At 67.3% G+C, this 57,671-nt stretch carries 47 protein-coding genes, 1 tRNA gene and 2 rRNA genes (2 of these 50 only partly in view); 27 read left to right on the plus strand and 23 right to left on the minus strand.

Annotated elements, in window-relative coordinates:
* The 7 genes from ASD72_RS06495 to ASD72_RS06525 form a co-directional block, all read left to right on the plus strand.
* Positions 1-1,356 (plus strand): 23S ribosomal RNA (locus ASD72_RS06495); it begins 1,523 nt to the left of the window's first position.
* Positions 1,357-1,482: 126 nt separating this feature from the next.
* Positions 1,483-1,597, plus strand: a 5S ribosomal RNA gene (rrf, locus tag ASD72_RS06500).
* 94 nt (positions 1,598-1,691) lie between these two features.
* Complete coding sequence (locus ASD72_RS06505; protein WP_056879128.1) at positions 1,692-2,921, plus strand: dipeptidase; 1,230 nt, start codon at positions 1,692-1,694, stop codon at positions 2,919-2,921.
* A gap of 104 nt (positions 2,922-3,025) precedes the next feature.
* The gene (locus tag ASD72_RS06510) at positions 3,026-3,868 is read left to right on the plus strand and encodes a metal-dependent hydrolase (RefSeq protein WP_056879129.1); all 843 of its coding nucleotides are present in this window, start codon (positions 3,026-3,028) and stop codon (positions 3,866-3,868) included.
* A gap of 176 nt (positions 3,869-4,044) precedes the next feature.
* Positions 4,045-4,923, plus strand: a complete 879-nt coding sequence (rpoH, locus tag ASD72_RS06515) for an RNA polymerase sigma factor RpoH (protein WP_056879130.1) — start codon at positions 4,045-4,047, stop codon at positions 4,921-4,923.
* 136 nt (positions 4,924-5,059) lie between these two features.
* The gene (locus ASD72_RS06520) at positions 5,060-6,487 is read left to right on the plus strand and encodes a hypothetical protein (protein WP_155944509.1); all 1,428 of its coding nucleotides are present in this window, start codon (positions 5,060-5,062) and stop codon (positions 6,485-6,487) included.
* A 72-nt stretch (positions 6,488-6,559) separates the two neighbouring features.
* Complete coding sequence (locus tag ASD72_RS06525; RefSeq protein ID WP_056879132.1) at positions 6,560-7,033, plus strand: DUF1203 domain-containing protein; 474 nt, start codon at positions 6,560-6,562, stop codon at positions 7,031-7,033.
* Here ASD72_RS06525 and ASD72_RS06530 read toward each other — a convergent pair.
* Genes ASD72_RS06530 through ASD72_RS06540 form a run of 3 tightly spaced genes read right to left on the minus strand, consistent with a single transcriptional unit; the run spans position 7,006 to position 11,829 of the window.
* A complete protein-coding gene (locus ASD72_RS06530) occupies positions 7,006-8,286 on the minus strand; it encodes an NAD(P)/FAD-dependent oxidoreductase (protein ID WP_056879133.1) in 1,281 nt (426 codons plus the stop codon). The genes ASD72_RS06525 and ASD72_RS06530 overlap by 28 nt on opposite strands.
* Positions 8,287-8,326: 40 nt before the next feature.
* A complete protein-coding gene (locus ASD72_RS06535; protein ID WP_056879134.1) occupies positions 8,327-9,646 on the minus strand; it encodes an MFS transporter in 1,320 nt (439 codons plus the stop codon).
* Positions 9,646-11,829 (minus strand): primosomal protein N', encoded by a 2,184-nt coding sequence (locus tag ASD72_RS06540; RefSeq protein WP_056879135.1) that lies wholly within the window; start codon positions 11,827-11,829, stop codon positions 9,646-9,648. Before ASD72_RS06540 ends, ASD72_RS06535 begins: the two co-directional genes overlap by 1 nt.
* Before the next feature lie 445 nt (positions 11,830-12,274).
* On the opposite strand from ASD72_RS06540, the gene ASD72_RS06545 reads away from it, so the two are divergent.
* On the plus strand, positions 12,275-13,717 hold the full coding sequence (locus tag ASD72_RS06545) for a hypothetical protein (protein WP_056879136.1): 1,443 nt from the start codon (positions 12,275-12,277) through the stop codon (positions 13,715-13,717).
* Positions 13,718-13,721: 4 nt separating this feature from the next.
* Here the strand turns inward: ASD72_RS06545 and ASD72_RS06550 are convergent, their stop codons facing one another.
* Positions 13,722-14,882, minus strand: coding sequence for a DUF3667 domain-containing protein (locus ASD72_RS06550; protein ID WP_056879137.1), 1,161 nt, complete (start codon positions 14,880-14,882; stop codon positions 13,722-13,724).
* A gap of 172 nt (positions 14,883-15,054) precedes the next feature.
* On the opposite strand from ASD72_RS06550, the gene ASD72_RS06555 reads away from it, so the two are divergent.
* From ASD72_RS06555 to ASD72_RS06570, 4 genes are all read left to right on the plus strand, one after another.
* Positions 15,055-16,440, plus strand: a complete 1,386-nt coding sequence (locus tag ASD72_RS06555) for an MATE family efflux transporter (protein WP_056879138.1) — start codon at positions 15,055-15,057, stop codon at positions 16,438-16,440.
* 63 nt (positions 16,441-16,503) lie between these two features.
* Positions 16,504-18,408 (plus strand): signal peptide peptidase SppA, encoded by a 1,905-nt coding sequence (gene sppA, locus ASD72_RS06560; RefSeq protein WP_056879139.1) that lies wholly within the window; start codon positions 16,504-16,506, stop codon positions 18,406-18,408.
* Positions 18,409-18,569: 161 nt separating this feature from the next.
* On the plus strand, positions 18,570-19,022 hold the full coding sequence (locus tag ASD72_RS06565) for a hypothetical protein (protein ID WP_155944510.1): 453 nt from the start codon (positions 18,570-18,572) through the stop codon (positions 19,020-19,022).
* On the plus strand, positions 19,019-19,405 hold the full coding sequence (locus ASD72_RS06570; RefSeq protein ID WP_056879141.1) for a hypothetical protein: 387 nt from the start codon (positions 19,019-19,021) through the stop codon (positions 19,403-19,405). The genes ASD72_RS06565 and ASD72_RS06570 overlap by 4 nt, the downstream gene beginning before the upstream one ends.
* Before the next feature lie 3 nt (positions 19,406-19,408).
* On the opposite strand, the gene ASD72_RS06575 is transcribed toward ASD72_RS06570, so the two are convergent.
* The gene (locus ASD72_RS06575; protein ID WP_056879142.1) at positions 19,409-19,666 is read right to left on the minus strand and encodes a hypothetical protein; all 258 of its coding nucleotides are present in this window, start codon (positions 19,664-19,666) and stop codon (positions 19,409-19,411) included.
* 58 nt (positions 19,667-19,724) lie between these two features.
* Here ASD72_RS06575 and ASD72_RS06580 point away from each other — a divergent pair, with 58 nt between their 5' ends.
* Positions 19,725-20,501: an SDR family oxidoreductase gene (locus ASD72_RS06580; RefSeq protein WP_155944511.1), complete on the plus strand. Its 777-nt coding sequence runs from the start codon at positions 19,725-19,727 to the stop codon at positions 20,499-20,501.
* Between the two features lie 62 nt (positions 20,502-20,563).
* Positions 20,564-21,622, plus strand: coding sequence for a type 1 glutamine amidotransferase domain-containing protein (locus ASD72_RS06585; RefSeq protein ID WP_056879144.1), 1,059 nt, complete (start codon positions 20,564-20,566; stop codon positions 21,620-21,622).
* A gap of 6 nt (positions 21,623-21,628) precedes the next feature.
* On the opposite strand, the gene ASD72_RS06590 is transcribed toward ASD72_RS06585, so the two are convergent.
* The 10 genes from ASD72_RS06590 to ASD72_RS06635 all read right to left on the minus strand — a co-directional run bounded on the left by ASD72_RS06590 (position 21,629) and on the right by ASD72_RS06635 (position 32,024).
* Positions 21,629-22,267: a DUF4124 domain-containing protein gene (locus tag ASD72_RS06590; RefSeq protein WP_056879145.1), complete on the minus strand. Its 639-nt coding sequence runs from the start codon at positions 22,265-22,267 to the stop codon at positions 21,629-21,631.
* Positions 22,264-22,992 (minus strand): hypothetical protein, encoded by a 729-nt coding sequence (locus ASD72_RS06595; RefSeq protein ID WP_056879146.1) that lies wholly within the window; start codon positions 22,990-22,992, stop codon positions 22,264-22,266. Before ASD72_RS06595 ends, ASD72_RS06590 begins: the two co-directional genes overlap by 4 nt.
* Before the next feature lie 60 nt (positions 22,993-23,052).
* Positions 23,053-23,616, minus strand: a complete 564-nt coding sequence (locus ASD72_RS06600; protein WP_056879147.1) for an L-threonylcarbamoyladenylate synthase — start codon at positions 23,614-23,616, stop codon at positions 23,053-23,055.
* 18 nt (positions 23,617-23,634) lie between these two features.
* Positions 23,635-26,151, minus strand: coding sequence for a DNA topoisomerase I (locus ASD72_RS06605; RefSeq protein ID WP_056879148.1), 2,517 nt, complete (start codon positions 26,149-26,151; stop codon positions 23,635-23,637).
* A 207-nt stretch (positions 26,152-26,358) separates the two neighbouring features.
* Entirely contained in the window at positions 26,359-27,414 is a 1,056-nt protein-coding gene (locus tag ASD72_RS06610; protein WP_056879149.1) for an RDD family protein, read from the minus strand.
* Positions 27,415-27,478: 64 nt separating this feature from the next.
* Positions 27,479-28,378 (minus strand): RDD family protein, encoded by a 900-nt coding sequence (locus ASD72_RS06615; RefSeq protein ID WP_056879150.1) that lies wholly within the window; start codon positions 28,376-28,378, stop codon positions 27,479-27,481.
* A 50-nt stretch (positions 28,379-28,428) separates the two neighbouring features.
* Entirely contained in the window at positions 28,429-29,148 is a 720-nt protein-coding gene (locus ASD72_RS06620; RefSeq protein WP_056879151.1) for a GYF domain-containing protein, read from the minus strand.
* Positions 29,149-29,175: 27 nt separating this feature from the next.
* A complete protein-coding gene (locus tag ASD72_RS06625; RefSeq protein WP_056879152.1) occupies positions 29,176-29,649 on the minus strand; it encodes a DUF494 family protein in 474 nt (157 codons plus the stop codon).
* Positions 29,646-30,821: a DNA-processing protein DprA gene (gene dprA, locus ASD72_RS06630; RefSeq protein WP_056879153.1), complete on the minus strand. Its 1,176-nt coding sequence runs from the start codon at positions 30,819-30,821 to the stop codon at positions 29,646-29,648. Before dprA ends, ASD72_RS06625 begins: the two co-directional genes overlap by 4 nt.
* Before the next feature lie 78 nt (positions 30,822-30,899).
* Positions 30,900-32,024 carry a LysM domain-containing protein gene (locus tag ASD72_RS06635; RefSeq protein WP_056879154.1) on the minus strand — a complete coding sequence of 375 codons (1,125 nt, stop codon included), beginning with the start codon at positions 32,022-32,024 and terminating at the stop codon, positions 30,900-30,902.
* A 132-nt stretch (positions 32,025-32,156) separates the two neighbouring features.
* Between ASD72_RS06635 and def the strand changes: the two genes are divergently transcribed.
* The 7 genes from def (at position 32,157) to ASD72_RS06670 (ending at position 39,504) form a co-directional block, all read left to right on the plus strand.
* Complete coding sequence (def, locus tag ASD72_RS06640; RefSeq protein WP_056879155.1) at positions 32,157-32,669, plus strand: peptide deformylase; 513 nt, start codon at positions 32,157-32,159, stop codon at positions 32,667-32,669.
* A 69-nt stretch (positions 32,670-32,738) separates the two neighbouring features.
* Positions 32,739-33,659 (plus strand): methionyl-tRNA formyltransferase, encoded by a 921-nt coding sequence (fmt, locus tag ASD72_RS21455; RefSeq protein ID WP_056879156.1) that lies wholly within the window; start codon positions 32,739-32,741, stop codon positions 33,657-33,659.
* Entirely contained in the window at positions 33,656-34,951 is a 1,296-nt protein-coding gene (gene rsmB, locus ASD72_RS06650) for a 16S rRNA (cytosine(967)-C(5))-methyltransferase RsmB (RefSeq protein WP_056879157.1), read from the plus strand. Before fmt ends, rsmB begins: the two co-directional genes overlap by 4 nt.
* Before the next feature lie 218 nt (positions 34,952-35,169).
* On the plus strand, positions 35,170-36,420 hold the full coding sequence (locus ASD72_RS06655; protein ID WP_155944513.1) for an O-antigen ligase family protein: 1,251 nt from the start codon (positions 35,170-35,172) through the stop codon (positions 36,418-36,420).
* A gap of 120 nt (positions 36,421-36,540) precedes the next feature.
* Positions 36,541-37,599 carry a glycosyltransferase gene (locus ASD72_RS06660; RefSeq protein ID WP_056879159.1) on the plus strand — a complete coding sequence of 353 codons (1,059 nt, stop codon included), beginning with the start codon at positions 36,541-36,543 and terminating at the stop codon, positions 37,597-37,599.
* Between the two features lie 61 nt (positions 37,600-37,660).
* The gene (locus ASD72_RS06665) at positions 37,661-38,476 is read left to right on the plus strand and encodes a glycosyltransferase family 2 protein (protein WP_056879160.1); all 816 of its coding nucleotides are present in this window, start codon (positions 37,661-37,663) and stop codon (positions 38,474-38,476) included.
* A complete protein-coding gene (locus ASD72_RS06670) occupies positions 38,476-39,504 on the plus strand; it encodes a CDP-glycerol glycerophosphotransferase family protein (protein WP_056879161.1) in 1,029 nt (342 codons plus the stop codon). Before ASD72_RS06665 ends, ASD72_RS06670 begins: the two co-directional genes overlap by 1 nt.
* 45 nt (positions 39,505-39,549) lie before the next feature.
* Here ASD72_RS06670 and ASD72_RS06675 read toward each other — a convergent pair whose 3' ends face one another.
* The 4 genes from ASD72_RS06675 to ASD72_RS06690 are packed head-to-tail and all read right to left on the minus strand — an operon-like array spanning position 39,550 to position 43,958.
* The gene (locus ASD72_RS06675; protein ID WP_056879162.1) at positions 39,550-41,076 is read right to left on the minus strand and encodes a PH domain-containing protein; all 1,527 of its coding nucleotides are present in this window, start codon (positions 41,074-41,076) and stop codon (positions 39,550-39,552) included.
* A complete protein-coding gene (locus ASD72_RS06680; protein ID WP_056879163.1) occupies positions 41,076-41,576 on the minus strand; it encodes a PH domain-containing protein in 501 nt (166 codons plus the stop codon). Before ASD72_RS06680 ends, ASD72_RS06675 begins: the two co-directional genes overlap by 1 nt.
* The gene (locus ASD72_RS06685) at positions 41,576-43,027 is read right to left on the minus strand and encodes an SEL1-like repeat protein (protein ID WP_162250350.1); all 1,452 of its coding nucleotides are present in this window, start codon (positions 43,025-43,027) and stop codon (positions 41,576-41,578) included. The genes ASD72_RS06680 and ASD72_RS06685 overlap by 1 nt, the downstream gene beginning before the upstream one ends.
* Before the next feature lie 31 nt (positions 43,028-43,058).
* Positions 43,059-43,958 carry a lauroyl acyltransferase gene (locus ASD72_RS06690; RefSeq protein WP_056879165.1) on the minus strand — a complete coding sequence of 300 codons (900 nt, stop codon included), beginning with the start codon at positions 43,956-43,958 and terminating at the stop codon, positions 43,059-43,061.
* Between the two features lie 93 nt (positions 43,959-44,051).
* On the opposite strand from ASD72_RS06690, the gene dtd reads away from it, so the two are divergent.
* The 5 genes from dtd to ASD72_RS06715 all read left to right on the plus strand — a co-directional run bounded on the left by dtd (position 44,052) and on the right by ASD72_RS06715 (position 50,152).
* The gene (dtd, locus tag ASD72_RS06695) at positions 44,052-44,492 is read left to right on the plus strand and encodes a D-aminoacyl-tRNA deacylase (protein WP_056879166.1); all 441 of its coding nucleotides are present in this window, start codon (positions 44,052-44,054) and stop codon (positions 44,490-44,492) included.
* A gap of 100 nt (positions 44,493-44,592) precedes the next feature.
* A complete protein-coding gene (gene rpoD, locus ASD72_RS06700) occupies positions 44,593-46,446 on the plus strand; it encodes an RNA polymerase sigma factor RpoD (RefSeq protein ID WP_056879167.1) in 1,854 nt (617 codons plus the stop codon).
* Positions 46,447-46,596: 150 nt separating this feature from the next.
* The gene (locus ASD72_RS06705; RefSeq protein ID WP_056879168.1) at positions 46,597-48,141 is read left to right on the plus strand and encodes a glucan biosynthesis protein G; all 1,545 of its coding nucleotides are present in this window, start codon (positions 46,597-46,599) and stop codon (positions 48,139-48,141) included.
* A 2-nt stretch (positions 48,142-48,143) separates the two neighbouring features.
* The gene (mdoH, locus tag ASD72_RS06710; protein WP_081420263.1) at positions 48,144-50,114 is read left to right on the plus strand and encodes a glucans biosynthesis glucosyltransferase MdoH; all 1,971 of its coding nucleotides are present in this window, start codon (positions 48,144-48,146) and stop codon (positions 50,112-50,114) included.
* Positions 50,077-50,152 (plus strand) — tRNA-Ile (locus tag ASD72_RS06715). Before mdoH ends, ASD72_RS06715 begins: the two co-directional genes overlap by 38 nt.
* A gap of 248 nt (positions 50,153-50,400) precedes the next feature.
* Here the strand turns inward: ASD72_RS06715 and ASD72_RS06720 are convergent.
* From ASD72_RS06720 to ASD72_RS06735, 4 genes are read right to left on the minus strand one after another with little or no spacing between them, the layout of a single operon-like run.
* A complete protein-coding gene (locus tag ASD72_RS06720; protein ID WP_056879169.1) occupies positions 50,401-50,724 on the minus strand; it encodes a DUF2149 domain-containing protein in 324 nt (107 codons plus the stop codon).
* Positions 50,725-50,727: 3 nt separating this feature from the next.
* A complete protein-coding gene (locus tag ASD72_RS06725) occupies positions 50,728-51,207 on the minus strand; it encodes a MotA/TolQ/ExbB proton channel family protein (RefSeq protein WP_056879170.1) in 480 nt (159 codons plus the stop codon).
* Between the two features lie 25 nt (positions 51,208-51,232).
* Positions 51,233-55,174, minus strand: a complete 3,942-nt coding sequence (gene cobN / locus ASD72_RS06730; RefSeq protein WP_162250351.1) for a cobaltochelatase subunit CobN — start codon at positions 55,172-55,174, stop codon at positions 51,233-51,235.
* Positions 55,175-55,227: 53 nt separating this feature from the next.
* Positions 55,228-57,192, minus strand: a complete 1,965-nt coding sequence (locus ASD72_RS06735; RefSeq protein ID WP_162250352.1) for a TonB-dependent receptor — start codon at positions 57,190-57,192, stop codon at positions 55,228-55,230.
* A 241-nt stretch (positions 57,193-57,433) separates the two neighbouring features.
* Here ASD72_RS06735 and ASD72_RS06740 point away from each other — a divergent pair, with 241 nt between their 5' ends.
* Positions 57,434-57,671, plus strand: the 5' end (the start) of a protein-coding gene (locus ASD72_RS06740) for a ribonucleoside triphosphate reductase (RefSeq protein ID WP_200948842.1). The gene runs 1,490 nt beyond the window's last position; the window shows 238 of its 1,728 coding nt (coding positions 1-238); it begins with the start codon at positions 57,434-57,436; its stop codon lies beyond the right edge, outside the window.

A 57,671-nucleotide genomic window follows, 5' to 3' on the forward strand; every position in this document is an offset into this window, starting at 1 on the left:
AAGTCACTGATACCACGCTTCCAGGAAAAGCTCCTAAGCTTCAGCTCACGCAGACCGTACCGTAAACCGACACAGGTGGGTAGGATGAGAATTCTCAGGCGCTTGAGAGAACTCGGGTGAAGGAACTAGGCAACATGGCACCGTAACTTCGGGAGAAGGTGCACCCCCTTTGGTGGCCCATGCGGGCTATAGCTGAGGGGGGTCGCAGAAACCAGGCCGCTGCGACTGTTTATCAAAAACACAGCACTCTGCAAACACGAAAGTGGACGTATAGGGTGTGACGCCTGCCCGGTGCTGGAAGGTTAATTGATGGGGTCAGCCGCAAGGCGAAGCTCTTGATCGAAGCCCCAGTAAACGGCGGCCGTAACTATAACGGTCCTAAGGTAGCGAAATTCCTTGTCGGGTAAGTTCCGACCTGCACGAATGGCGTAACGACAGCGGCGCTGTCTCCACCCGAGACTCAGTGAAATTGAAATCGCTGTGAAGATGCAGCGTTCCCGTGGCAAGACGGAAAGACCCCGTGAACCTTTACTATAGCTTTACATTGAACGTTGAGTTCGTCTGTGTAGGATAGGTGGGAGGCTATGAAACCGAGGCGCTAGCTTCGGTGGAGCCAACCTTGAAATACCACCCTGATGTGCTTGACGTTCTAACCTAGGTCCGTAATCCGGATCGGGGACCATGTATGGTGGGTAGTTTGACTGGGGCGGTCTCCTCCCAAAGAGTAACGGAGGAGCTCGAAGGTACGCTCAGCGCGGTCGGACATCGCGCACTGTGTGCAAAGGCATAAGCGTGCTTGACTGCGAGATCGACGGATCAAGCAGGTACGAAAGTAGGACTTAGTGATCCGGTGGTTCTGTATGGAAGGGCCATCGCTCAACGGATAAAAGGTACTCCGGGGATAACAGGCTGATACCGCCCAAGAGTTCATATCGACGGCGGTGTTTGGCACCTCGATGTCGGCTCATCACATCCTGGGGCTGTAGTCGGTCCCAAGGGTATGGCTGTTCGCCATTTAAAGTGGTACGCGAGCTGGGTTCAGAACGTCGTGAGACAGTTCGGTCCCTATCTGCCATGGGCGTTGGAAGTTTGAGAGGGGCTGCTCCTAGTACGAGAGGACCGGAGTGGACGAACCTCTGGTGTTCCGGTTGTCACGCCAGTGGCATTGCCGGGTAGCTATGTTCGGAAGCGATAACCGCTGAAAGCATCTAAGCGGGAAGCGCGCCTCAAGATGAGACTTCCCGGGGCACAAGCCCCCTAAAGGAACCATCAAGACTAGGTGGTTGATAGGTCAGGTGTGTAAGTGGGGCAACCCATTGAGCTAACTGATACTAATGATCCGTGCGGCTTGACCATATAACCTCAAGTGGCCTTGGACTCGACGATATCGTCAGAGAAAATCCAATGCCCGCTACGTCACAAGACCCTATGAGAGATTGGCGCCTTAATCCGTTCCTTGGATGGCGACGCTCCAACCCTCTCCCTGGTGAAATTAGCGCTGTGGTCCCACCCGTTCCCATCCCGAACACGGAAGTGAAACGCAGCCGCGCCGATGGTAGTGTGGCTTAAGCCATGCAAGAGTAGGTCATCGCCAGGGGCTTTACCCCAAAACCCCCAGCCACAAGGCTGGGGGTTTTTTCTTGCGTCGCTTTCGCCAACAATCGGCTTTCATCTCACGTCAGGGGCCGTGCATGAAGCAATCCTGGTTTATCGGCGCATTTCTCTTCGCCTTGGGGTCGGGCGCTTTCGGTGCGGAGCAGGTGTCGTCCCACGCACGCAAGGTGCACGAGGAGGCCCTCGTCCTGGATACGCACCTCGATACACCTGCCAATCTCGTGCGGCCCGGCTGGAACATCGCTGACGACCACGCGCACGAAGGCGATCTGTCGCAAGTCGACTTGCCGCGCATGAAGTCCGGCGGCTTGGATGGCGGTTTCTGGGTGATCTACACCGCACAGGGGGCGCGGGATGAAGCGGGCAAGCAGGCGGCGCGCAACCACGGCCTGGAGCGGCTGGTGGCCATCCGCGAGATGCTCGCCTCCCATCCCGATGCCATGGAGCTCGCATTGACGTCCGACGATGCGTTGCGCATCGCGAAGGCCGGCAAACGCGTGTCCTTCATCAGCATGGAGAACGCTGCGCCATTGGCGGCAGATCCCAGCTTGTTGGAGGTCTACCACCATCTCGGCCTGCGCATGCTGGGTATCACGCATGTGTTGAACAACGACTTTGGCGACTCGTCCACCGATGCGAAGGGGCCCGAATGGAACGGGCTCAGTCCCGCCGGCAGATCCCTCGTCGCGGACGCCAATCGCCTGGGCATCGTCCTCGACGCCTCGCACGCGAGCGACGCGGTGTTCGACCAGTTGCTCGAGGTGTCCCGCGCGCCGATCGTGCTGTCGCACACCAGTGCCGATGCGGTGTTCGATCATCCCCGCAACATCGACGACGACCGCATCCGGCGCCTCGCGGAGAAAGGCGGCGTCATCCATGTGAACGCATTCGGCGGTTACCTGGTCAGCATTCCCAAGGTGCCGGAGCGCGAGGCCGCGCTCGATGCGTTGTCGGACAAGTACGGGCCGGAGAGCAAGCTGTCCGTCAAGGCCGCGCCGGCGTACCTGGCCGAGCGTCGTGCGATAGAGGCGCGCTATCCGGTGAAGCGCGCAACGCTGGACGACTACATGGCGCACCTGCTGCACATCATCAAGGTGGCGGGCGTGGATCATGTCGGTGTTGGGGCGGACTGGGATGGCGGCGGTGGCGTGGAGGGATTGGAGGACGTCAGCGCGCTGCCGCTCGTCACGGCGCGTTTGCTCGCCGCAGGCTACGGTGAGGATGACGTCCGGAAGATATGGGGCGGGAACCTGTTGAGGGTGCTCCGCGAAGCCCAAGCGATTGCGGAGCCGCACGCGAAGCCTTGACCGCGTGTCGGCACCCTGAGGACGCGCCGATATCTGGCAGGACGCGCGTGCATTCGCTCGCGTAGAGAGGGTGCGCGCCTGTCGCTGGACCAGGAGGTTCTTCCATGGACGAATCGATCACGCCCCGCCGCTTCGCTGAAACCCTCGCGCACGATATCCCCAAGCATTGGTTGCCGGGCAACGAAGTGGTGTCCTCGCTGCTGAATGCCTACACCGTACTCGTGCCGGCGAACGAGGCGTTCTACATCCGCACCTTGAATGCGTGCCTGCCGCGCATCACGGATCCAGCGCTGCGCAAGCGATGCCACGCCTTCATCCGCCAGGAAGCCCAACATGGCGTGGCGCACAAGCGCTATTGGGGCAATCTGGATGCGCAGGGGTATTCGTACAGGGGTTTCGAGCGGCTCGTGGACCGCGCCATCTTCAAGACGATGGATCGCTGGGCGCCGCTGTGGCTGCGCGCGTCGCTGGTCAGCTGCGTCGAACACATCAATGCCTACCTGGGCTACGAGTTCCTGTCGCAGGCGATCCTCGACGGGGCAGATCCACGTGTTAGAAGCTTGATGGAATGGCATTTCGCAGAGGAGATCGAGCATCGCGCGGTCGCCTTCGATCTGTTGCAGGCGGTTTCTCCGGGCTATCCGGTGCGGCTCGCGGGTGCGGCGACGACGGCGACGCTCTTCTACCTGTTGATGACCGGACTGGCGGTGGCCCTGCTGGTCCAGGATGGCGTGCTCTGGCGCAAGGACACGTTCCGCCAGGCTGCTGCTCACTTGGGCTCGACCCATCACATGGCCCGTCGCACGATCGGCCACCTCTGGAACTACCTGCGTCCCGGCTTCCACCCGTCGCAACTGGGGGGAGATGGACTGGCCGCGGACGTTCTTGCGAGGCAGGCGGCGGCGCACCCTCCGATCGTTGTCGCCATGGCCGCCCAAGCTGAATGAACGCCTTCCATCCCCGCGTGGTCTCTGCCGCACCAGGACGTCGGGCCGGCCAACCCATTGAAAAACAATGGGAATGCTCGAGCGGTCCGGGCCCTGGGGATTGTTGCATGGGTGGGACAAAGGGAACTTCCCATGTGGTTAGCAGTCGAACCCCCCGACTGCTAACATCCTTGCCCATGAGCCAGATGACCCCCACTACCGCCCTGGTCCCCAACAACCTGCCGATCCCCAGCGCCCTGGGTTCGCTCGACGCCTACATCAGCGCCGTGCACCAGATCCCCGTGCTGTCGGTGGAAAACGAGCGCGAGCTCGCCAACCGCTATCGCGAGGACGAAGACCTCGACGCTGCGCGCGAACTGGTGCACTCGCACCTGCGCTTCGTCGTGCATGTCGCCCGTGGCTACAACGGTTACGGCCTGCCGCTGGGCGACCTGATCCAGGAAGGCAACATCGGCCTGATGAAGGCCGTGAAGCGCTTCGACCCCGATATGGGTGTCCGCCTGGTGAGCTTCGCCGTGCATTGGATCCGTGCCGAGATGCACGAGTTCATCCTGAAGAACTGGCGCATCGTGAAGGTCGCCACGACCAAGGCGCAGCGCAAGCTGTTCTTCAACCTGCGCAAGTCCAAGACCCGCCTGGGCTGGATGAACGCGGAAGAAGTCAGCGCCATCGCCAAGGACCTCAATGTGTCCGAGCGCGAAGTGCTCGAGATGGAAGCGCGCCTGTCGGGCCGTGACATCGGCTTCGATGCGCCGTCCGATGAGGATGACGATCACGCGCCGCCGTCGCCGGCCAGCTACCTGGTCGCCCGCGATGAGGATCCGTCGCAGGCCTACGAGCGTGCCGACAGCGAAGGCAACCAGCTGGAGCTGCTGCGTGAAGGCCTGGCGAATCTCGACAGCCGTTCGCGCGACATCATCAAGCGCCGCTGGCTGGATGGCGAAAGCAAGGTCACGCTGCAGGAACTCGCGGACGAGTACGGGATTTCCGCCGAGCGCGTGCGCCAGGTCGAGGCCAATGCGCTGAAGAAGATGAAGGCGTTGTTCGCCGCCTGACACGGCCATCGCGCTGCAACCACAAGAGGCCCCGCAAGGGGCCTCTTTGCGTTTTGGCGGATTCATCGGCTGGCGAAAGTGTGATCCACTACGCCGCAGTCCGTACCGGACGACGACATCACACTAGGAGCAGGGCATGCGTTGGGGGAAACAGGGGCGCTGGATCGTGGGATTGGCGTGGCTCATCGTGGGCACGTGCGCCATGGCCGCGAACGATGCATGGGCGCGGGGCGCCGATGGAGCGAAGGCGGCGGATGCGCAGGGCCGCATCACTTTCGGCATCGATCGTGAGGAATACGACGCGCAGGCCCGCGCGGCGATGCAGGTGGATCCGGTCGTGGCCAAGCATCTTGGCGCGATCCGCACCGTGACGCTGGACGAACCCGCGAGCATGGACGAACCAGGCCCCGACGTCCTGGTGTTCGACGTGGTGGGCAGCCGGGGCAAGGGGCGCGTCACTGCGCGCTTCATCACCGTCAGTCCGACCGAGGAAGTCCTGGGCCCCGGCACGCTGGTGATGGCGGACGGCACCACGCACCCCATCGACGGCAACGCCGATGCGCCCGCCGCGGAGCCGGGACACGACCACGCGCATGACGCTGAAGCGGCGCTTGCGGAAGGCAAGGACATCTTCACCCGCCAGGCACGCGAGGCCGCGCAGCGGTATCCGCTCGTGCAGCAGCACATCGGCCAGATCGCCACGTTCACGATGAACGAAGTGGGCACCGGTGCCGCAGCCGGCATGAACACCTTCGTGTTCGATCTCGTGGGCAGCAAAGGCCGCGGCACGCTGGAGGCCGATTTCATCACCGTCAGTGCCGACACCGAGCGGCTGGGCAAGGGCGTACTGACCCTGCAGGACGGCCGTCGCCTGCCATTCGAGGGCGAGCCGCGTGGCGCGGACGAGCCCGAGGAGGATGAAGATGCGACGTCGTTGTTCGGCGACATGCAGGACAACATCTTCACCCGCCAGGCACGTGCCGCGGCGCAGCGTTATCCGCTGGTGCAGCAGCACATCGGCACGTTGTCGTCGTTCGAGCTTGACCTGATGGCCAGTGGCGAGGCCGAGGGTGCGGAGGAATTCGTGTTCGCGCTCGCCGGCGACAAGGGGCGCGGCCGCTTGCTGGCCGAGTTCATCACCGTGGATGCGGACACCGAACGCCTGGGTAAAGGCGTGCTGACGCTGGCGGACGGTCGCGAGTTCCCGTTCGAAGGCGAGCCGCCGACGGCGGACGAACAGGCGTCGTCCCGCGCGGACACGGAACGTGGCGACATTCCCGATACGTTCGCCCGACAGGACGGGATCTTCGTCCTGCAGGCCAACGCCGCCATGCAGGCGCACCCCGTGGTGAAGCGCTACATCGGCGACATCCGCGAAGCGGCCTTCGACCGTGATGCCTCATGGGCAGCGGAAGGCGAGCGCTATATCTTCGACCTGAAAGGCAGCAAGGGCGCAGGCCGGCTGGAAGCCGAGTTCATCACCGTGGACGCGGACAGCGAGCGTATCGGTGAGGGCGAACTGGTGATGGCGGACGGCAAGCGCTACCCGCTGGGCGACAACTGACCGGCGCAAGATCCGGATAGCCGGATCGCGGGCGCGGCACGAACATGGCGTCACTTCCAGAGGAATGGCGCCATGTCGTTCGTGATTCGGGGCCTGTCGCCCGACCCTTTCCTGCCGCTGTTCGCACTCGACGATGCCGCGCTGGCGGCACGCAATATCCGTCGCGTCGTGGCGGATGCCGACCATGGGTTTCCCTGCCGCGTCACGCTGCAGGATGCGCGCCAGGGCGAAACCCTGTTGCTCCTTCCCCATCTGCACCATGACGTCGCCGGGCCGTATCGCGCCAGCGGTCCGATATTCGTCAGCGAAGCAGCCCTACAGGCTTCGCCGGTCGAGTTCCGCGACGCGTTGCCGCCTACGTTTCCGCGGCGCCTGTTGTCGCTACGCGCCTACGACGCAGAAGGCGCAATGCGCGATGCTGACGTGGTCGAAGGCATCGACGCGCTCCCCCACCTGCACCGCCTGCTCGGTCTGCCGGGCATCGCCTACCTGCACGTCCACAACGCGCGCCGCGGCTGTTATGCCTGCCGCGTCGATCCCGCCTGATCTTCGTCCTTGCCGAGGATGATCCGCGCACCGCGCTGGTAGCTCCAGTACGCCCAGAACCAGTTCAGCAGCACGACGAGCCGGTTGCGGAAGCCGATCAGGAAGAACACGTGCGCGGTGAGCCAGAACCACCACGCCAGCAGGCCGGAGAACTTCAGCCGTCCGAAGTCGACCACCGCGGCCATGCGTCCGATGGTGGCGAGGTTACCGAAGTCGCGGTACCGGAACGCACCGGGTGACGGGCGTCCCGCCAGTCGTGCGCGCAGCACCTTCGCCACGTGCCCACCCATCTGTTTCGCGGCGGGGGCGACACCCGGCACCGGACGACCGTCGGTGCTGAGGGAGGCCAGGTCGCCGGCCACGAAGATGTCCGGGTGGCCGGGCACGCTCAGGTCGGGCTGCACCGCCACGCGTCCGGCACGGTCCAGCGGCACGCCGAGCGAGCGCGCGAGCGGCGAAGCGGCGACACCGGCCGCCCAGACGACCGTCTTTGCCGGCACGAAGGTATCGCCGAGCCGGTAACCGTCGTCGTCGATGTGGCTCACCGGCGTTCCGGTCGCCACCTCAACGCCCAGCTTCACGAGTTGCCGGCGTGCCTGCTCCGACAAGGCCTCGGGAAACGAGGCCAGGACGCGCGGGCCGGCTTCGACCAGGCGCACGCGCGCCTGCGAGGGGTCGATGTGGCGGAACTCGTTCTTCAGCGTGTGCCGCGCGATCTCGGCCAGCGTCCCCGCCAGTTCGACGCCGGTCGGGCCACCGCCGACGATGGCGAAGCTCAGCCAGGCCGCGCGCTTCTGCGGGTCGCTTTCCGCTTCCGCGCGCTCGAAGGCGAGCAGCAGGTGGCGGCGCAGTTGGAGCGCGTCGTCGAGCGTCTTCAAGCCCGGTGCGTGCGCGGCCCATTCGTCGTGGCCGAAGTAAGCGTGCGTCGCGCCGGTGGCCAGCAGCAGGACGTCGAAGGCGAGGGCACTGCCATCGGCGAATACCACCCGCTTGTCCTGCGGCACGATCGATGCGACCTCGGCCAGCCGCACTTCGACATTCTGCTGCTTGCGCAGGATGTGCCGCAGCGGCGCGGCGATGTCGGGCGCGGACAGGCCCGCAGTCGCCACCTGGTACAGCAGCGGCTGGAAGAGATGGTGGTTGTGGCGGTCGATCAGGGTGATGCGGACCGGCGCGCCGGCCAGTGCGCGCGTGGCCCAGAGACCACCGAAGCCGCCGCCGACGATGACGACGTGGGGAAGTGCTGCCTGCATGCGCTGTTCTCCTGTCACCGCAGGCGATTGTCGCATGCCGTCAGTGCGCGTCGCGGTCGATCAGCGATGTACGTCGCGTGTCGGGCATCCACAGGTACACCAGCAGCGAGCACGCGATGCAGGCAGTGACGTACCAGTAGAAGCCGGTTTCCATGCCGGCCTTCTTGAACCACAGCGCCACCATGTCCGCGGTGCCGCCGAAGACCGCCACCGCGAGCGCATACGGCAGCCCCACGCCCAGCGCGCGGATCTCCACCGGGAACATTTCCGCCTTCACCACCGCATTGATCGCGGTATAACCGCTCAGGATCACCAGCGCCGCCATCACAAGCCAGAACGCATGACTGGCGCTCTGCACGTTCTGCAACTGGCTGAGGATCGGCACGGTGAACAGCGTGCCGAGCACGCCGAAGGCGATCAGGATGCGGCGCCGGCCGATGCGGTCGGACAGTGCGCCGACGACGGGTTGCAGCAGCATGTAGACGAACAGCGTGGACGCGTTGACCAGGCTCGCCGTCTCCGCCGCCATGCCGGCGCTGTTGACGAGGAATTTGTGCACGTAGGTCGTGTACGTATAGAACGCCAGCGTGCCGCCCATCGTCAGGCCGACCACGGCCAGCACCGCGCGCGGATGCTGCATCAATGCGCGCAGCGTGCCCTGCGACTGTTGGTGCGTGGCGCTCGCGTCGGATTCGCTGCGGGCGAACGATTCGGTTTCCACCATGTTCCGGCGCAGCCACAGCGCGATCAGCGCGGCCAGCGCGCCGATCGCGAACGGAATGCGCCAGCCCCAGTCGCGCAATTGTTCATCGGTCAGGAAGACGCGCTGCAGCGCGATCAGTACGCCGAGCGCGATCAGGTGGCCCATCACCAGGGTGACGTACTGGAAGCTCGACCAGAATCCCCGGTGCTCACGCGTGGCCATTTCGCTGAGGTAGGTCGCCGATGCGCCGTACTCGCCGCCGACACTGAGCCCTTGCAGCAGACGGGCCAGCACCAGCAACACCGGCGCAGCGACGCCGATGCTGGCGTACCCTGGCGTGCAGGCGATGATCAGCGAGCCGCCACACATCATCACCACCGACAGCATCAGTGCGCGCCGACGGCCATGGCGATCCGCATAGCGGCCGAGCAGCCAACCGCCGAGCGGCCGCATCAGGAAGCCGACCGCGAAGATCGCCGCGGTCTTCAGCAGTTGGCTGGTGCGATCACCGCCGGGAAAGAACACATCGGCGAAGTACAGCGAGAACGCGGCGTAGACATACCAGTCGTACCACTCCACCAGGTTGCCGACCGAGCCGCTGAAGATGCTGCGCAGGCGGCGGGCGGGCGTCATCGCATCGGGCGGTGTGTGGGTCATCAGTAGAGGTCCACGGGGTCCACGTCGAGCGACCAGCGCGTGCGGCGTGCTTCAGGCAACGCGTGGATCTGCGGAAGCGCGAGGTCGAGCGTGCGATGCAGCGTGCGGCGTTCGGGCGACGACAGCAGCAGCTGCACGCGGTGCAGGCCCGCGCGGCGTGGCATCGGCGCCAGCAGCGGGCCGTGCAGTTCGAGGGTGGCGTCGTGCGCGCGCAGCGCCTGCTTGGCCGCCTGCAGGAACTGCTGCGCCGCATCGACGTGCTGGGCTTCGGCACGCAGCAGCGCGAGGTGCGCGAACGGCGGGAAGCCCGCCATGCGCCGCTGTTCCAGTTCGGCGTCGGCGAAGGCGTGGTAGCCGCCGTTGATGAGCGTATCCAGCAGCGGATGGTCGGGGTGGTGCGTCTGCAGCCACACATCGCCGCGCTTGCCGGCGCGCCCGGCACGCCCGGCCACCTGAATGAGCTGCTGCGCGAGCTTCTCGGTCGCGCGGAAATCGGTGGAGAACAGACCTTCGTCCACGCCCACCACGGCGACGCGGGTGAGATGCGGCAGGTCGTGGCCCTTGGCGAGGATCTGCGTGCCGACCAGGATGCCCGGGGCCTCGCCCAGCTTCGCCAACTGCTGCGCCAGGCCGTCGCGTTTCTGCGTGGTGCTGCGGTCCACCCGCAGCACCGGCACGTCCTGGAAGGTCTCGGTGAGCAGTTCCTCGAGTCGCTCGGTGCCGATGCCCTGCGGCTGCAATGCAAGGCCACCGCAATCCGGGCAGGCCAGCGGCGCAGGCTGGCGCGCGCCGCAGTGATGGCACTGCAGCCGCTTGCCGGCGCCATGCACGGTCATGGACGCATCGCAGCGCTTGCAGTGCGCGCTCCAGCCGCAGTCGTGGCAGAGCAGCACGGGCGCGTAGCCACGCCGGTTCTTGAACACCAGCGCCTGGCCGCCGGCATCGACGGCCTGGCGCAGTGCCTGCAGCGTCTCCGTCAACAAGCCTGCCTGCTGCGGTCGCTTGCGCATGTCCAGCACGCGCACGCTGGGCGGTTGCGCTTCGCCGGCGCGACGCGACAGGCGCAGGTGCGTGTAGCGGCCACTGCGTGCGTTGTGCAGGGTTTCCAGCGACGGCGTCGCGCTGCCCAGCACCACCGGCACGTCGAGGGCCTTGCCGCGCACCAGCGCGAAATCGCGCGCGTGGTAGCGGATGCCGTCCTGTTGCTTGTAACTGCCGTCGTGCTCCTCATCGACGACGATCACCCCGGCGTCGGGCAGCGGCGTGAACACCGCCGAGCGCGTGCCGACCACCACCCGCGCCTCGCCGCGCAGGCAGGCGGCCCAGGTGCGGGCGCGTTCGCCGTCGTTGAGCCCCGAGTGCAGTGCATGCACCGGCACGCCCAGGCGGTCGCGGAAGCGCGACAGGGTCTGCGGTGTCAGGCCGATCTCCGGCACCAGGACCAGGGCCTGCCGCCCGCGTGCCAGGCAGTCGGCGATGGCTTGCAGGTAAACCTCGGTCTTGCCGCTGCCGGTCACGCCGTCCAGCAACAGCGCGCCGAAGCCGCGGGTGGCGACGATGGCATCGACGGCGACGCGTTGCTGTTCGTTGAGGGGGGGGGCTGCGCGGGGCACGGGCGTCGGTGCGGACACCGGCACGGCCACGCGTTCGGCCAGTCCCCGCTTGGCCAACCCGCGTGCGGTCGCACGGCCTTCGTCCAGATGCAGGTCCAGCACGTCCTCGTCCAGCGGCGCCACGGCCAGCAGGTCCGCCAGCCGCCGGGGCCGGCTGCCGGCGCGCAGCCGGTCGAGCTGGGTGCGCCCGGCCTCGGTGAGCTGCCAGTGCCAGGCATGGGTGTCCGGAAGGGGTTCGCCCTGGCGGAGGGCGGTGGGTAGCGCCGTGGCGAAGACCTCGCCCAGCGGGGCATGGGTGTAGCGGGCCAGCCAGTGCAGGGATTCCATCAGTTCTCCCTGTACGAGCGGCGCTTCGTCCAGCACGGCCAGGGCCTCGCGCAGCTCGGGCACGTCCTCGGTGCGGGCTTCGACCGACGCGACCACCCCCACCAGTTCGCGGCTTCCGAACGGCACGCGGACCCGCTTGCCGACGTCGGCGGAGGTGGCCGTATGGCCACGGGGCGGCAGGTAGTCGAACGCCTGCGGCAAGGGCACAGGCAGCGCGATCCGCAGGGCGGGAGAGGGTGGCATCGCGCGCAGTTTATCGGTCCGCCCGGGCGAGGTCAGGTGTTGTGCAGTTGCACTGCTCTCCTGTCAATTTCTTGACGAAAATCACGCAAGTGCCCATGCCATAAAGGGAAATGGGTTTATCCACATCTGCTGTGGATAAATCTGTGCATGGCGCTGATGCTTCACGGCGCGATGACGTCCCCGCAAGCGTTCCAGTCAGGTTGGCGAAAAAAGCGCCACCCTGAATATTCTTTTAAATATCAATGATTTGGGCGTGAAACGCGGCTGAAACATAGTGCTCTGCACCGTGCTCGCCGGGGCACGTGACGGTTTGGTGACCGCTGTGCACAACGCATTTTCGTGGAAACCCTTGTGCCGCCGGGGAGAGCAGGTTCCGGCGCGCTGTCAAGCGTCCATACGGGCCCGCAGGCTGTCTATGATCAGGCTGTCGAACCCCGGTTTCCGCATGACCCCGAACCCGCTGCCAGAACCCCCACCCGCCGCCCTGGCTGCCTTCCTGCGTGGCTGCGAACGGCGGGGTGCGGTCTTCGCCGCGCTCCAGTGCGGCGACGCCGAGCGCGGCGATGTGGCGCTGGCGGCGGCGCTACGGGCGTTCCGGGCCCATGCGGCCGAGTTGCCGATGGCCGCGTGGCCGGCGCGGTTCTGGAGCCTGCTGGTGGCGGCTCCGCCGCTACGGTCCGAATCACCCGTCGCGCAACGCGCACCTTCGATGCGGGCACTTGCCGATATCGCCGCGCCAGACCGGGCCGCGCTGCTGTTGCGGCTGGCAGGCGGATTGCAGGAAGAAGAGGCCGCCGGCGTGCTGGGCCAGTCCGCCGACGACTACCGGGCCGCGCTGGCGCGCGCCTGCCCCAGGGACGCCGCCGGGCGGCCGGACGCCGACGCCTGGCGCCAGCTGGCCGAGGCGGTCCAGACGCACCTGCGTGACCTGCCCCCCGAGCGGTTGGCCCGCTTGGCCCGCCTGCGCGAGGAGGCGCTGGCGGGCACGCGGATCCCACCCGCTGGCGTTTCCACCGCGCCTGCTCTTACTGCATCACCCGCCAGGACGCCGCGCCGGTGGCCGTGGGTCGTGCTGGTCCTGGCGCTGATGGCCGCCGCGCTTGGCGCGACCTGGTGGCCTGGTGCGCCGTGGGCGGCGCTGCTGCAGCCGGCGCCGAAGCCTGCGTCGGATGCAGTGACCCTCACCGATCCCGACATCCGGCAGGAAGCTTTGCCGCCGGCCGAACCGCCCGCCGCGCGCTTCGATGCGGAGGAGGCAGCGCGCACCGATCGCGATGCGCCGATGCGCGCGGATCCCGAGGTGGCCACCCTGGTGCCGGACGCGGATTTCCTCGCGTGGTACGTCGTGCAGCGCGCAGCCACGGCGGCGGCGGCCGTCGCCCCTGAGCCAGCGTCGCCACGCGCGCCGCCCGACGAGGGCGCGGAGGCGGCCCCCGCGCCGACTGTCGTGGCGCCGGAACCGCTGCACCCGAGGGATGCGCTCACCCGGCAGCGCGCCGACTATGCGGCGTGGCAGGCGTTGGGCGAAGTGGATCGCGCGCGCCTGCGCGCCGCGGCGCGGGACCTCGCGGCGCAGCCCGTGGAGACGCAGCAGGCACTGCGCACGCGCTTCGCCGCACTCGATGCCATGGAGCATCGCGGCTGGCGCCTGGGTCCCGCGTTGGGCGCGGTCTGGCCGCGCCTGCAGCCGATGTTCGCCTACGTGCCGGCGCGTGAGCGCGAACCGCTGCTGGCGTTGCTCCGCCAGCTGGATGCCGCAGCGTTGGACGACCTGGCCGCGCTGTCGCAGCGCGTTCCGCCGCCTGAGCGCGACCGCTTCCGCCACGAACTGATCCGCGTGCCCGCAGGCGAACGCGCAGCGTGGCTGCACGCGCGGCGCGAACGCTGAGGCGTCAGCCGTTGACCCAGGTGGTCAGCGCCAGGAACACGATCGCCATCACCAGCATCATGAAGTAGAGCGTGCCCAGCACGCAGAACTTGATCGCGGTGAAGATCCAGTGCTGGCGATACACGCGTTGCTGCATCCAGAACAGATAGACCGGCATCCAGAAGAACAGCAGCATCTGCACCAGGCCCAGCGGCAGCCGCCCCCACCAGGCCGACGCCGGCAGCAGGCCGCTGACGGCCGAACAGACGCAGATCGCCAGCACGCACAGGCACAGGTAGGCGTGGCTGTAGAGCGCCACCACCAGGTGCTCCAGATACACGCGCCGGGTTTCCAGATAGAAGATCTTCAACAGCAGCGCGAACAGCGGCACCAGCACGAACAGCGCCGACGGCACCGAGCCGATCAGCACGTTCTTGAAGTGTTCCGGATCCTGCTGGATGCGCGGGATGTTCTGTTCGCCGCGCGCCAGCTTCTTGTTGAGCCAGGCGTTGGCGAAGTCGGGCAGCCAGCCTACCTTGACCGGATTCGTCTTCGCATCGAAGGGCTTGTCGCCGATGGTGATCATCGAGCTGGTCGGCGCGTCGGGTAGTGGCTGGCCTTCCGGAAAGCGATCGGGCCTGGCCAGTGCGGGATGGTCGGGTTGCAGTGCCGCGATGCGTTCGCGCGCACGCCGCTGCGTGGAGAAGATGTTCTTCTCGATGCGCTCGCGCATGAACCCCAGCCCGGCCGGCATGCTGGCGCGTACCGACGCCAGGTCCTCCACCGTCTTGTCGCGCAGTTCCACCACCTCGTCGACGGTCTTCAGTGGCGCGAAATCGACGCCGCCCGCATCCGGGTCGGCCATCAGGTTGGGGCGAGTGCCGTCGGTCCCCGCGGCGACCGGCGGCGGCGTGGGCATCGACACTTCGCCCAGGTGCACGGTGAACTTCGCGACGAAGAACGTCAGCACGCTGATGATGACGAACAGGCGCAGCGGCGCCACGAATGGCGCGCGGTGGCCGGCCAGGTAGGCGTTGGCCAGCTTGCCCGGCGACAGCAGCGTGCGCAGCGTGCGGAAGATGCGCCCATCCAGGTGCCAGAACGACTCGAACACATCTTCGATCGCGTGCCCGAAGCTGCTCAGCGGGTTGTGCGCGTTCTGCCCCGCACTGGTGGCAGAAGCCACCCTGCAGCGGCGTCTTGCAGTTCTGGCACGCAGGGGCGTGCACGGCGTCGGCTTCGTGCGATGAAGTCATGGGGCGTTCGGACGGTGCGGGTGGCGAGCGGGTAAGATACCGGCCTCCCGTGACCCGGTGCCAGCGCGCAACCGCGCGACCGTAGTCCGGCGGTTGCCCCTCATGTCCGTGTCCCTCTCCCCGACCCCGCGCTTCGGCCAGGAAGTGCGTGCGACGGCCTCCCTCGCCCTGCCGCTGGTGCTGGGCCATGTCTCCACCGGCCTGATCGGCTTCGTCGACAACGTCATCGCCGGCCACCACGCCACCCAGACACTGGCGGCGGTCACCGTGGGCACGGCCTTGCTGTGGCTGCCGATGATGGTGCCGATCGGTACGCTGATCTCGCTGACGGCGTCGGTTTCGCAGCTGGACGGCGCGAACCGGCGCAGCGAGATCGCCCCGCTGTTCCGCCAGGCGTTGTGGCTCTCGCTGGGCCTGGGCCTGCTGATGTTCGCTTTCCTCAGCGTGGCGCCCTACGCGCTGGCGGCGTTCGGCATCGCGCCCGACATCATTCCCGGCGCGACCGCCTTCCTGCACGGGATCCGCTGGGGCGTGCCGGCGCTGACGTTCTACTTCTGCATGCGCTATCTCAGCGAGGGCACGCACTGGACGCTGCCCACGATGATCCTGGGCTTCGGCGGTCTGCTGGTGCTCGCGCCGATGGGCTACGTGCTGACCTTCGGCAAGCTGGGTTTCCCGGAAATGGGCGCGGGCGGGCTGGGCATCGCCTCGGCGCTGACGATGTGGCTGCAGGCCATCGCCTTCGCGGTGTACCTGTCGCGATCCAGGCGTTTCGCCGACCTGCACCTGTTCGCGCATTTCGATCCGCCGCGCCGCGAACCGATCCTGCAACTGTTGCGCACGGGCCTGCCGATCGGCATCACCGTGCTGATGGAGGGCAGCCTCTTCATCGTCACCGCGCTGCTGATCGCGCGGCTCGGCGCCACGCCGGCGGCCGCCCACCAGATCGCCATCAACGTCTCGGCGCTGTGCTTCATGGTGCCGATGGGCGTGGCCGAGGCCACCACGGTGCGCGTCGGCCACGCGGTGGGCTCGGGCGATGCGCCGGGCATCCGCCGTGCCGCGCACGCGGGTTACGTCATCGTGCTGGCCACGCAGGCGATGTCGGCGCTGTTCCTGCTGCTGGGCCACGACCTGGTGGTGGCGTTGTACACCGACGACCTGGCCGTGGCCGCACTCGCGGGCACGCTGCTGCTGTTCGCGGCGGCCTTCCAGTTCCCGGATGGCATCCAGGTGCTGTCGGCCGGCGCGCTGCGCGGGTTGAAGGACACCCGCGTGCCCATGTGGCTGGCCGTCGTCTCTTACTGGGGCCTGGGCATGCCGCTGGGCGCCGGGCTGGGCCTGGGCCTGGGCTGGGGCCCGCAGGGCATGTGGGCGGGCCTGATCGTGGGCCTGACCGCCGCGGCTGTCCTGCTGGGCTGGCGTTTCGAGCGCAGCAGCCGGCGCCATGTGGCCGGCGCGCAGGCCCCCTCGCCAGCGTCACGGTGACCAACGGGGCATGAAAGCCCCGCGGGCACACGCTACAGTGGCGCCAGTTTCCCGGAGTCTTCCATGAACCAAGTCGCACCTGCACCTCGCCGCAGCCCGGTCGCCACGTTCTTCGTGGGGCTGTGGGACGTGATGAACTTCACCCGCAAGCTGGTCCTCAACCTGATCTTCTTCGGGTTGCTGTTCCTGATCTTCATCTTCTTCATCATCGCCGCCGGCAGTGGCGGGGTGAAGCCGCTGATGGAGCGCACCACCTTCGTGCTTGCGCCGGAAGGCCGCCTGGTGGAGCAGTTCACCGCCGATCCCGCCACGCGCGCGCTGGCCAAGGCGCTGGGCGACAAGAGTGGCGAGGAAGTGCAGTTGCGCGACCTGGTGCGCGCCATCGAAGCCGCGCAGAAAGACGAGAAGATCGAACGCATGCTGCTGCGCGTGGACCAGCTTCAGCCCACCGGCTATGCCTCGCTGCGCGAGGTCGCCGCGGCGCTCGCGAAGTTCCGCGCCTCGGGCAAGCAGATCGTCGCCTTCGGCGAGAACCTCAGCCAGACGCAGTACCTGCTGGCCGCGCAGGCCAACGAGGTCTACATCGATCCGATGGGCAGCCTGGTGCTCGAGGGACTGGGCCGCTACCGCCAGTACTACCGCCAGGGCCTGCAGGACAAGCTCGGCGTGGACGTGCACCTGTTCAAGGTGGGCGAGTACAAGTCGGCTGCCGAACCCTACGTGCTCGACGCCGCGTCGAAGGAAGCCAAGGAAGCCGATCTGTACTGGATGAACGATGTCTGGCAGCGCCTGCTCGCCGACATCGCCAAGGTGCGCAAGACCACGCCTGAGGCGCTGGCTGCCGGCGTCGATACCCTGCCGGAAGGCGTCGCCGCCGCCGGTGGCGACCTGGCCAAGTACGCATTGCAGCAGAAGCTCGTCGATGGCCTGAAGACCCAGGAGGAAGTCGAGAACCTGCTGATCGAGCGCGGTGTCGCCGACGAGGATTCGGACACCGGCTTCCGCGCCATCGGCCTGGCCGGTTACCTGGCCCAGATCGATGCCAAGAAGAACCCGCTCGACAGCCGTCCGCAGGTCGCCGTGGTCGTGGCCGAGGGCGAGATCACCGACGGTGAACAGCCGGCCGGTCGTGTCGGTGGCGTGTCCACCTCCGCGCTGTTGCGCGAGGCGCGCGACGACGAGGACGTGAAGGCCGTGGTGCTGCGCGTGGATTCGCCCGGTGGCGGCGTGTTCGCTTCCGAGCAGATCCGCCGTGAAGTGGCCGAACTGAAGAAGGCCGGCAAGCCGGTGGTCGTCTCGATGGGCGACCTCGCCGCGTCGGGTGGCTACTGGATCAGCATGAATGCCGACCGCATCTATGCCGATCCGTCGACGATCACGGGCTCGATCGGCATCTTCGGCATGATTCCCACGGTGCCGCGCGCGCTGGAGAAGATCGGCGTGCACACCGATGGCGTGGGCACCACCCGCTTCGCCGGTGCGTTCGACATCACCCGCCCGCTGGACCCGGCCGTCGGCCAGGTGATCCAGTCGGTCATCGACAAGGGCTATGCGGACTTCACCGGCAAGGTCGCCGATGCGCGCAAGCAGTCCGTCGAGGACATCGATGCCGTGGCGCGTGGTCGCGTGTGGAGCGGTGCGCAGGCGAAGGAGCGCGCGCTGGTCGACGAACTGGGCGGCATGGAGGCCGCGTTGGCCGATGCGGCCAAGCGCGCCAAGCTGGGCGATGCCGATGCCTACCGCGTGCGCTACATCGAAAAGGCCGCGTCGCCGTTCTCGCAGTTCATGTCGGGCCTGGCCGGTACGCGCCTGGGCGCGGCGTGGCTGAAGGATTCCGACTTCGCACGCGCGCTGCTGGCCCGCAGCCTGCCGGAGATGGAAGCGCAGCTGCGCTTCGTCGACGAAGCCGTGAACGACCGCAACGGCGCGCCGGTGAAGACGCTGGCCTACTGCTTCTGCGGTTTCTGACGTCCACCGACATCGCGTGATCCAGCGGGCCGCCCGGGCAACCGGGCGGCCCGTTTCGTTTGCGCCGCGCGATGGCCGACTGCCGTGCAATCCGCGTTGTATGCGGCATCGACGAAAGCATGGGGTGTCAGATGAAGCGCAGGGTAGGGGTGGCGGTGGCAATGAGCGCGTTGGCATGCGGCGGTAGTGCCAGGGCGGTGGAGGCCGTCCTGCCCGACCTGCCTTCGTGCATGCGCGCGCCGGCACCCGATGATGCCGGCGTGGTCGCGACCCCCGGTGGCTTCATGCTGGTGCATCCGCGTAATGCGGATCTGCCGGACGACTACACCGGCTGCAAGACACTGTGGGTGATGGACGTCGATCCCGTGCCGTGGCGCTGGGCGACGCTGTGGTTCCGGGACGGGCGACTACAGCGTGTGGTGAGTACCTTGAAAGACGCGCCTGCGCCGCGCATCTGCGACATGCCGGGCGTCGTGCTGCCGGCCGGCTACGCGCCTGCACCTGCTTGCGAAGGCCTGGACGATCATCCCTGGGTATCGCTTCGCCTGCCGAGCTGGCCGCGCGTGTGTGCCAACGATACGCCGCCCGCCGTGTGCGATAAGGAGCCGGAATGAAGTGGACGATGCGGACGAGCATCGCGTTGCTGCTGGTGTTCGCGTGCGGCATCGCTGAGGCGCGCCCCGTGGATGCCGATGCGGACTTCAGCGCTTTCCTGTCGCGCTGGCGAGAGGCCATCGTCGCGAACGACGCCGAGGCGGTCGCGGGGATGACGCAGGTGCCGTTCCTGTTCGAAGGCGAACCACGCGATCGCGCCGATGTGGCGCGCACGGTGGTGCCAGCGTTGCTGACGTCCGACGTCCGTCGTTGCCTGCACACGGCGCCGCCGCTGCGCGAAGACGACCGCTACGTGCTGTCGTGCGTGCCGTACCTGTTCTACCTCGGTCGCATCGACGGGCAGTGGCGCTGGGTGGAGTTCGCCGCCGACGGCGAAGGCTGATCCTCAGGGCGCGCTGGCGTCGCCGGTGGCGTCGGCTTCGGCGGCGTTCGTGCGATCGGCCGCCGCCTGCACCTGGGCTTCCACGGCCTCGGCCTTCTGGATCGGCGCCTGCACCGCATCGCGCAGTTCGGTGCCGTTGGGCGTCGTCGATGCCGTGGCCTGCGGTTCCGGTGGCTCGTCGGTGGGCGGCGGCTCCGGTGCGCGGCAGGCCGCGGCCGACAGGACGAGCGAGGCGAGCAGGGCGAAGCGGATCCCGGGCATGACGACGATCCTCATGTGACGTGGCGCTATGCTACGCCCAACGACGGAGGAGGCGCACGTGGCGGCAAACCGGTGGCGACTGGAAGGACAACTGGCGCTCGTGACCGGGGCCAGTGCGGGCATCGGGCTGGCGATCACGCGCGAGCTGTTGGGGTTCGGCGCCGACGTGCTGATGGTCGCGCGCGATGCCGACGCACTGCAGGACGCGCGCCAGGACCTCGCCGAAGAATTCCCCGAGCGCGAGATCAGCGTGCTGGCGGCCGACGTCGCCGACGACGAGGACCGCCGCGCCATCCTCGACTGGGCCGAAGACCATGCCGATGGCCTGAACATCCTGGTCAACAACGCCGGCGGCAACGTCACCCGTGCCGCGGTGGACTACACCGAGGACGAGTGGCGCGGCATCTTCGAAACCAACCTCTTCTCCGCTTTCGAACTGTCGCGCTACGCGCACCCGCTGCTTACGCGGCATGCGGCGTCCTGCATCGTCAACGTCGGCAGCGTGTCGGGCTTTACCGCGGTGCGCAGTGGAGCGCCGTATGGCATGACCAAGGCCGCGTTGCACCAGCTGACCCGCAACCTGGCCGCCGAATGGGCCGAAGACGGTGTGCGCGTGAACGCGGTGGCGCCCTGGTACATCCGCACGCGCCGCACCTCGGGTCCGCTGTCGGACCCGGATTACTACGACGAAGTGGTCGCACGTACGCCGATGCGCCGTATCGGCGAGCCCGAGGAAGTCGCCGCCGCCGTTGGCTTCCTGTGCCTGCCGGCCTCCAGCTACATCACCGGCGAGTGCATCGCGGTGGATGGCGGGTTCCTGCGGTACGGGTTCTGAATTGATGTTCGTTTGATCCAGGTGAGGCATCGTGCGCTCCTCGTGGAAAGGAGGGCGCGGACATGCAGCGATGGATCAAGCGGATCGCGACGGTGGGCGGCGTGTTGGCCCTGGTGGTGGGCATCGGTGCGTTCGCCTACGTGCACACGCTGGACCTGGACGGCCAGCCACCGGCGGATGCGCGCAGCACGGTGGCCGACCTGGATTTCATGCGCGATGCGGCATTGCCTCCGCGAGGGCGGATCCTCGCCGTGGTCACCAGCACGTCGCATTTTCCCGGTGGCGAAAAGAAGGCCGGCTTCGAACTGACCGAGCTGGCGCGTGCGTACTACGTGTTCCGGGCCAATGGCTATGACGTGGACATCGCCAGTCCCCGCGGCGGTCCGCCCCCGATGCGCGTGGACGACGAGGACATGGTCGCCGCCGACCATGCCTTCCTCAACGATGCCGAGGCACGGAAGAACCTCGACGCCAGCCTGCCGCTGCGGGAAGTCGATCCTGCGCGGTATGCCGCGGTGTACTTCGTCGGCGGCAAGGGCACGATGTTCGATTTCCCGGACAACGTCGATATCCAGCGATTGGTGCGCGAGGTGTACCAGGCCGGCGGCGTGGTCGGTGCGGTCTGCCACGGGCCGGCCGCGCTGCTGGAGGTGACGCTGGATGACGGCAGCCCGCTGCTGCGCGGGCGCCGGGTCGCCGGCTTCAGCAACGACGAGGAACTGTTCCTGATCGAGGACGCTCGCACGCGCTTTCCGTATCTGCTGCAGGATCGCCTGGTGGAGAAGGGCGCGCGCTACGTGGAAGGTCCGATGTACCTGGACAACACGGTGATCGACGGCCGCATCGTCACCGGGCAGAACCCGTGGTCGACCTGGTCGACTGCGGACGCCATGGTGCGTGCGCTGGGTCATGAACCTGCAGCGCGAGCGCCGGGGCGCGATGAGCAGGCGGTGAAGATCCTGGCGGCCTATCACCGCGACGGCATCGATGCCGCACGCCGGGTGCGGAAGGCCCATCCGGAGGCGGACAAGCATCTGCTGTTGATGCACGCGCTGGTGGCGGGCATGCAGGGGCGCCTGGGTGAAGCATGGCACCTGCAGGCGCTGGCGCGAGGCGGATGACGGGCGCTAGTTCCCGCAGTCGCTTTCCGTAAGGATGCGCGCGACGCGTTCGTACTCGGCGCGATTCTTCTCGGCGTTCTCCCGTCGCGCGAAGCGGTAGGCGACTTCGGTCTCGTCGCGGCGCTTCTTCCAGGCGCCGCAGAGGCCGCCATCCGGCACACGTGCGCAGGTGTCGCGCACCATTTCGCAGGCCTGGCCTGCGCCGGCTTGCGGATTGCCATCCAGGCCGGTCGTGCGCAACGCCACGCAGCGCGAGGCGGGCTGGCTGTCTTCGGTGAGGTAGGTGTCCTTGTCGTACGTGCTGCACTGGAACAGCGCCGGCGGCGGCAGGCGCGGCGCATCCGCCGCACGCGCCGGCAAGGCATCGGCAGCGGGTGCGGCCTCCGGCTTCTTCGCGGACGAGGATGCGGCCGGCGTCTGCGCCGCTGCGCCGCCCGGCGCCATCGGTACCGTATTGACGCCCTGCATGGTGCGCTGTTCCTGCTTCATGCCTTTCGGGCAGGGCGCGTTCTGCAGCGTCAGTGCGCCGCTGGCGTCGGTGCAGCGGTAGATGACGACCTCGGCGGCCTGCGTGGCCGGCAGTGCGAGGGCGCAGCAGGCCGCCAGCAACAGGCGGTGGGCGACGGAACGTGCGGTACGGCTCATGGATTCCTGCAATCGTTGGCGATGCGCGCGTCGATGTCGCGCTGCTCCAAGTCTAGCGTGCGACGTTCGCTCGCCATCGCGCTGCCGTAACGGCGGAGGATTTCGTAGCGCCGGTCGGACAGGCGTGCGCAGACCTCGGCTTGCGGCAGTGCATGGCAGGTGTCGCGGATCCAGACGCCGCCCGGTGCGTATCCCGCGCCGCCATGGCCCCGGCGCGGAGGTCGGGGCGGTCTGGGATCGCCGCTCTGGAACGAGAGCGTGCCATTGCCGATCGAGACGTTGCCCGAGACGCTGGCCGAGCTTGTGGCGTCGTTGCGCGGCAATACCGGATTGCCGGTCGACCAGTACGGCACCCAGCGCAGATTCCCTTCGCCGTTGTCGCTGGTGTAGGTCTCGCCGTCGGGCGTCACGCATTCATACATCGGGCGTGGCGGGGACACGTAAACCACCTGGACGGTGGTGTTCGATACCGGCGTGGCGGACACGGGAGGCGTAGCGGCCGGGCGTGCGGCAGGTGCGGGGTCGCGCGGGCGCTGCATGGTACGGACGTCCTGCTTTTCGCCCTTCAGGCAGGGGGAATCCCGCAGTGTCAGCGCCCCGCTGGTGTTGGTGCAGCGATAGATCGTGACCTCCGCAGGGGCGGCCGGCTTCGTCGCCTGCGCCTGCGCGAAGGACGGCGTCGCTATCAGGAAAACCGGCAGCAGGAGCAGGGCAAGGCGCGGCATGCCGCCATGGTGCGCGCAGGTGAAGGGGATGGAAAGCCGGGCGCCGTCGAGGGCGCCGCGTCATTCACGCAGCGCTTGGCCGGTCAGTGCGTCGCGGATCGCGGTGGGGCGGGCCAGGCCGCCCGTCTGTCCGGGCACGGCGGCGTCCACGCGTGCGAGCAGCGCCGGATCCAGGGCGTCGTATTCACTGACGGCAGGCTGGCCGCTCAGGTTGGCGCTGGTGGAGACCAGCGCGCCGCCATAGGCCTGGCACAGGCCCACGACCGTGGGGTGGTCGCTGACGCGCACGGCGATGCCGCGGTGCTGGCCGGTGATCCAGCGCGGCGCCTGCGCGGTGGCGGGCATCACCCAGGTGTGCGGGCCAGGCCAACTCGACAGCACTTCGGTGAGGCGGCCGGTGGGCACGGCGGCGACATCGATCAGCGGCTTGAGCTGTTCCAGCGTGGCGGCGATCAGGATCAGGCCTTTTTCCACCGGGCGCTGCTTGATCGCGAGCAGCCGGTGCACGGCGCCCTCATCGAACGGATCGCAACCGAGACCCCACACGGCCTCGGTGGGATAGGCCACGATGCCGCCGCTGCGGATCACTTCCGCGGCTTCCTCGATGGTCCTTTCGATGGGCATGGCGAGCGTCGCGTGGGGTCAGAACGGTGCGTCGTCCCCGGCAGCGGCCTTGGCGACGCGCTTCTTCGCCACTTTCTTGGTCGCTGCCTTCTTCGTCGCGGTCTTCTTGGTGGCCTTCTTCGCCGCCTTCTTCGCAGGCGCTTTCTTGGCTGCCGTCTTCTTCGGTGCCGCTTCCTTCTTGGTCGCTTCCTTCTTCGCCGCCACCTTCTTGGCGGCGGCCTTCTTGGCACCGAAGCCACGCCGCGCGGGCTTGCCGGTTTCCTCCAGCAGCTTCTGCACGTCTTCCAGCGTCAGCGACGCGGGCTCACGGTCCTTCGGGATCTTGCCGTTGAGCTTGCCATCGCTGATGTACGGGCCGAAGCGACCGTTCAACACCTGGATGTCGCTGCCGTCGAATTGCTTGATGATGCGGTTGCGCGCGATTTCTTCCTTCTCTTCGATCAGGAACACCGCGCGCGCCAGGTCGATCGTGTACGGGTCGTCTTCCTTCTTCAGCGAGGCATAGGTGCTGCCGCGCTTGGCGAACGGACCGAACCGGCCGATGCCGACGCTGACTTCCTCGTCCTTGTCCTGGCCCAGCTTGCGCGGCAGCTTGAACAGCTCCAGCGCATCTTCCAGGGTGATGGTGTGCATCGACTGGCCGGGGCGCAGCGAGGCGAACTCCAGCTTCTCGTCGGTGTCCTTGTCGCCGATCTGCGCGTACGGCCCGTAGCGGCCCAGGCGCACGCTGACCGGCTTGCCGGACTTGGGATCGGTGCCCAGCTCGCGCGCGCCGGTGGCTTCGCTGCGGTCGACGGTCTCGGCCTTTTCTTCGACCAGCTCCTTGAACGGGCCCCAGAACTTCTCCATCAACGGCACCCACTCCTCCTCGCCGCGGGAGACGGCATCGAGCTCATCCTCCAGCTTGGCGGTGAAGTCGTAGTCCACGTACTGGGTGAAGTGGCCGGACAGGAACTTGCTGACCGCGCGGCCCACGTCGCTGGGCTTGAAGGCACGGCCTTCCATTTCCACGTACTTGCGGAAGATCAGCGTCTGGATGATCGAGGCATAGGTCGACGGACGGCCGATGCCGTACTCCTCGAGCGCCTTGACCAGCGCGGCTTCGGTGAAGCGCGGCGGCGGCTGGGTGAAGTGCTGGTCGGCGTGGATGCGGTCCAGCGGCACCGTGTCGCCCGGCTTCATCGCCGGCAGCTTGCGGCCTTCGTCTTCGTCCTCGGCGTTCTTCTGGTCCTTGCCTTCTTCGTACACGGCCAGGAAGCCCGGATCGATCACGGTGGTGCCGCTGGCGCGGAAGCTGTGCTGGCTGCCGGCGGCCAAGTCGACGCTGACGGTGTTCAACGTGGCCGGCACCATCTGGCAGGCGACGGCGCGCTTCCAGATCAGGTCGTAGAGCTTGCGCTCGTCGTCGCTCAGGTAGCGCGCCATCTGCGCGGGCGTGCGCAGCGCGCTGGTCGGGCGTACGGCCTCGTGGGCTTCCTGCGCGTTCTTCGCCTTGGTCTGGTAGACGTTCGGCTTGTCCGGCAACGCCTGGGTGCCGAAGTCGCGCGCGATGACGTCGCGGATATCGGTCAGCGCCTCGGCCGACAGGCTCACCGAGTCGGTACGCATGTAGCTGATCAGGCCGACGGTGCCTTCCTCGTCGCCGATGTTCACGCCCTCGTACAGCTTCTGCGCGACCTGCATGGTCTTGCGCGTGGTGAAGCCGAGCTTGCGCGAGGCTTCCTGCTGCAGCGTGGACGTGGTGAACGGCGGTGCAGGGCGACGCTTGCGCTCCTTGCTGGCCACGTCGGTGACGTGCAGCGAACCCTGCGCGGCCTGCTGGATGCGCAGGCGTGCGGCTTCGGCGGTGTCGCCGTCGGTGACGGTGAACTGTTCGAACTTCTGGCCGTCCAGCTTCGTCAGCTTGGCGGTGAAGGCCTGGCGCGGGTGCATGCACTCGGCCTCGATGCTCCAGTACTCGCGCGCGACGAAGGCTTCGATCTCCTCCTCGCGCTCGACGATCATGCGTAGCGCCGGCGACTGCACGCGGCCGGCGGACAGGCCGCGCTGCACCTTGCGCCACAGGACGGGCGACAGGTTGAAGCCGACCAGGTAGTCGAGTGCGCGGCGCGCCTGCTGGGCATCGACCAGGTCGCTGGCGATCTGGCGCGGCTGGTTCATCGCCTCCTTGATCGCGCGCGGCGTGATTTCGGTGAACACCACGCGGTGCAGCGGCTTGTCCTTCAGCAAGCCGCGTTCTTTCAGGATCTCGGCGATGTGCCAGCTGATGGCCTCGCCTTCGCGGTCCGGGTCGGTCGCCAGGAAGATGTCGTCGGCGCTCTTGGCGGCCTTGGCGATGGCATCGACGTGCTTCTCGTTCTTGTCGATCAGGTCGTACCGCATCGCGAACCCGTTGTCCGGATCGACCGCACCTTCCTTCGGCACCAGGTCCCGGACATGGCCATAGGACGCGAGGACGGTGAAGTCCTTGCCGAGGTATTTGTTGATCGTCTTGGCCTTGGCGGGCGACTCGACGATGAGCAGGTGCTTGGGCATGTCAGGGATTCAGGGGATTCGAGGGGCCGTCCGGGGCCGGCTAGGGTGGCCCAAACGTGGGCGCCAGAGAAGCGGACGCCCGGGGCGGGGGCCCCGGGCGTTCATGTTTCCTTTTTATAGTGGAATCACGCCCGGGGCCGGCGTGTCAAGCCGGGCCGGTGGGCGGGGGGGCGGTTCCGTGAACCGGGTCGCGCCCCGGGCCGGGGCTCAGCGGCCCATCGAGGCCAGCGCCGCGAAGCCCACCGCCAGCAGGATGAAGGCGCCGACGAGCAGCACACCGAAGAGGATGAGCACCACCAGGGCGACCGTTCCCAGTTCGTCGCGCTGGCGTTCCGGCTGCGAGGTGAAGGCCCATTTGTCGACCACCAGGGTGTCGCAGATCAGGTCGTGCAGGCCCTGCTTGCGGCTGGTGAAGGCGGCCATGATCAGGCCGATGGCCAGCAGCAGGCCACTGAGCAGGTAGGCCCAGTAGCGCCCGAATCCGCGCAGGAAGCTGATCCGTTCGCCATCGGTCCGGACCACCTTGATGCCGATCGCCAGCTTGCCCGGCGTGGCCGTCAAGCCTGCCGTGGAGTGGAACCAGGCGAAGGCGATCGCAGTGAGCAGGTAGGAGGTGATCGTCTTGCCCGGGTTGAGTACATCGCCCGTCCCGGCCAGGCTGGCGGCGAACGAACTGCCGAACCCCATCAGGCCGCCGACGATGGCCGCCACGATCCCTACCGGGATGCCGATCGCGAACGCGTCGATGATGTTCGCCGCCACGCGCTTCCAGAATCCGGCGTAGACCACGTGGCCCTCGTGTACGGGCGTGCCGGCGTAGCCCCCCAGGTCGGCGCGCGGCGCCGCGTATGGCGACGATGCGGAGGCACCGCTGTCCATCGACGGCGCGGCAGGACGCGCGGCCAGGGCCGCAGCCGCGACGGCCTCGGACTGGCTGGCATGAGGGGGCGTGTGCTGGGTGTAGGCGGGTTCGCTGGCGGTGAACACCGCGCGACCGGTGAGCGGGCGCTCCTCGGGAGCTTCGGTTTCGATCGCCATCGGTGCCGGCGGGGGCGCCGTCGCGGCCGGCGTACTGACGGGTGCCGGGTCCGCGATCCCGAGCTCCGCCGCGATATCGCCCAGCGGCGTCCACTGGGACATGCCTTCGCGCCAGGCCAGCGATGCGCGTGTCAGCGCGCCGGAGCGATAGAGGTTGGCGATGGCCTCGGCGGGGACGGGGCCTTGGCGCTGGTGGTGCGGATCGACGTAGTACCACTGGGTCATGGGGCAAGCCTGCGGGCCGTGCCCGCAACAGGATGGAGGGGAGGGGAAAGGCGCGTCGGGCGGCTCAGGAGGGCAGGTTGCCCAGCAGCACGGCGCCCATGACGGCGTAAACGGCGATGACACCCGCGATCATCAGCGCCGCCAGGACGAGGATCACGATGGTCACCGTGCCCAGTTCGTCGCGCTGGCGCTCCGGATGCGCGGTGAAGGCCCATTTGTCGACCACCAGCGTGTCGCAGATCATGTCGTGCAGCGCCTGCTTGCGCTCGGTGAACGCCACCATCAATGCAGAGATCAGCACGCCCAGGCCGCAGGTGAGTGCGCTGAACAGCACGTAGGCCAGCGAGCGCAGGAAGTTGCGCCAGAATCCGGCGCGGTCGCCGCGGGTACGCACGACCTTGATGCCGACCGCCAGCTTGCCCAGGCTCGCCTGCATCGACGAAGACTGCATCCAGCCGAAGTAGACGCACGGTGCGAGGATCAGGATCGGGTACATCGCAAAAATGGTGGCCATGCCAGCGCCGGTCGCCAACGGATTGTCGCCGCCGGCCCCTATGACGCCAGCCCCGACCAGCATCAGCGGGATGATCAGCGCGTAGCTGATGGCCGTGGTGACGAAGTTGTCGATGAAGGCAGCAGCGAAGCGCTTCCACAGGCCCGCTTGAACGACGTGCCCTCCGATGACGAGCGCGTGCGCCGACGTCAGCTCCGCCGTGGGCGGTGCGTAGGGTACGTGTGCCTGGCCTGGTGCTTCCTCAATGGCGGGCTCAACGCGCGGCAGCGCATCGACCGGGACATCCAGTTCGGAGGCGAGGCTGCCGAACGGCTTCCAATCGTCCAGGCCATCGCGCCACACCAGCGATTCGGTGGTGAGGCGGCCATTCCGCGCGTGCGCGGCGAGTTCTTCGGCCGTGAACGGCCCCTGCCGCTGCCCGCCGGCGTCGGCGTAGTACCAGTGCGTCATTCCATGGTTCCCCGATCAAGCGCGCGGCCCGCGTCGCCGCGCTGACGGTGTCAGCCTCGGCAGTCCAACGGCAGCCACTTGTCGTCGACTTCGGACGAGCAGTGCCACTCGGTGTGGTCGCTCCCCAGGTCCCACCACAGTTTGCGGCCGTCGATGTTGGTGTTGCCGGTGTTGCCGAACTCCAGTTCGAACCCGCAGGTGCCGTCATCGAACGCACCGATGGTGGCGCGGGTGACATAGGTACTTGCGTAGCTTTCTGGTGTGCCGAACGCGCCTTCCCCATTGCTGGGGCATCGCCCTTCGGAATCCAGGAAAGCTTTCACTTCGCCGCGCAGCTCGAAGTTGTCGGTGACGGCTTGAGTCACCTTGGTGCGCAACGTGTAGTCCTGGTAGGCGGGAAGCGCGATCGCGGCGAGGATGCCGCCAATGCCGAGGCAGGGCACCACCATCACCGCCGCGACGATCAGCGCGATCTTGCCGCCCGACATGCCCTGTTTGGACGCAGGCGGCGCAGGCGCCGGGCGCGGAGCGGCAGGGCGCGTCGGCGTGACGGCCGGCGGTACCGGTGGCGGTGCCGCGACGTTTTCAGGGGCCGGATGCAGGCCGAGCTCGTCGGCGAAATCCCGCAACGGAAGCCATTGCGGCAGGCCTTCGCGCCAGACCAGGCTGTCCAGCGCGATGCGGCCGTAGCGGTAGTGTGTCCCCAGTTCCTCCGCCGTCACCGGACCGTGCTGTTCACGGTTCCGGTCGGCGTAATACCAACCCGACATGCTTCCCCCAGAAGCGGTATCGACGTCTCAGTGTACCGGTTCGGGCTCGTCGGCAAACATCTGCGTTTCCATCCACGCGTATGCGGCTTCCGAGCCGGGCTGGTTGAACAGCACCATCAGCACGACCCACTTCAGGTCGTCCAGGTCCAGTTCGTCCTGGTCCAATGCCATCGCGCGGTCGAGCACCAGCTCGCGCTGGTCCGCATCGAGCACGCCGTGCTGCTCCAGGAAGAGCAGGAAGCCGCGGCACTCGACGTCCAGCTTCTCGAGCTCCGGGCCATGGAATACACGGGTGGGGCCGCCCACGCGCGGGGCCACCGCACTCGGGCGCTGGTCGGCGAGTGCGTCGAGCCAGTCGAAGGCCTTGCTGATCTCGGTGGGGCTGAAGCCGGCCTGGATCAGGCCGTTCTGGAGAGAGTCGCGGTCGCGGACAGGGTCCGCGTCTTCGGTGAAGTAGTGTTCGAACAGGTACAGCAGTACGTCCAGGATGCTCTCTTTCATTGCCCCTCGGCCTGCGTCGTCGACGCTGTGGAGGTGAAGAAACCGGTCTTTCTCTGGTATCGGCCGTGTTCCGCCGTTACTAAGCCATCCAGTTCCATGACCAGCAGCATGGAGGACAGTTCCGCGGCCGTCAATCCGGTTCGTGAGACGAGCTGATCCATACCTGTAGGGTCGTGGGCCAGTGCGTCCCACAAGGTCTGGTAGTCGGGCGCGAGTTTGCCCGGGACGCCGAGGCCGTCGGCCGGGGGTCCCCATTCAGTTTCACCCAGGCGTTCACGCAGCGCATTGGCGAGGTCGGCGGCCAGCGGTGCCAGCGCACCGATCACGTCCTCCGCGCACTCGACCAGGGCGGCGCCGTCGCGGATCAGGCGATGGCAGCCGCGAGCCATGGGATTGTGGATGGAACCGGGAACGGCAAAGACCTCCCGGCCGGCGTCGGCCGCCTGGCGTGCCGTGATCAGGGCGCCAGAGCGCTCAGCGGCCTCCACGACCAGCGTGCCCAGCGTCAGCCCGGCCAGGATCCGGTTGCGGGCCGGGAAATGGCTGCGCAGCGCAGGCGTGCCGGGCGCGTGCTCGCTGACCAGCGCGCCGCGCTCGGCGATGCGGTCGCGCAGGCTGGCATGGTGCGGCGGATAGGCCACGTCCGTGCCGGTGCCGACCACCGCGATGGTGGCGCCCCCGTTGGTCGCGAGCGTGGCCTCATGCGCGGCGGCATCGATGCCTCTTGCCATGCCGCTGGCGACGACGATGCCGGTCGAGGCCAGGGCGCGTGCGAACCGCTGCGCGTTGTCGCGCCCTCCAGGGGTCGGTGAACGGCTGCCGACGATGGCCACGGCGGGCCGCCAGAGCAAGCCGGGATCGCCTTCGATGAAGAGGGCGAGCGGCGGACTGGGGCCGCGTCGCAGGGGAGCGGGATAGTCGGCGTCGTGCCAGCCGATCAGGTGATGCCGGGGGACCTGGAGCCAGGCGCGCACGCCGACCAGGGCGCTGTCGTCGCGGTTTCGAAGGGCGTCGGCTTGCGGCGTGGCCAGGCCGGCTTCGCGCCACGCAGCGGGGCCGGCGGCGAGCGCGGCGGAAGGCGTGCCATGCGCCTCCAGCAGGCGGCGACGGGGCATCAGGGGGCCACCGGCCAGGACGAGCCGGGCCAGCGCGATCGTGTCTTCGTTGGGCATCCCGCGAGCGTAGGCAGGAAACGACGACGGCGCCCTCGGGCGCCGTCGCAGTGGTGCGTAGGAGTTGCCTGACGCGGATCAGTAGGTCGCGTCGGGGTGCTTCAGCTCGTAACCCACGCGGGTCGCTTCCACGCCTTCCATGACCAGCGCGTAGCTGACCTTGTCGAAGGTGCGGAACACCATCGCATGGCTGGCGTACTCGTCGGGAAGGCTGACGCGGCCTGCACCGGATTTCGGCGACTCGCTGACGCGGGAGGACTCCGGGTGCGACATCCGGTTGGCGGTGTGGCTGCCATTCCGCCAGACGGAGAACACAGTGCCGTTGTCCACGCCGTCCAGGCGGCCACCGGAGATGGCGATGACGTCGCGCGGGCCACCCGAGGTCAGCGCATCGGCCACGGCGAGCACGCGCAGCTTGCCGGCCGGATCGGTCGCCGGCGGATGCGGGAAGAAGTGCAGGTCGTAGGGCTGCGCGTCCACCGGGATCAGGCGATCGCCGACGCGGACTTCCATGCCGCCGATGTCGACCAGCAGCGTGCTGACTTCCGTGCCCGGCACGACGCCGCGGGTGAAGGTGGCCAGGTTGATCTTGGCCAGTTCGTAGCCCAGGAACTCGCCCTTACCGGTCTGCTCGATGACTTCCTTCCACATGTCGACTTCGCCGCGGATGGTCTTGCCGCGGAAGTCGAGGTCCTGCGCGCGCGGATTGTCGGTGAAGCGGGCGGTCGGGCGGACGACGGCGAAGCGCTGGCCGGGCTGCGCACCGTCCAGGCCACGCACGTAGATGTTGTGGCCCCCGGAGGCGCGCAGGCGATCTTCGTCCAGGCCGGCGACATGCGGCAGCTGTTCGAAGCTGTCCACGACCCGGCGATCCTTCAGGAACGGCTCGATGTCGGACAGGGGAATCGCGTTCAGCGGTGCCTCCTGGCGCGGACCCGGCTGCACCGCCACGCGGTCCAGGTACGCCAGGCTGATGACGTCGCCCGGGTAGATCAGGTGCGGGTTCTGGATCTGCGGGTTGGCCTGCCAGATCTCCGGCCACAGCCACGGCTTCTTCAGGAAGCGGGCCGAAATGTCCCACAGGGTGTCACCCCGCTTGACCACGTAAGTGTCGGGATGGCTCCCCGCCATCTCGGCCGCGGTCGCGTAGGTGCCGACGGTCAGCACCGCAACGGCGAGAACCGTACGAAAATATTTAAACATGGCGGTATCTACCTGATTCCCCGACAGGTGGTCAGCACTATAGTCCAGAAAACCCGGCGCAACGCAAGCGCCCTTGTTAGAATTCGTGAGGCCTTGCCGGATTCCGCAGGCGCCCCCATCTCGAGACGTACCATGGCACTGCTCCCCATCCTCGAATTCCCCGATCCGCGCCTGCGCACGAAGGCGGCACCGGTCGACGCCGGAAACGTGACGACGCCCGGATTCCAGCGCCTGCTCGACGACATGTTCGAGACCATGTACGACGCGCCCGGCATCGGCCTGGCTGCCAGCCAGGTGGATGTGCACCAGCGCTTCATGGTCATTGACGTCAGCGAAGAGAAGAACCAGCCGCAGGTCTTCATCAATCCTGAGCTGAGCGAACAGGCCGGCGAACAGGTCTACCAGGAGGGCTGCCTGTCGGTCCCCGGCATCTTCGCCGATGTCACACGAGCCGACGAGATCACGGTGCGCTTCCTCGACCGCCAGGGGCAGCCGCAGGAACTGCGCGCCGATGGCTTGCTCGCGGTGTGCATCCAGCATGAGATGGACCACCTGGACGGCAAGCTGTTCGTGGACTACCTCTCGCCGCTCAAGCGCGAGATGGTGCGCAAGAAGCTCGCCAAGCAGCGCAAGCACGTCGCCTGACGCGACCGCGGGGACGGGGGCGCGGGCCCACCCCACCTGTCCCGCCATCCCTTTTCCGGAACCCGCCCCATGAGAATCGTCTTCGCCGGCACGCCGGCGTTCGCCGTGCCCAGCCTGCGCGCCGCGCATGCCCACCATGAAGTGGTGGCCGTCTATACCCAGCCGGATCGCCCCGCGGGCCGCGGGCGCGGCCTCACGCCGTCGCCGGTGAAGCTGGAGGCGATCCAGCGCGGCATCCCGGTGCTGCAGCCGCTGTCGTTGAAGAAGAAGTCCACCCAGGACGCACTGCGCGAGCTGCAGCCCGACGTCATGATCGTGGTGGCCTACGGTCTGATCCTGCCGCAGGCGGTGCTCGACATTCCGCAATACGGCTGCTGGAACGTGCATGCCTCGCTGCTGCCCCGCTGGCGCGGCGCCGCGCCGATCCAGCGCGCGATCGAAGCCGGCGACGCCGAGACCGGCGTCTGCCTGATGCAGATGGAAGCGGGCCTGGATACCGGGCCGGTGCTGCTGGCGCAGAGCCTGGAGATCGGTGCCGACGAGACCGGCGGCCAACTGCACGACCGTTTGGCCGACCTCGGCGCCCAGGTGCTGCGCGACGCGCTGGGCCTGCTCCGGGCGGGCGTGCGCCTGCCGCCGCACCTGCAGCCGGAGGAAGGCGTGGCGTACGCGCACAAGCTCGACAAGGCCGAAGCGAAACTCGACTGGGCGCAGCCAGCCGAGGTCCTGGCGCGCAAGGTGCGCGCCTTCACGCCATGGCCGGTCGCCGAAGCGCAGCTGGCGGGCGAGCGCTTGCGCATCCACGGTGCCGTGGCCCTGGACGACGCGCACGAGGCAGCGCCAGGCACCCTGCTGGGCGCGAGTCGGCACGGGCTGGACGTTGCCTGCGGGCGTGGCGTCCTGCGCCTGCGGGTGGTCCAGCGCGAAGGCGGCAAAGCGATCACTGCAGCCGACTACCTCAACGCGCGGCGCGATCTGGTGACGCCGTGAGCGGGCAGGCCGGCGTCGCGGTCCGGGTGCTGGCCACCCGCGTGGTCGATGCGGTGATGCATCGCGGCCGCTCGCTCAAGGCCGAGTTGGCCAACACCCTGCCCAGGATCGACGACGCACGCGACCGCGCGCTGCTGGAAGCCATCTGCTTCGCCGTGCTGCGTTCGCGCGCGCGCAGCGATGCGGCGCTGGGCCAGTGGATGCCCAGGCCGCTCGGTCCCCGCGACAACGAACTCAAGGCCTTGCTGCACGTCGGCTTCGCGCAGTTGGTCGTTCTCGGGTTGCCTGCGCATGCCGCCGTATCGGCGACAGTGGAGGCCGTGCGCGTGCTGGGGCGAGCGCATCAAGACAAGTTGGTGAACGCGCTGCTGCGCCGGGCCCAGCGGGAGGGTCTGCCCGCATCTGCCGCAGACGCTGCGTGGCCCGCGTGGCTGCGCCAGCAGGTGAGGGCGGACTGGCCGGCCGAGGCCGATGGGATATTCGCCGAAAGCCAGCATGAAGCCCCCCTGTGGGTGCGGGTCAACCGGCAGCACGGTGGCCGTGAAGCCTACCTGCAGCGCCTCACGGAGGCGGGCATTCCGGCCGAGGCGCCCGTTGGCGTGCCGGATGCGTTGCTGCTGCGTGCGCCGGTGCCGGCGACGACGCTGCCGGGATTCGCGCAAGGAGATGTCTCCGTGCAGGACGGCGCTGCGCAATGCGTCGCCGACCTGCTGGACGCGTTGCCCGCGGGCGCACGGGTGTTGGACATGTGTGCCGCGCCGGGCGGCAAGGCCGCGCACCTGCTCGAACGTGATCCGACACGTCGCGTCGTGGCGCTGGACGTGGACGGGCGCCGACTGCAGCGCGTGCAGGAAACCCTCGATCGCGTGGGCGTGCAGGCGCAGCTGAAGGCGGCCGATGCCGCCGATCTGCCCGCCTGGTGGGATGGCGAGCCGTTCGATGCGGTCGTGCTCGATGCGCCCTGTTCCGCGACGGGCATCGTGCGCCGCCAGCCCGACGTGCTGCTGCATCGACGGGCGGAAGACCTGGATGCCCTGACCCGGCTGCAGGCGCGACTACTCGATGCCGCGTGGCGCGTCCTGCGCCCGGGTGGCCGGTTGGTCTACACCACCTGTTCCGTGCTGCGCGACGAAAACGCACGGCAGGTGGATGCGTTCCGTGCGCGCCATCGCGACGCCGAGGTCGATCCCCTCGATGACGCGTGGGGACGCGAGGATGCCGGCGGTCGGCAACGGCTGCCCGGTGAGCGCGACATGGACGGATTTTTCTACGCGGTCATCAGGAAAGCGTGAGCCGGGTTGCAGGATGCGACACCTTGTCACGCGCGTGTGACGTGATGCGACGTGCAAGATGCGTGTATCGGCGATACTGGCGCCCGATGCAGTGTCGCCATCGTTTCACCTCACCTTGACGTCAGGTTGGGGCGGGAGGCGCAGACTCGGGTCACTCCCCAGGTGAAACGGTCGCTGCATCGTTGGACGCCCCGTCGCACTACGTAGAAATCGAGGTCATGCAGGTCAGGAGCCATCGTCGACAGGATGTCGCGCGCGCACTCGCGTGGCTGGCGGGATTCAGCGCCACCGCCTTGCTGGTCGTGCCCAAGGGTCTGTCCGTCTTCGCCGTATTGATGCTGCTTGCGACGCTGGTCGCATTTCCCGATGCGTGGCGTGCGGATCGGGAGCGGATCCCGCGGACCGTGTTCGGCCTTGCGTGTGCTGCGCTGGCGGTGCTGGTGGTCGCGGCGGTGTCGATGTGGGTCAGCGGCGCGGGCATCTCCGCGCTCGACAATCCTTCCCGATGCCTGTTGCTTCCCTGGTGCGCGTGGTTGGCATGGGTGACGCGCGTGCGCCTGTCCTGCCTGTGGTACGGCGCGCTGGCGGGCCTGCTGCTCGCTTTCCTGTTGTCGATCGTGGAGTCGTGGTCGGGCGTGCCGCGCGCGGGCGGCGAAGCCAACCCCATCGTGTTCGCGAACGCGGTGCTGGTCCTGTTGGTGGTCGCCTTGTTCGCCCGCCCCGCGCGTACGGGTTTCGCGATGCAGTTGTTGCTCGCCATCGTGGTGGCGTTGGCCGTCGTCGCGATCACCCTGAGCGGGAGCCGGGGCGTGCTGCCCGGGGTGGGGCTGGTCCTGTTGATGCTCTTCGTCGGTGGCGCGCCCCAGCACCGCTGGCGGCGGCTGGCGATGGTGGCCGGCATGCTCGCGGCCCTGTTCGTGGCGCTGTGGACGGTGCCCTGGCTGTCCTCGCAATTCCGGCTGGACCAGGTCCATGCCGACGTGTCCGGCTTTGCGAGCGATCAGGTGGACCAGCCGATCAGCGCCCGCATGGGCTTGCTTTCGGTGGCGTGGGAGTCCTTCCGCGCTGCTCCGCTGCAGGGTGTGGGAGTGGCCGGCTTCGCACAGCGCGTCGATGCCAGCCGCTATTGCCAGGGGGGCGCTCGTCACTTCTGTGGCCTGGAGCACGCGCACAACGATCTTGCGCAATGGGGCGCCACGATGGGGGTTGCCGGCATCGTGGCCTTACTCGTGCTGTACGGCGTGCCGCTGGCCATCGCGACGTGGCAGGTGCGGCGGCTGAAGCCGGATATCCCGGCCGGCGCCGGCTGGACGGCCAGCATGCTGGTGGCGGTTTACCTGATTTCCGGACTGACGCAGTCGATGTTCTCGCATGCGCTGAGTACGAGTGCCTACGTTGTCATGGTCGGCTTCCTGCTGGGGCTGGCGCAGACCCCTGTGCTCCCGGCGAACGCTCCCCGGGCGGAGTAGTCCAGGTTTCGCTTCACATTTCTAAACGCCGCTGGAATGCATTGAGAGACCGGGCTTTCTCTCACATTCGAGTCATCAAGCGATTCCTACACTCTGCGCTCCCCCCAGCAGTTCCCCCCTATGCCCCACGTCAACCTGATCGGTTGGGACAACGGTGTCGGCTTGAGCCGTGATTTGCGCCTGATCGAGCAGGCGTTGCGCGAGGCAGGATTCCAGGTCGCCATCCAGCCCGCACGAGGCCGGGGCAAGCTGCGGAAGTGGCTGGGTCCCTGGGTGCAGCGCGCGGCCATCGCGGGACGTCGCCTGGCCCGGCGAAAGCGGTTCGACCTGAACCTGATGCTCGAGCACATCTCGCCGGAGTTCCTTGCGGCGGCCGAACGCAACGCCTTCATCCCGAACCCGGAATGGTGCCTGCCGCGCGACGTGCGCCGCCTGCCGAAGGTGGACCGCGTGCTGACCAAGACCTCGCATGCCACCGGCATCTTCCATCGGCATGGCTGCGAGGTCGCCCCGGTCGGCTTCACCAGTACCGACCGGCACCTGGCCGGCGTGGCGCGTCGCCGCACTTTCCTGCACCTGGCCGGACGCAGCAGCGCCAAGCGCACGCGATTGGTGCTCGAAACCTGGTCGCGTCATCCCGAGTGGCCCGTGCTGACGGTCGTGCAGCATCCGCGCATGGCCGACTACCGGCCGCTGGCCGCCAACATCGTTCATCGCGTCGACTATCTGGACGACGCCGAGCTGCGTGAGATCCAGAACGCCAACCTGTTCCACCTGTGCCCGTCCGAGACCGAAGGTTTCGGCCACTACATCGTCGAGGCGCTGAGCGCCGGTGCGATCGTGCTGACCACCGACGCCGAGCCGATGAACGAACTGGTGACCGCCGAGCGCGGGGTGCTGATCCCGTTCTCGCAGACGGGCCGGCAGCAGTTGGCCACCCGCTATCTGGTGGAAGCCGAGGCGCTGGAGTGCGCCGTGGAGGCTGCGCTGCTGCTGGACCCGGCGCAGATCCAGGCCAAGCAGGCCGCGGCGCGCGATTTCTTCCAGCAGAACGACAAGGCCTTCCGCGAACGCCTGGCCGAGGCCGTCGCCGCGATGATCGGCGCGGCGTCCACCGTGCCGAACCCGTCCACGGTCATCGACAAGGCTTACCTGCCGCTGCCTGCGGCCCAGGCGTAGTTCCCGCCGTCTTCGCCACCCGCCGCCTGGGCGTGGGGCGCCTGCGGGTAGAATCCCCCGCATGCCCCTCCTGCCCGTCTCCCTCGTCGTCATCACCCACAACGAGGCGTCGAACATCGCCCGTTGCCTGGACAGCGCGCCCTTCGTCGCCGACAAGCTGATCGTCGACAGCGGCAGCACCGACGACACGATCGCCATCGCCCAGGCGCATGGGGCGCGGGTGGTGCACCAGGCATGGATGGGCTTCGGTCCGCAGCGGAACTTCGCCAGCACACACGCTGCCCACGACTGGATCCTGGTGCTGGATGCGGACGAATTCCTGTCGCCCGACCTGGCCGCCGACCTCCAGCGAGACCTGCCCGGGCTGATGGCGTCGGGCAAGGCCGGCGCCTGGCTGCGCCGGCGGACCTGGCTGATGGGCGCGCCGATGCGCTGGTACCGGCCGATGGTCGGCGAGCGGATGGCGCGGTTCTACCATCGCGGACGCGCGCGCTGGACCGATGCGCGCGTGCACGAATCCCTGCGCTTCGACGGCGAGGCGGCCGAATTCAAGGCGCCGTTCAACCATGCCGACAATCCCAGCCTGGCGCACAAGCAGCTGAAGGTCCTGCGCTACAGCGAGCTCAAGGCGCTCGACTGGCGCGACAAGCGGCGCCCGGTGCGGATGTGGCTGACGCCGCTGGTCTACCTGTCGGCCTTCTTCAAGGACTACGTGCTGCGCCTGGCGTGCCTGGATGGCTGGCGCGGCTTCATCATCGCGCAGACGGCGGCCAGCTACGCCGTCTACAAGCGCATGCGCTATTACGAAATGCAGCGGAACCCGGCTTCGATCGACGCCGCGCACGCCAAGCTCGCCCAACACGGACTCGAACACTGATGGCCAAGCACTACCTCCTGTACGGCTCGGAGCGTTACGCCCTGGCGATCCTGCGCCCGGTGCAGGACGCCATCCGCGCGCGCGGCGGCGAGGCCGCCTGGTTCTTCGACGGACCGGGCGCCGAGGACCTGCATCCCGACGAGAAGCTGCTGACGACGACCGAGGACGTCCGTCGCTGGAACGCGATCGCCGTGATCACCGGCAGCAACGCCGTGCCGCACTTCTTTCCCGGGGTGAAGGTGGAAACCTTCCACGGCTTCGATGCCGGCAAGCCGCGCCACATCTACATCCGCGGTTTCTTCGATCTCTACTGCACCACCGGCCCGCGCGACACCGCCCAGTTCAAGGCGATCGCCGACAAGGTCGGGCACTTCAGCGTGGTCGAGACGGGCTGGCCGAAGATCGATCCCTTCATGCAGGAGATCGCCGGTGGCATACCGCCGGTACGCCAGCCGCCGGTCATTCTCTACCACTCGACGTTTTCGCCGTCGTGGAGCGCCGCGGAAACGTTGTACGAGGACGTGAAGCGGCTTTCGCGCACCGGCGAATGGAAGTGGATCGTCACGTTCCACCCCAAGATGGATCCGGCGACCGTGGCGAAGTACCGCGCGCTCGAGAACGAGCACCTGCGCTTCGCCGACGACGACAACATCCTCGCGCTGTTCCCGCAGGTGGACATGATGTGCTCGGACACGTCGTCCGCGCTCAACGAGTTCCTGCTGACCCACAAGCCGGTGGTGACGTTCAAGAACCGCCGTCCCGGTCCGCAGCTGATCGACATCGACGATCCGTCGCAGTTCGAACCGGCGATCCGCCGCGCCCTGTCGCGACCGCCCGGGCTGATGGAGGCGATCGTGGCGTACGCCGACAGCATCCATCCCTATCGCGACGGTCGTTCCAGTGAGCGCGTACTGGACGCCATCGATGCCTTCATCGCCGCCGGCGCACGCAACCCGAAGCCGAAACCGATGAACCTGTGGCGGAAGCTCAAGATCCGCAAGCGCATCGGTTACTGGGGCCCGGCCTGAGCATCACGGGCACGTCTCCCTGAGCGCGCCGCACGCCGCCGGACCTCACCAGCGGAGGCGGCGGCGGGATAGCGCGCTGGAGAGGCGCTCGAAGGTGGCGCGTGCCTCGGCTTCGGGCACGAAGCGCAGGGCCAGCGGGGCGGCGATGCCGCTCGCGCCGGCGGTGTCCAGCCACAGCGAGGCCGTGCCGCAGGCGTGATCCAGCGGCGAGCGCGACAGGCGCAGCGCCTGCAGCTTGTCGATCTCGGCGAAGCGCCAGTAGCGCGACCACCAGCCGCCGCGGACCGCAACGAGATGCTCGTCCAGCGACCAGCCCATCCGGGACGACTGCCGGTGCGCGGCGTAGGCGGCGACAGGAAGCCAGGCGAGTGCGCACCAGGCCCACGGCCCCAGGTGCCAGGCGGCCATGGCGGTGACAGGCAGCAGCCAGGCCACGGTCGGCAGCAACAAACGCCAGCGCGCGGACGCGGCGACAGGCTGCCAGTCCTCGCGCGGCCACGCTCCCTGCGCGAGCAGGTGGCCCAGCAGGGCATCGCAGGCCTCGGGCGTGGCGATCGGCGCGAGGTCCTTCAGTGCACGCTGGTCCTGTTGGCCGGCCTTCTCCGCCACCGCGGTATCGATGCGCAGCGAACGACGCCCGAACCAGCGATGCAGCACGCCTTCCTGCAGCGTCCATGCCTGGATGCGCCGACGCGCCACGCTGGTGCGCAGGCGCGCGAGCAGGCCGCGCTCCACCATCAGCCGGCGCGCATCTTCGCTGAGCCGGAAACCATGGAACTGCAGCAGCGCCAGCACCACCGACAGCGCGCGGACCAGGCCAAGGGCGAGCAGCACGAGCGCCGCGACGCCGGCTGCGCCCGCCAGCCATCCCAGGTGCAGTTGTTCGGCATAACCGAAGGCCTGCTTAGCGCCCTGGCGGAAGAACTGCTCGATCATGCGCTCCGGCAGGATCTGCCAGGCGGCACCGAAGGCCGCCGCCACCACGATCATGCCGCGGTTGGAAATCAGGCCCAGCCGGATCACTTCTGCGGTCGACAACGACAGCAGGGTCGCATCGGCTTCCTGTGTTTCGGCGTCGGGCGATGCCGCATGCCCGGGTGCGGAACCCCGGACCTGATGGCGCACCAAGTCCTCCAGCGCGAGTGCGTCGCGCAGGCCGAGCACGCGCATCTGCGCTTCCGGCTTCTGCCCGCCGGCGGATTCCAGCCGCACCTCCGCGACACCGAACACCCGGTGCAGCAGCGACTGGTGCACGACGACATTGTGGATGCGCGAGAACGGGATCTCGCGCCGCGAGCGGTGCAGCAGGCCTTCACGCACGGTCAGGCCATCACGGCCGATCACGTAGCGGTAGGTGAAGTACTGCAGGATCGCCAGCGTCACCAGCACGACGATACCGATGAAGGGCGCCAGTGAGATCCACAGGTCGCCGTCGCCCTTGCGCGCGCCGAACACGAGCAGCGCCGCCAGCGGAAGGATGAACTGCTTGAGTTGTTGCAACAGCACGAACAGCCATGACCACGGATGCAGGCGGCGTTCGGGCGAAGGGGTGTCCAGGGAGACGTCGTCCATCACAGCGCGTCGTCGTGGTCCAACTGGGTCGCCAGGCGCTCGCGCAGGCGCTCGGCGTCGTCGACGTCCAGCCCTGAAATCGAGACCGCCGCCATGCGCGTGCCCGCGGTGTGCACGACCAGTGTGGACAGGCGCGCGCTGCGTTCCAGCGGGCCGCGCTTGAGGTCCAGGTGCTGCACGCGCGAGATCGGCACGTGCGTCTCGCTCTGCCACCAGTTGCCACGGCGCACCGCCAGGCCCTGGTCGTCCAGGCGCCAGCGGGTGCGGCGATGGCGCTTCACCGCGACCCAGGCGCCCAACAGGGCACCCACGCCCGCGGCCAGCGGTACCGCCACCCAGGGCGAGACCAGGTCGCTGGCGCGCGAGATGAAGAAGGCGGGGAAGCCCAGCGGAAACAGCAGCGCGGCGCCGCCCAGTGCGGCCAGCCAGGCGCCGCGCGACGGCAGGGCCTGCCAGGAAGACGGCGTCGGCGACGCGGCGGTGTCGTGGTCGGTCTGCATCAATGCCTGCTCGCTCTCATTTCATCGATGGCGCGGTAGTCCACCACGTAGTCGTGCCCGCTGCGGTACTTGCCCAGGCGCGCTTTCATCCGCTTCTGGATCGGGCCGCGGGCGTCCTTGGAGACGTCCGCGTCGGCGGTCATCTTCTCGATCGCAAGCGTCTGGAACTGCACGGCCCGGGTGAAGTCGCCGCTGGCCGCCAACGCGGCGGCCACGGTGTCCAGTTCGTGCCAGCCGAGTTCGTCCTTGCGCTGGATCATGAACTGCGCCAACTCCAGTGCGCGGCCCGCTTCGCGCTGGCCGGGCACCGGGCAGGTGGCGAGGATCCACACGCGCTCGTTGCGCGCCTGCTTCGCGCCGGCCTCTTCCGCGCGCGCGGCCCACTCCTCTGCCTGCTGGCAATCGCGCGCCATGCCGGCCAGGCCATCGTGGTGGTATTGGGCCATGGCCAGCAGGGCCTGCGGTTCCACGCCCTGCGCGGCGGCACGCTTGACGTGGGGCAGTGCGCGCTGCATGGCGTCGTCGGAATACTTGCCTTCTTCAGTGATCGCCACCGAAGCGAGCCAGGCGGCCTGCCCGTGGCCGCCCTCGCTGGCCTTTTCCAGCCACGTCAGGCCCTCGGCGGTGTTCTTCGGCACGAACTGCGCCATGCCGCCGCCGTATTGCAGCGCGCCGATGACGAACTGGGCGAAGCCATCGCCGGCTTCGGCCTTGCTGCGCACGGCGCGCAGGCGCCACCGGAGCGGTGCGGCGTAGTCGGGCCAGGCTTCGTTGAGGCGCGTGCGCATGGCGGCATCGTCCAGCGGTGTGCGGTCCAGCAGGGCCAGGCTGGGCGCCTCGTCTTCCAGCATGTTGGCCAGTGCGAGCTCCATGCTGCGGACATCGCCGAGCGCCGATTGCTTGAAGGCCTGGTCCATGAACGCCGACACGTCCGGCATCATCGATTCGTACCGGTAGCGCCACTGCCCGTCCTCGCGCACCAGGACGGGACCGAACTGGAACTGGCTCTCCGTCGGCGGCGCGACTTCGCCCACGGCCAGGTCGTCGATCACGGTGACGTTGGACAGCGAGAGGATCGGCCGCTCGTCGTTGCCTTCGTCCACGCCGGACCAGCCCTCGACCATGCACAGCCGCGCCACCGCGCGGTTGTCCATCGCCTTCAGTGCGGCGGGTTGTTGGGTGGCGCGCAACAGGTACACCACGATGCGGTCGCCGCTGGGAAGCCGGCGCAACTGGTCCGGCGAAGCGTAGAGCGCCATGTCGCGCAGGAATCCGAAATGGACGAGGCTCGAGGCGGCGAGCAGATCGACGCTTTCGGCCTTCTCCTGGCTGCTCAACGCGGCGTAGCGGTCCCATGCCCGCGAGACCTCGTTCATCGCGGCCGGGTCCTGCGCGGCCAGCGCGGGAACCACGAGCCATCCCGCCAACCATCCTGTCAGCCACTTACGCATGCGCATCGCATCCCCCGTCGTGTTGTCCCCTTCAGCGGTAGGGATTGTCCTCGCCGCTGCCCTCCGGCCGCAGGGTATAGCGTTTGTACGTCCACTGGTACTGCGCGGGATCGCGTCGCGCGATGCGCTCGACCTTCTGGTTGAGCACCGTCACCGCCGCGACCGGATCCGCGTCCGCGATGCCGGTGGGCGCCGGTTCCACATGCAGCGCGAAGTCGGGCCCGGGCCCGATCCGCTCGCACCAGGCGAACAGCACGGTCGCGCCGGTGCGTTCGGCCAGCCGCGAGACCAGCGTCATCGTCAGCGCCTGCGTACCGAAGAACGGAGCGAATTCGCCGTCGCCGGCCTTGGGCTGCTGGTCGGGCAGGATGCCGACCGCGCCGCCGTCCTTCAGCACCTTCCAGAGCTGTCGCACGGCCGCACCTTCCGCGCGTACCTGGCGGATGTTGTCCGCGCCCCGCACCCGTAGCAGGAAGGCGTCGCCGATGGCCGATTCGGGGGGCCGGTAGACGATCGCGATGGGGCCGCGCGAGGCCAGCCACTGGTTGAGCAGTTCCCAGTTGCCGAAATGCGGGGCTGCCACGATCACGCCCTTGCCACTGGCCAATGCCGCGTCGTACAGCGCTTCGCCGTGGCGCTCGCGCAGCAGCGCCAGATTCTCGGCGGGAGGGCGGGTCCAGAAGCGCAGCGTTTCCAGCGCCTGTCGGGACGTGGTGCGCAGGATCGCTTCGTGCAACGCCTCGCGTTGGCCGGGCAGCAGGTCCGGGAAAGCGATCTCCAGGTTGCGGCGCGCCACCCGGCTCTCGCGGGCGTCGGAGCGGCGCCAGGCCCAGGCCATCGCATCGCCCAGGGCGCGCAACCAGGACCACGGCAGGCGGCCGACCAGGGCGGCGGCGTGATAAGCGAGAGAAGCGAGCGTGGCCGGTTTCATCCGGGGAGTGTAGCCAACCGGGACGACGCGCCCGTGGCAGGGGGTGGGCCGGTGCTGCGGCTATCCTGTCGCTCCCTTCTGCGGAGCCCGCCCATGCTGTCCCTGATCCAGCGCGTCACCTCGGCCGCGGTTACCGTGGACGGGGAGGTGGTCGGCGCCATCGATGGCGGCCTGCTCGCGCTGGTGGGCATGGAGCCGGGCGACGGAGAGGCGCAGATCGCCCGCATGGCCGAGCGCCTGCTTGGCTACCGTGTGTTCGGCGACGAGGCAGGTCGGATGAACCGGTCCCTGACGGATACCGGGGGCGGCCTGCTGCTGGTCAGCCAGTTCACCCTGGCGGCGGACACCCGCTCGGGCATGCGCCCCAGCTTCACCACGGCCGCGCCGCCGGATGAGGCTGAACGGGGCTTCAACCGGTTTGTCGCGACCTGCAGGGAAAAGCACGCCGGGAGGGTGGAAACCGGCCGCTTCGGCGCCCATATGGTGGTCAGCCTCGTCAATGACGGGCCGGTGACCTTCCTGCTGCGGCCATGACGTTCTCCCCTTGTCGATGGCCGGGGTTCAGGAGCCCAACCCGGTCCGGGCTGGTATAATACGGGGTTCTCCCTTCCTTCTTCCCGGTGGCGCAACCTCCATGGCCAACGAACGTCCTGCGCAGCAGTCCGACATCAAGCTCTTGATCAGCAAGGGCCTGGAGCAGGGCTATCTGACTTACGCCGAAGTCAACGATCACCTTCCCGACGACCTGGTCGATCCGGAACAGATCGAAGACATCATCGGCATGATCAACGGCATGGGCATCGACGTCCATGAAGTCGCCCCCGATGCCGAAACCCTGCTGCTGGCCGATGGCAACACCGGCAACCGCGAAGTCGACGAGACCGCCGCGGAAGAAGCCGCGGCCGCACTGACCTCGCTGGACACCGAAGGTGGTCGCACCACCGACCCGGTGCGCATGTACATGCGCGAGATGGGCACCGTCGAGCTGCTGACCCGCGAGGGCGAAATCGCCATCGCCAAGCGCATCGAGGAAGGCCTGGCCCAGGTGCAGGCGTCGCTGGGCAACTTCCCGTGGTCCGTCGAACTGCTGCTGGAAGACTACGAACTGCACAAGGCAGGCAAGAAGCGCCTGGCCGAAGTGGTCGTCGGCTTCAACGACGTCGAAGAGCCCGTCGAGAACAGCGTGCCGGCGGCCGAAGAAGCTGCCGACGCCAGCGAGGAAGAGGACGACGAGGAAAGTGGCGACGACGTGGCCGAAGAGGCCGCGCCGACCGGTCCCGATCCGGAAGAGGTCGCGCGCCGCATGCAGGTGCTGGCCGACGGCTACGCCAAGTTCAAGAAGTCGTACGCCAAGAACGGTCCGGACAACAAGGCCGTCGCCAAGCTGCGCAGCGAGCTCGCCGAGACCTTCGTCACCCTGAAGCTGCCGCTGCCGCTGACCGACACGCTGGTCAGGAAGCTGCGCGAAGTGATGGCCCAGATCAAGGACCACGAGCGCCGCGTGCTGCACCTGTGCGCGAACGTCGCCAAGATGCCGCGCAAGGAATTCCTGCGCGCCTGGGAAGGCAACCAGACCAACCTGGGCTGGGTGGACGAAGTCCTGAAGCGCAAGCAGAAGTGGTCTTCGGGCCTGCGCGACGTCAAGGACCAGATCGTCTCCGAGCAGGAAGCGACCATCGCGGTCGAGCAGGCGATGCACCTGACCCTGGCCGACATCAAGGAAATCAGCCGTGCGATGGCCTATGGCGAAGCCAAGGCGCGCAAGGCGAAGAAGGAGATGGTCGAGGCCAACCTCCGCCTGGTGATCTCCATCGCCAAGAAGTACACCAACCGTGGCCTGCAGTTCCTCGACCTGATCCAGGAAGGCAACATCGGTTTGATGAAGGCGGTCGACAAGTTCGAGTACCGTCGCGGTTACAAGTTCTCGACGTATGCCACCTGGTGGATCCGTCAGGCGATCACCCGCTCGATCGCCGACCAGGCGCGCACCATCCGCATCCCGGTGCACATGATCGAGACGATCAACAAGCTCAACCGCATTTCCCGCCAGATGCTCCAGCAGTACGGCCGCGAGGCCACGCCGGAAGAACTGGCGAAAGAAATGGACATGCCCGAGGACAAGATCCGCAAGGTGATGAAGATCGCGAAGGAACCGATCTCCATGGAAACCCCGATCGGCGACGACGAGGATTCCCACCTGGGCGATTTCATCGAGGACACCAACGTGGAGTCCCCGATCGAGAACACCACCAACATCAACCTGCAGGAAACCGTCCGCGATGTGCTGGCCGGCCTGACCCCGCGGGAGGCCAAGGTGCTGCGCATGCGCTTCGGCATCGACATGAACACCGATCACACGCTGGAAGAAGTCGGCAAGCAGTTCGACGTCACCCGCGAGCGCATCCGCCAGATCGAGGCCAAGGCGCTGCGCAAGCTGCGTCACCCCTCGCGCTCGGAACAGCTGCGCAGCTTCCTCGACATCGACTGACGCAACGCGCGGTGATGCACCATCCAGGCGCGGCCCTTCGGGGTCGCGCTTTTTTTTGGTGCAATGTCGGCGGCGCGCGCATCGCCGCCTTGTCATGACCGTCACATCACGCTCTCTACACTGACGCCATCACCACGGTCAGAGAACCGCGTGCAACGACGAGACGCACTCAAGAGCGCGCTCGCCATCGCACTGCTGGGCGGCGTGCCCCGCGTGCTGGCGCAGGCAACGACAACCGCGAATGCGGCCGCACCTTCGACACGCTTCACGGTGGAAACGGTTCCAGACTTGGCCCGCGCGCTGGCCCGGCAACCGTACCGCGCGCCGGACGAAACGCTGCCCGCGGCGCTGGATACCGGATACGACGCCTACCGCGACCTGCGCTTCGATCCGCAACAGGCAATCTGGCGCAAGGAAGGCCTGCCGTTCCAGGTGCAGATGTTCCATCGCGGCTTCCTGTTCAAGCAGCGTGTCGAGCTGTATCGCGTGGAAGGCGATAGCGCGACACCGATCGCCTACACGACCGAGCTGTTTTCGTTTCCGCCGGGTACGAAGCCCGAACTCGGCAGCGACCTGGGCTTCGCCGGCTTCCGCGTGCACACGCCGCTCAACGCGCCGGACGTCTACGACGAACTGATCGCCTTCCTCGGTGCGAGCTATTTCCGTGCGCTGGGCAAGGGGCACGCGTATGGCTTGTCTGCACGCGGCCTGGCATTGGGCAGTGGCGATGCAGGCGCGGAGGAGTTCCCGATCTTCCGCGCGTTCTGGATCGAGCAGCCGGCGCCCGGCGCCGATCATCTGGTTGTGCACGCGCTGCTCGACAGCGCGAGCGTGGCCGGCGCGTTCCGCTTCGACATGAAGCCCGGCGTCGAGACCGTGATCGACGTGCAATCGCGGCTGTATCCGCGCGTCGACCTGGGCCGTGCCGGCATCGCGCCGCTGACCAGCATGTTCGAGTTCGATGCCGGCGACCGCGTGGGCACCGACGACTACCGGCCGGCCGTACACGACTCGGACGGGCTGGCGATCTTCAACGGCCATGGCGACCAGATCTGGCGGCCGCTGAGCAACCCGCCGCGCGTGCAGAGCAGTGCCTTCATGGACACGCACCCGCGCGGCTTCGGGTTGATGCAGCGCAAGCGCGGCTTCGGCGACTACGCCGACATCGAAGCGCGCTACCACCAGCGCCCCAGCCTGTGGATCGAGCCGCGTGGTCGCTGGGGCAAGGGTGCGGTGACGCTGGTCGAAATCCCGACCGGCGACGAATACCACGACAACATCGTGGCGTTCTGGCGTCCGGAGAAATCCTTGCGCGCGGGTCGCGAGCATCGCTTCGACTACCGCATGCACTGGTGCGATACGCATGCGTGGCAATCGGCACTCGCCGTGGTCAGCGACACCCGCATCGGTGCGGCGCCGGACCCTACGCGCCGGCTGGTCGTGATCGACCTGGAGGGAGGTCGCCTGGCGTCGATGCCGCGCGACGCGAAGCTGACGCCGGACGTCTGGGCGACGCGCGGCGAGGTAAGCGGCGCCGTCGTGTATCCGAATCCGGAAACGCAGGGCTGGCGCCTGAGCTTCGAGTTCCGCCCGAACACCGACAGCGCCGACGGGCGCGATGTCGAACTGCATGCGCGCGTGTTGGAGGGGCACGCGCCGCTGTCCGAAACCTGGCTGTACCGCTGGAGCACTTGATCATGACCGACACCCCCTCCGACGTCTCGGCACGGAACGCCTGGCTGCCGCCCGAAGCGCCGCTCGACATGCCCGTGCAGGACCTGTCCGTCGGGCGCCTGGCGTCGCGCACGTTGCCGACATCGCCGACGGACATCCCTTGGCGGCGGGCGGTGGTGATCGGTGGTGCGCTGCTGCTGACCCTCCTGGCGACCTACCAGGTGTGGTGGGTGCTGCGCGGCGGCGGGATCGACATGCTGGAAGGCGTGGTGCTGGTGCTGTTCGTGGCGCTCTTCGCGTGGATCGCGCTGTCGTTCTCCAGTGCGCTGGCGGGGTTCGTGCAGCTGGTCTCGCGTCGTGCGATGCCCCTGGGCATCGATGTGCGGGCGCCGCTTCCTGTCGTCGCGGCACGTACCGCGCTGCTGCTGCCGACGTACAACGAGGATCCGCACCGCTTGCTTGCCGGGTTGCAGGCGATGCACGAATCGCTGGCAGAGACAGGCCAACTCGATCGCTTCGACTTCTTCGTGCTCAGCGACACCACCAAGCCCGAGATCGCGCAGGAAGAGGTGGGCGCCTTCGCCCAGTTGAAGTTCCGTCTCGGCGCCACGGCACGCGTGTACTACCGGCGCCGCGACAAGAACACCGAGCGCAAGGCCGGCAACATCGCCGAGTGGGTGCGCCGGTTCGGCGCGGCCTACCCGCACATGCTGATCCTGGACGCGGACAGCCTGATGACCGGCGATACGCTGGTACGGCTGTCCTCGGCGATGGAGAAGCATCCGCGGCTCGCGCTGGTGCAGACGCTGCCGATGATCGTCAATGGACGCACCTTCTTCGCGCGCATGCAGCAGTTCGCGGGGCGCGTCTATGGTCCGGTCGTCGCGCAGGGCGTGGCGTGGTGGCATGGTGCGGATGGCAACTACTGGGGCCACAACGCGCTGATCCGCACCACCGCCTTCGCCGCGCATGCGGGGTTGCCGCACCTGGGTGGCGGCAAGCCGTTCTCTGGTGCGGTGCTGAGCCATGACTTCGTCGAAGCCGCGCTGCTGCGCCGTGGCGGCTGGGCGGTGCACATGGTGCCTGGACTGTCCGGCAGCTACGAGGAGGGTCCGCCTTCGCTGACCGACATGCTGGTGCGCGACCGCCGCTGGTGCCAGGGCAACCTGCAGCACGGCGCGGTGCTGCCTGCACGCGGCCTGCATTGGCTCAGCCGCATGCACTTGCTGGTGGGCATCGGCCACTATTTCACGGCGCCGATGTGGGCGATGCTGATGCTGGCAGGACTGGCGATACCGCTGCAGCAGGCAGGCTTCTCGTTCGACCAGCCGCACCTGGATGGCTTCACGCCCGCGCTGTACTGGCGCGGCGGCGATCCCGAGCGCTTCCTGTGGGTGTTCTACTTCACGATGGCGGTGCTGCTGGCGCCCAAGGTCATGGGCTGCGTGGCCACGCTGCTGCAACCCGAACTGCGCCGGCAATGCGGCGGCGCGATCCGCATCATGGGCAGCGCCGTGTTGGAGACGGCACTGGCCGCGCTGATGGCCCCCGTCACCATGTACGTGCAATCGCGCGGCGTGGCCGAGGTGCTCGCGGGCCGTGATTCGGGCTGGGAGACGCAGCGCCGCGACGACGGCAGTGTCCCGCTGGGCAGCCTTGTGCGTCGCTACGCAGGATTGACCGTGTTCGGTGTGCTGAGCGGCGTGCTTGCCTATCTCGTATCGCCCGCGCTCGCCGCGTGGATGGCGCCGGTGGTGCTGGGCATGGTGTTGTCGGTGCCGATCAACGTCCTGACCGCGTCCCCGGCAGTGGGGCAGTTCCTGCGTGCGCGCGGATGGCTGCGCATCCCCGAGGAAGCGCACCCGCCACGCGTGCTGGCGCGCGCGCTGCAGCTGCGGGGTACGTCCCCCGGCGCCGCAACCGACCTGGCCCCGTCCGGTACAATCCCGGCCCAGCGGGCCTATAGCTCAATGGTTAGAGCAGAGGACTCATAATCCTTTGGTTCCAGGTTCGAGTCCTGGTGGGCCCACCAGATGCGTCATGTGGTGGCTGGTTGATACCGAGCGCATAAGTTGAACCGTTGTTTCAACTTGGGATGACAAGAATGGCAATCGTTGCAACGACTTGCCTTCATGGAAGCCAAACTGGACGCCGTCGCGCACCGGCTCAACGAATGGTCACGCGTCGCTTGGTTACGAAACACCGACAGAACGATATCGACAACCTGTTGCGTCGATTGGATGAATCCAAGGTCAAGAGCGGACACTTTGAGATGCTGGATCACGGATCGCTAGCCTCTGGCACATAGATCATGCTGCCGTCCTTCAGACGGTAGGCGGTACCTGCCCGCATACCTTCACCTTCGCCGATCTGGCCGCTGGCTTTGTAGCGATCGAGCTTCTGGCCATCCTTCACCACGATTTCCATGTCGGCCTGCCCCGGGTTGGCGACCATCACCATCTTGTCCTGGCTGAAAGGATTGAAGGGATTGCGAATGAGTGCGATCAGCAGGATGGCGATGATGACGAGGAACACGTCGATCAGGTTGACCACCGACAGGATCGGGTCATCCTGATCGTCTTCGTCCAGATAGCGGCGACGCATGGCTCAGGCCCTCCTTGCTGCGATCGCCAGTTCGATCTTGCGCAGATCCTGCAACAGCCAGCGTCGGCGAACCACCAGCACCGTGTAGATGACCGAGGCGGCCAGCAGCGAGACGATCACTGCGGCGAACGCGATGCCGACGTGGCGGGCAACCTCCTCCATGCGGCCGTCGGACAGGCCAGCCAGCGCAGGTCCCATCGGGATCATGGTCGCCACCAGGCCAAGCATGGGGGCTGTGCGGCTGCCGATACGCAGCGGCTCCAACTGCTTCAGCGTCCACAGTTCAAGATCTTCCAGTGCGCCGTCGTGGCGTTGCCAATGGCGCTCCATGGCATGGGAGCGGCCCAGACGTCGCTGCAGTGCTTCCACTGCGAAGGCGCCAAGCGCGTAACAGGCATACAGGAACATCGCCAGGATCAGCACCAGCACGGGTGCGAGAAACCAGCCGGAGAGTTGGTGCAGCAGGGATTCGATCAGATTCATGTCATTGGTCGGAGTGGGAGGGATATCAGGCACGGCGCCATTGGCGGGTGCCACCGATGGCAAATGCCGCAAGCGCAGTCAGCAACGTCAGCCACCACCTCGACGGAGGTGATGGGAGCTGTGGCGTTACTTGGCGCAACTGCATGCCACTGACCTTCTGACTGGCCGGTGGCGGTGGCGTAGTGGGTGGAGCTGCGTTGGCGCTAGGTGGTACCGGTGTGCTCTCCTGCTTTGGTGCGCCCGGCGCGTGCGCGGGGGCTGCCCCCGCTCTGGGTGCCCCCAGCCCGAATGCACTAGCTAGTCGCGCCACGTGCGGGCGGAGCTTGCTGCTGCCGGGCAACACGTCGTGGCGTGCGTCGAGCTCGTTCCAGGTGTCGACCAGGCTGCGCAGGGTCGCATCGTCGGCTTTCCAGTAGCCCTTGCGGTGCGCTTCCAGCATGCGCTCGACGATCTGGGCCAGGGCATGCGGGTTGCTGCGCTCGAACCAGTCGCGCATGCCCAGGTCCAAGCTGTCCTCGACATAGACATCGTGGAAGGCCTGCCATTGGTCGTCGCGCACCATGCTGGGGTCTACGGCCTGCCAGCCCCAGAAGTTGTCCATCGAGGCGACGATCTCCAGCGTGCCCGCGTAGCCCTCCCGCTGCATCTGCGTAATCCAGCCCGGGTGGAACTGGCGGGACTGCAGTTCGGCAGCAAGGAAGCGGGCCGCATCGTCGACACGCGTACCGGCCGGGTCGCGCAGGTTGGAGATGTAGAGCGAAGGAGCGGCACCATCCAGGTGGCGCACGGCCAGTGAGAGTCCGCCCAGATAGGAGAACGGATCGTCGGTGGTCAGCATGCCGTACAGGTTGGAGGAGCGCGACAGGACTGCTGCCTGGGTACCGCGCAGCTGCTCGGCATAGGCATTGACGCCTTCCGGGACTTCGCCCCAGTGGGCGGCATCCGGACCGTAGCCGTACTGCATCTGCGCCAGGTAGGACTCGGCAAGCGTGGCGTCGGTTTCCCAGTTGTCGGTGCGCAGAACGTTTCCACCCAGACCACTGCCGTAGCGGCCCTGGGCGCTGGAATAGATGCGCGTGCGGGCATAGCGCTCCGCGACCTCCGCGGAAACGCCACCGCCCAGAAGGCGTGCACGCACCTGTGCCGTGTGGCGGGCGATCACGTTGTCGCCATCATCAGCGGCTTCGACCAATGCCAGCGCTTCGTTCATCCGCTGCATCAGCGCACCGAACTGGTCGCGGTACAGGCCTGTGGCCGACAGCACCACGTCGATACGCGGCCTGCCCAACTCATGCGCAGGGATCAGTTCCACCTTCTCGATCCTGCCGCCGTCGTCCCACACTGGCCGCACACCCAGTGCAGCGAACACCTGCGATTCCAGGATACCGTTGTGGCGCATCGTTTCCACACCCCACAGCGAGAACGCCAGCTTCTCCGGGTGCTGCCCACCATGCTGCGCGCGATAGCTGCCGATCAGTTGTTGCAGGGCCACTTGGCCCGCTTCCCATGCCGCGCGTGAGGGCACGCGCAGCGGATCGAACCCGTACAGGTTGCGGCCAGTGGGCAGGCTTTCCGGCGTGCGCAACGGATCGCCCCCGAGACCTGGCGTCGAGTAGCGGCCGGCCAGCGCAGCCAACAGCCCGGCAACTTCACTTCCCGCGTCCAGCGACGTATCCGCCTGGCGCGCTGCCTCGAGCAGTTCGCGTTGTGCAAGCGGGGCATCAGCAGCCAGTGGCACACCGTCGTAAAGATGCTGCTGAAGCCAGCGTCGTCCTGGCTCGTCGACGAGCGCGCGATAGTCGGTGGCGGTGGATGGGTGCGCTTCGTCCAGCGCCAGCGCTTGCGTGATCCGCCGCGCCAGCATCAGCCTGACCGTGTCGCCCCGGCGTGTGTTGTCCACGCTTTCACCGAACGAGTGCAGGCCCTGCGGCTGTGCCTGTCCGCCGATCTGGTCCAGATACTCATGCAGCGCGGCGAGGAAGCCATCGAAGTCAGCTTCGATACGTGCGGGTAGCCATTGTAGGTCGGCAGCCACGCCGCTGCTGCTGGCCAGCTCTCGCAGCTGCCGGGCCGCCGTGTCACGCACGGCCCCGTGATCCAATTGCTGGTACTCATCGATCAACTGGTGCAGGCGCAACGGATCGCCGTGCAGGCCGGCTGCACCGAAAGCCGGTGTCTGGTGACTGACGATGACAGCGCGGCCCCGGCGCTTGGCCTGCAAGGCTTCGCCCACGTCATCCACGATATAGGGGTAGACCACAGGGATGTCACCGACCAGCAACATCGGGTTGTCGTGGACCGACAGTCCGCGTTCCTTGCCATAGGTCCATTCCTGCGTACCGTGCGTGCCGAAATGCACGATGGCGTCCTGCCCGGCCTGTTCGCGCAGGAACTGGTAGGTGGCCATGTAGGCGTGATCCACCGGTCGGCCGACATCGTGATAGGCGCTGCTGCCGGCATCCTCACCCGGCGTGGCACGTGTGGGCTGGGGCAGCAGCGTGACGTTGCGCAGCCGCAGCCTGGGGATGGCGAACCCAGCTTCACCATTGTGCTGGCGCAGCCAGGGACTGGCCGACGGGGAGCCCCACGCCTTGGTGATGTTGTCGCGCACATCGGCAGGCAGCGCTTCGAACCAGCGCTGGTAATCCTTCAATGGCAGCCAACCTGCCAGGTCGTCACGCAGTAATGCATCCAGTTCGGCGACGCCACGGTAGCTGGGGGCCAGCAGGCGCTGCAGCGCTTCCAGTAGTGCGGGTTCATCAGGAAGATCGGCGGAGTAACCGGCTTCGCGCATGGCGACCAGCGTGGTGTGGAGGCTGTGCGGCAAGTTCAACCCAGAGGCACCCAGGTTTTTCTCGCCCGGGGGATAGTTGTAGAAGACGATGCCTACGCGCTTCTCGGCGGCCGGCTTGCGGCGCAGCGATGCGTAGTTGATGGCCTTGTCGGCCAAGGAACGGATCTGCGCTGCGATCGGCTGGGGCGGTGTACGCGATTTGGCCGCAGCGACGATCAGCGGATCGATGAATCCGGCTTGCTCGGGAATCGCCAGGTAGAACGAAGTCGCGCCCGGCGACACACCCTGCCGGTCGGCGCGCCAGGCCGGCTCCGGGCCTTCCCAGTAAGTGATCGCCTGCAGCACTGGTACACCTAGCCGTGCGTAGTCGCTGCCTATGTCGCCCCGATAAAGGATCTCGAAGTTGGCCACGGCGTCCACCACGGGCACACCGTTGCGCATCAGTAGTGTCTCGACCGGAACGCCACCGTCAGTGTCACGGAAGAACGGCACCGCGATGCCACCGCGGCTTTCGATCTCACGAACTAGTGCATCGATGTGGGCCGTCGAATCGGAGCCGATGGCCGAGGCGAACATGGCAATGCCGATCACCGGCTGGCCCGCGCGCACCTTGGGACCCAGCCAGGCCAAGTAGTCTTCCAGTGACGCGAATGCCAGATCGCGGTAGCCGGGGTGGTAGATGCCAGTCCGGGGCATGACCAGTGCCGGCTCCGGCGTCGTCGGTGGCGTGCCCACACGTTTCCAGTGTTGGACGTAGCGCAGCAGTGCGCCGAGATTGCGTTCACCGCCATTGCGCGCATAGGCCGCCAGCAGTGTGGCCTGCTCCTCGCTGAGGCCCAGGCCACGTTGGCCATCACGCTCAACCACCAGCGCGCGCGGTAGCGATGCCAACTGGCCGGGCAACTTCTCATCGCGATACATCTGCACCGGTGGCAATTCGGCGAGCACCAGATCCGCGCCTTGCATCGTGGTGATGGCATCGGGCTGCAGGGGTGCGCGCAGGTAGTCCAGTTGAACGCCTTCAGCGGCGGCGAGCTGGCGATACAACGCCAGCTTACCCTGCGGGAAGAAGCCGCTGCCTACCAGTACCAAGCGACCGCTGGCATCCTTTGCGCTACTTGCCTCGGCAGGAGCGGGCAACCCTTGCGCGAACGCCAAAGTCGTCGCCAGCATGCCGATCGTTGCTAGCCACAGCGCGCGCCATCGGAGCCGTCGGTAAGCCATGCTCAGAACCTGACGCCGAGCATGGCGTAGGCGTAACGACCGCGCTCCCGATAGTTGAAGATGCCATCTTCCTCGACGCGATGGTCGGTCAGGTTCTCCACGCCCACTTGCAGATCAACGCGCTCACCGAAGCGACGTTTGACGGAGGTGTTCCACAAGCCATAGGAAGGCTGTCGCTGCGGGGTGCTGCCGGCGGTCAGCTGGCGTCCTGTGTAGTCGTAGCGCAGTTCCAGCTGCCAGCCATTGTCAGCACTGGCCCAGGCTAGGCGTGCGTTGCCGGTCTGCAGCGGCCGCTCTGGAAGGCGCGCGTCGTCGGACTCGTCCCGAACGTCGTTGTAGGCGTAGTTACCACTGAGGCGGAAGTTGGCCGGCAAGTCGACGCCGGCCTCCAACTCCGCGCCACGGATGCGCACGTCATCGACATTCTCATAGCGGTAGAGCCTGCGTAGGGGCCGGCTGCAAAACTCGATGCACACCGAATCGATCAGGTCTTCGACGGTGTTTCGATAGGCCGTGGCGCGCCACCAGAACGCATCCGTGGAATAGCCCACCGACAATTCCAGGTTATCGCTCTTCTCTGGTTGCACATCGGGGTTGCCAATGAAGCTGTGGGGGCCGTCGAAGCGATAGTCCGGGGAAATCTGCTTGAGCATCGGCGCCTTGAAGCCGCGCGAATAGCCGCCTTTCACCGTCCAGCGCTCGGCGGGTTGCCAGACCGCGTAGATGCGTGGGCTGACCTCGCTGCCGAACAGGTCATGCTTGTCCAGGCGCGCGCCGTAGACCAGATCGAACTGCTCGGTCAGTGCCCACTCGTCCTGCAGGAAACCTGCGTACTGCTTTACGGTGGCTTCGCCGCTCACGAAGGAAGGGTGCTCCAACCTCTCTTCCCGGCCCTCGAAACCGGCGGTGAGCCGATGGCTGCGGCCCAAGGCAATGCCATAGTGGCCGTTGAGGGTGGTATCGCCGGCCTCTTGTTCTGGCGAGGGTGCGACACCTTGTGTGTTGCGCTGACGCTGGTGGATGTTGGCAATTTGGCCCGCCAAGCGCAGATGGCCGCCACCGATTTCACCGTCGTAGCTGATGCCGATCTGGGTGCGGTCGAAATCGTAGGACTGCTGGTAGTAGAGCGTGCGCGCGGTGTTGCTGGTGTTGTACCAGCGATCCTCGTCACTCTTCATCACCGTGAGCGCCAACCGATGATCATCGGCGGGTTTCCATTGGAGCCTGGCACGCAGCGTGGCCTGTTCCTGACCCTCGCGCTGATCTAGTCGGGCCTCGTCGGGCTCGGGTAATGCTTGCTGCTTCTGCCAAGCCCCATCGACGGTCAGGGATAGTCGGTCACCCAGCGGCCCGGACAGGTGCACGCTGGCTTGGCGTTGCTCGCCACCGTCGTCTTCCGTGGGTGCGCCGGCACTCATGCGGGCACCACCGCCCCATTGTTTGCCGGCGGCGCGGGTAATGATGTTGATTACGCCTCCCAGCGCGTCGGAGCCGTAGAGTGAGGACAGGGGACCGCGCACGATCTCAACGCGCTCGATCGCTTCCAGCGGCACCCAACCGAACTGCAGGTCGCTCAGGCCAAACACCTGGTCGGTGGCCGCAATGCGCTCGCCATCCACCAGTACCAGGGTATGTCGGCTTTCCATCCCGCGAATGCTGACCACCCGGCGCCCGAGGCTGCCGACGGGGCGAATATTGAGGCCCGGGGCGTCGCGGATGGCGTCCAGCACATCGCGTGCCGGTCGGGCGCGCAGCTCTTCGCCAGTGATCACGGTAACGCTGGCGGGCGCGCGTTCGACGCTGCGCTCGCTCGCTGTGGCGGTGACCACAACGGCATCGAATTCGGTCAAGGCACGATCTGCTTCCTCGGCTGCCTGGGCCGACAAGCAGGCAGCGAGCAGCACGGGCAGGGCGGCAAGGCGCATGGGTTGCCGGTGGCGGCGCGAAACATGCAGTGGGTGGCGCATTGGGGGGTCTCCAGGAGGGCAGTGGTGGGTGCGTCTGGCTGGCGACCTGCTGGCGTGCATCCCTTCACGCCATGTAAACAAGATTGGTTCTCATTCGCCTTGACCTGAATCAAGGCAACATCAGGAGAGGGAGGGATAGTTCAGAGCAGATTGAGATGGATGTGACTTGACCTAGATCAAACTACAGGTGGTGGTTTTAGGCGAGAGTTCCCACCACATGTAGTGATATGGGGAGGGTGATATGGCAAAGGAAAGCGACCTCTTGCAGGCCGTGGTGGATCCCGTGACTTCGGTCCAGGAGTACCTCTCCCGCACCGATTGGCGGGTCAATGCCAATGCGAACCAGGGATATTCCTTGGGCGGGTTGATCCTGAATGTGTCCGGCAAAGTCACGGCTAATTACTGGCTGTCCCATGTCTATCCGGCGGAAGTGGGGAGGGCGCATCGTGAAGGCGATCTGCATATCCACGACTTGGACA

This window comes from Pseudoxanthomonas sp. Root630 (assembly GCF_001427585.1).
Classification (GTDB): domain Bacteria; phylum Pseudomonadota; class Gammaproteobacteria; order Xanthomonadales; family Xanthomonadaceae; genus Pseudoxanthomonas_A.

Coding starts and splice junctions, on each gene's coding strand:
- ASD72_RS06635 (WP_056879154.1), bottom strand. CDS start 32,024: ATGTTTAAATATTTTCGTACGGTTCTCGCCGTTGCGGTGCTGACCGTC.
- cobN (WP_162250351.1), bottom strand. CDS start 55,174: ATGCTGGCGACGACTTTGGCGTTCGCGCAAGGGTTGCCCGCTCCTGCC.
- rpoH (WP_056879130.1), top strand. CDS start 4,045: ATGAGCCAGATGACCCCCACTACCGCCCTGGTCCCCAACAACCTGCCG.
- ASD72_RS06590 (WP_056879145.1), bottom strand. CDS start 22,267: ATGAGCCGTACCGCACGTTCCGTCGCCCACCGCCTGTTGCTGGCGGCC.
- ASD72_RS06670 (WP_056879161.1), top strand. CDS start 38,476: ATGGCCAAGCACTACCTCCTGTACGGCTCGGAGCGTTACGCCCTGGCG.
- ASD72_RS06505 (WP_056879128.1), top strand. CDS start 1,692: ATGAAGCAATCCTGGTTTATCGGCGCATTTCTCTTCGCCTTGGGGTCG.
- ASD72_RS06690 (WP_056879165.1), bottom strand. CDS start 43,958: ATGAAACCGGCCACGCTCGCTTCTCTCGCTTATCACGCCGCCGCCCTG.
- ASD72_RS06600 (WP_056879147.1), bottom strand. CDS start 23,616: ATGCCCATCGAAAGGACCATCGAGGAAGCCGCGGAAGTGATCCGCAGC.
- ASD72_RS06565 (WP_155944510.1), top strand. CDS start 18,570: ATGAGCGCGTTGGCATGCGGCGGTAGTGCCAGGGCGGTGGAGGCCGTC.
- ASD72_RS06545 (WP_056879136.1), top strand. CDS start 12,275: ATGACCCCGAACCCGCTGCCAGAACCCCCACCCGCCGCCCTGGCTGCC.
- fmt (WP_056879156.1), top strand. CDS start 32,739: ATGAGAATCGTCTTCGCCGGCACGCCGGCGTTCGCCGTGCCCAGCCTG.
- ASD72_RS06555 (WP_056879138.1), top strand. CDS start 15,055: ATGTCCGTGTCCCTCTCCCCGACCCCGCGCTTCGGCCAGGAAGTGCGT.
- dtd (WP_056879166.1), top strand. CDS start 44,052: ATGCTGTCCCTGATCCAGCGCGTCACCTCGGCCGCGGTTACCGTGGAC.
- ASD72_RS06660 (WP_056879159.1), top strand. CDS start 36,541: ATGCCCCACGTCAACCTGATCGGTTGGGACAACGGTGTCGGCTTGAGC.
- sppA (WP_056879139.1), top strand. CDS start 16,504: ATGAACCAAGTCGCACCTGCACCTCGCCGCAGCCCGGTCGCCACGTTC.
- ASD72_RS06575 (WP_056879142.1), bottom strand. CDS start 19,666: ATGCCCGGGATCCGCTTCGCCCTGCTCGCCTCGCTCGTCCTGTCGGCC.
- ASD72_RS06595 (WP_056879146.1), bottom strand. CDS start 22,992: ATGCCGCGCCTTGCCCTGCTCCTGCTGCCGGTTTTCCTGATAGCGACG.
- ASD72_RS06725 (WP_056879170.1), bottom strand. CDS start 51,207: ATGAATCTGATCGAATCCCTGCTGCACCAACTCTCCGGCTGGTTTCTC.
- ASD72_RS06720 (WP_056879169.1), bottom strand. CDS start 50,724: ATGCGTCGCCGCTATCTGGACGAAGACGATCAGGATGACCCGATCCTG.
- ASD72_RS06585 (WP_056879144.1), top strand. CDS start 20,564: ATGCAGCGATGGATCAAGCGGATCGCGACGGTGGGCGGCGTGTTGGCC.
- ASD72_RS06735 (WP_162250352.1), bottom strand. CDS start 57,192: ATGCGCCACCCACTGCATGTTTCGCGCCGCCACCGGCAACCCATGCGC.
- dprA (WP_056879153.1), bottom strand. CDS start 30,821: ATGCCCAACGAAGACACGATCGCGCTGGCCCGGCTCGTCCTGGCCGGT.
- def (WP_056879155.1), top strand. CDS start 32,157: ATGGCACTGCTCCCCATCCTCGAATTCCCCGATCCGCGCCTGCGCACG.
- ASD72_RS06535 (WP_056879134.1), bottom strand. CDS start 9,646: ATGACCCACACACCGCCCGATGCGATGACGCCCGCCCGCCGCCTGCGC.
- ASD72_RS06665 (WP_056879160.1), top strand. CDS start 37,661: ATGCCCCTCCTGCCCGTCTCCCTCGTCGTCATCACCCACAACGAGGCG.
- ASD72_RS06655 (WP_155944513.1), top strand. CDS start 35,170: ATGCAGGTCAGGAGCCATCGTCGACAGGATGTCGCGCGCGCACTCGCG.
- ASD72_RS06510 (WP_056879129.1), top strand. CDS start 3,026: ATGGACGAATCGATCACGCCCCGCCGCTTCGCTGAAACCCTCGCGCAC.
- mdoH (WP_081420263.1), top strand. CDS start 48,144: ATGACCGACACCCCCTCCGACGTCTCGGCACGGAACGCCTGGCTGCCG.
- ASD72_RS06685 (WP_162250350.1), bottom strand. CDS start 43,027: ATGCGTAAGTGGCTGACAGGATGGTTGGCGGGATGGCTCGTGGTTCCC.
- ASD72_RS06540 (WP_056879135.1), bottom strand. CDS start 11,829: ATGCCACCCTCTCCCGCCCTGCGGATCGCGCTGCCTGTGCCCTTGCCG.
- ASD72_RS06680 (WP_056879163.1), bottom strand. CDS start 41,576: ATGCAGACCGACCACGACACCGCCGCGTCGCCGACGCCGTCTTCCTGG.
- ASD72_RS06610 (WP_056879149.1), bottom strand. CDS start 27,414: ATGACCCAGTGGTACTACGTCGATCCGCACCACCAGCGCCAAGGCCCC.
- ASD72_RS06620 (WP_056879151.1), bottom strand. CDS start 29,148: ATGTCGGGTTGGTATTACGCCGACCGGAACCGTGAACAGCACGGTCCG.
- ASD72_RS06530 (WP_056879133.1), bottom strand. CDS start 8,286: ATGCAGGCAGCACTTCCCCACGTCGTCATCGTCGGCGGCGGCTTCGGT.
- ASD72_RS06675 (WP_056879162.1), bottom strand. CDS start 41,076: ATGGACGACGTCTCCCTGGACACCCCTTCGCCCGAACGCCGCCTGCAT.
- rpoD (WP_056879167.1), top strand. CDS start 44,593: ATGGCCAACGAACGTCCTGCGCAGCAGTCCGACATCAAGCTCTTGATC.
- ASD72_RS06625 (WP_056879152.1), bottom strand. CDS start 29,649: ATGAAAGAGAGCATCCTGGACGTACTGCTGTACCTGTTCGAACACTAC.
- ASD72_RS06615 (WP_056879150.1), bottom strand. CDS start 28,378: ATGACGCACTGGTACTACGCCGACGCCGGCGGGCAGCGGCAGGGGCCG.
- ASD72_RS06570 (WP_056879141.1), top strand. CDS start 19,019: ATGAAGTGGACGATGCGGACGAGCATCGCGTTGCTGCTGGTGTTCGCG.
- ASD72_RS06525 (WP_056879132.1), top strand. CDS start 6,560: ATGTCGTTCGTGATTCGGGGCCTGTCGCCCGACCCTTTCCTGCCGCTG.
- ASD72_RS06605 (WP_056879148.1), bottom strand. CDS start 26,151: ATGCCCAAGCACCTGCTCATCGTCGAGTCGCCCGCCAAGGCCAAGACG.
- ASD72_RS06520 (WP_155944509.1), top strand. CDS start 5,060: ATGCGTTGGGGGAAACAGGGGCGCTGGATCGTGGGATTGGCGTGGCTC.